Origin of the sequence: Aquicoccus sp. SU-CL01552, from assembly GCF_040365005.1 — a bacterium.
Taxonomy (GTDB): domain Bacteria; phylum Pseudomonadota; class Alphaproteobacteria; order Rhodobacterales; family Rhodobacteraceae; genus Antarcticimicrobium.
In genome coordinates this window covers 55,522-110,938 of record NZ_BAABWV010000008.1, presented here as the reverse complement: position 1 = coordinate 110,938, position 55,417 = coordinate 55,522, and the positions used below count along the sequence as shown (strand labels likewise).

Genomic DNA, 55,417 nt, shown 5'->3' with positions numbered 1-55,417 from the left:
CCGGGCCTTCGCCGAACAGCCCTTTGCCGCGCGCCCGCTGACCCGCTCCTACACCTATCTCACCGACGGGCTGGTCACCGCCGCGCTGCACCTGGCCACCACGCACCTGCACCCCAGGCCCAACCCGACGCTGGCCGAACATATCGCGGTGATCGCGGTGGGCGGTTACGGGCGGGGCGAGATGGCCCCCTTTTCCGACGTCGACCTGCTGTTCCTGACCCCCTACAAGATCACCGCCTGGGCCGAGAGCGTGATCGAATCGATGCTCTACACGCTCTGGGACATCAAGCTGAAGGTCGGCCACGCCAGCCGCACCATCCGCGACTGTCTCCGCCTCGGGCAGGAGGATTTCACCATTCGCACCGCGATGCTCGAACATCGCTTTCTCGCCGGTCACGCCGCGCTGGCCGAGGAATTCGCCGAACGGCTGAAATCCGACCTGTTCTCGAACAGCGCCCGCGATTTCATCGAGGCCAAGCTGTCCGAGCGTGAGGCGCGCCATCGCAAGCAGGGCGAACGCTATGTGGTCGAGCCCAACGTGAAAGAGGGCAAGGGCGGGTTGCGCGACCTGCAATCGCTGTTCTGGATCGCCAAGTACATCCACGGGGTGCAGGACGCCGCCGAACTGGTGCCGCTGGGCGTGTTCCGCCCTGATGAGTTCGACCGTTTCGTCCAGGCCGAGGATTTCCTCTGGGCGGTGCGCTCGCACATGCACCTGGCCACCGGGCGGGCCACCGAACAGCTCACCTTCGACCTGCAGGTCGAAGTGGCCGAGCGGATGGGCTACCGCGACCGGGCCGGACGGCGCGGGGTGGAAATCTTCATGCAGCGCTATTTCCGCGAGGCCACGGCAGTGGGCGACCTGACGCGGATCTTCCTGACCAAGCTCGAAGCGACCCACCTCAAGAGCGAACCCCTGCTCGAACGCATCTTTCGCCGCCGGCCCCGGGTGCGCGCGGGCTACCAGGTGATCAACAACCGCCTCGCCATCGCCGACCCCAAGGCCTTCCTGGCCGACAAGGTGAACCTGCTGCGCCTGTTCGAGGAGGGGCTGCGCACCGGCATGCTGATCCACCCCGACGCGATGCGGCTGGTGACTGCCAACCTCGACCTGATCGACGACGACATGCGCGCCGACAAGGAGGCGCAGCGCATCTTCCTCGACCTGCTGCTCAAGCACGGCAACCCGGAACGGGCGTTGCGGCGGATGAACGAGCTGGGGCTGCTGGCCGCCTTCATCCCCGAGTTCGAACCGATCGTGGCGATGATGCAGTTCAACATGTACCACAGCTATACCGTGGACGAACATATCATCCAGTGCATCGCGCAGCTCGCGAAACTGGAACGCAGCGAGCTGACCGAGGCCCTGCCGGTCGCCTCGAACATCCTCGACCACGGGATCAACCGCCGGGTGATCTACGTCGCACTGATGCTGCATGACATCGCCAAGGGGCGCCCCGAGGACCATTCGATCCTGGGCGCGAAAATGGCCCGGCAGATCGCGCCGCGCCTGGGGTTGAACAAGTCCGAGACCGAAACCGTCGCCTGGCTGGTGCGCTATCATCTGCTGATGTCGGACACGGCGCAGAAACGCGACATCGCCGACCCGCGCACGGTGCGCGATTTCGCCAAGGCGGTCAAAACCGTCAAGCGGCTGGACCTGCTGACCGTGCTGACCGTCTGCGACATCCGCGGCGTCGGCCCGACCACCTGGAACAACTGGAAGGCGGCGCTGCTCCGCGCGCTCTATCGCCAGACCCGCAAGGCGCTGGAAACCGGGATGGAGGACCTCACCCGCGAGAACCGCGGCGCCGAGGCCAAGAAGGCGCTGCGCGCCGCCCTGCCCGACTGGCCCAAACAGGTGCTCAAACTCGAAACCGGCCGCCATTACCCGCCCTATTGGCAGGGGCTGCACCTGACCGCGCATGTCGATTTCGCCGAGATGCTGCGCGAGCTGGAGGAGAGGGGCGACCCGGCCGAGATCATCATCCGCCTGTACCCCGACGAGGACCGCGACGCCACTCGCGCCTGTTTCGTGATGGGCGATCATCCCGGCATCTTCGCCCGTATCGCCGGCGCGCTGGCGCTGGTCGGCGCCAATGTGGTCGATGCGCGCAGCTATACCACCAAGGACGGCTACGTCACCGACGCCTTCTGGATTCAGGACACCGACGGTCACCCCTTCGAGGCCGCCCGCCTGCCGCGCCTGAGCCAGATGATCCGCAAGACGCTCAAGGGCGAGGTGGTCACGCGCGACGCGTTGAAATCCCGCGACAAGATCCGCAAGCGGGAAAAGGCCTTCAACGTGCCGACCCACATCACCTTCGACAACGACGGCTCCGAGATCTATACCATCATCGAGGTCGACACCCGCGACCGCCCCGGCCTGCTCTACGACCTGGCCCGCGCGATGGCCTCGGCCAACGTCTATATCGCCAACGCGGTGATCGCGACCTATGGCGAACAGGTGGTCGACAGCTTCTACGTCAAGGACATGTTCGGGCTGAAATACCACTCCAAGTCCAAGCAGAAATCGCTCGAGACGAAACTGCGGCAGGCGATCGACGAAGGGGCCGAGCGCGCCGAGACCTGAGGCGCGGCGGCCCTTTTCCGCGCCGGGCAAAGCGGGTAAGCCTGCCGGGAAACAGCAAGAAAGTACGCCCAGTGCCGACCCCAGCCCGCGTGACCACAGGATGAAACCGATCCGCCTGATGTCCGGGTTCTTTACCGTCGGCGTCTGGACCCTAGCCAGCCGCGTACTGGGGTTCGTGCGCGACGCGATGATCCTCGCCCTGCTCGGCACCGGCCCGCTGTACGAGGCCTATGTGGTCGCCTTCCGGCTGCCCAACCTGTTCCGGCGCTTCTTTGCCGAAGGCGCCTTCAACATGGCCTTCGTGCCGATGTTCTCGAAGAAATTCGAAACCGGCGAGAGCCCGCAGCGCTTTGCCGAGGACTCGCTCAGCGGGCTGGCCTCGGTGCTGATCGTGCTGACGCTGATCGCGCAGGCGGCGATGCCCTGGCTGATCTTTGCCATGGCCAGCGGCTTTTCCGGGCAGGAGCAGTTCGCGCTTTCGGTGGATTTCGGGCGCATCGCCTTTCCCTATATCCTGTTCATCTCGCTGGCGGCGCTGTTCTCGGGCATCCTCAACGCCACCGGGCGGTTCGCCGCCGCCGCCGCCGCGCCGGTGCTGCTGAACGTGACCCTGGTCTCGGCGATGGCCGTCGCGCACTGGGTCGGCGCGGATGTCGCCCGGGCGCTGGTCTGGGCGATTCCGCTGGCCGGCGTGGCGCAACTGGCGCTGGTCTGGCGCGCCTCGGCACAGGCCGGGTTCCCGCTGCGCCCGCGCCGCCCGCGCTGGACGCCGGAACTGGCCCGGCTGGTGCGGGTGGCAATTCCCGCCGCGCTGGCCGGCGGCGTGGTCCAGATCAACCTGCTGGTCGGCCAGCAGGTGGCCAGCTATTTCGACCGCGCGGTGGGCTGGCTTTATGCCGCCGACCGGCTCTATCAACTGCCGCTGGGCGTGGTCGGCATCGCCATCGGCGTGGTGCTGCTGCCCGACCTCTCGCGCCGGCTGGCGGCCCGGGACGACACCGGCGGGCGCCACGCGCTGAGCCGCGCCGCCGAGGTCTCGCTGGCGCTGACCATCCCCTCCGCCGTGGCGCTGATGGTGATCCCGCTACCGCTGGTCGCGGTACTGTTCCAACGCGGCGAGACCACCGGTGCCGACAGTGCCGCCATCGCGCAGGCGGTGGCGATCTATGGTCTCGGCCTGCCCGCCTTCGTGCTGCAGAAGATCCTGCAACCGCTGTTCTTCGCGCGCGAGGATACCAGGTCGCCGTTCCGCTATGCGCTGGTGGCGATGGCGATCAATGCGGTCGCCGCGATCGGGCTGGCCCCGGTGCTGGGCTGGCTCGCCCCTGCCGTAGCCACCACGGCGGCAGGCTGGGCGATGGTGCTGCTGCTGGCGCGCGGCGGTCGGCAGTTCGGCGACGTGGCCCGGTTCGACAGCCGGTTTCACGGCCGCATCTGGCGCATCTGCCTGGCCGCCGGGATCATGGGCGCCGCGCTCTGGGCCGCCGCCAACGGGCTGACGCAGGCGCTCGAGACCGGCGGGCTGCGCTACCTGGCGCTGGCCGGGCTGGTGGGGGTCGGCATCGTGGTCTATTTCGCCACCGCCCATGTCATCGGCGCGGTGCGCCTGTCCGAGTTCCGCAGCGCCCTGCGGCGCGGCGGCTGAATCCCCCGCGACAACTTAACCAAGACCATGCCGCGCGCATTGGCGTATTATCCCCCTTCGTTAAAGTGATTCCCTGAAAGGAAAACGCCATGTTGCGTAACGAAGGCGCCCTCGACCGCATCCTCCGCATCGTCTTTGGACTCGCGCTGCTGTCGCTGATCTTCATCGGCCCCAAGACCATGTGGGGCCTGGTCGGATTGATCCCACTGCTGACCGGCCTGGCGGGATATTGCCCGCTGTACCGGTTGCTGGGCTTCAGCACCTGCCCGATGAAGAAATAACAAAACCGCGCATCATGCGCATGCGATCACGCCCGCCGGCAGATCGGCGGGCGGCCCTGCGCGCCCCTACTCGTGCCGGATCTTGCCACGCAACCGCGCCAGGCCGCCCGGCGAGACGAAGAACGACAGCGCGAAACCGGTGGCAAAGCCGCCCAGGTCGGCGACCCAGTCGGCGCTGCCACCAAAGACCAGCCCGAACACCAGTTGGATGCCCATCAGCATCGCGATCAGCGAGAACGCCCGCGACTGGTTGGCACCGACCATGCCCAGCCGCCGCCACAGGATGAAGGTGAATGCCCCGATCAGCCCGTAGACGGCGGGAAACCCGCCCACCAGCGGCATCGGATCATCCAGCAACAGCGCGTAGATCAACGCACCACCCGCCGCCGACACCAGGAAGACCGCCAGCATCGCAAGGCCGCCGAACACCTCGGCCACCATCTTGCCCATCGCCAGGACAAAGACCCCGACGAACAGCGCATGGGTGAAAGAGGTGTGCACGAAACTGTAGGAGACGAAGCGGATCAGATGCTCGACCGGCCAGACGCCGCTGTCCCGCATCCAGTCGAAGATTTCGCCCGAAAACGCATAGGACTGGATCGCCGACAGCCGCCAGCCCACCGCCGCCGGCCCGCCGACGATCCCGCGCGCGCCGAGGAAAAAGGCAATCTCGATCCCCATGATCACCAGGAACAGCGCCGCCACCACCGGCGGCAGCGGGTTGACCGCCCCGTTATGCGGCTCTTGGTCCATGCTCGGATCTCCTCATGCCTGCCTGCCGGCTGGCGCCGGTTGACGCCACCCGGTGCCATGGGTAAGCGACACGGGTCCATTTATCCAGACGGGAGTTGTCGCAAGATGACCGAGACCACGTTCACACCGCGGGTGTTTTCCGGAATCCAGCCCTCCGGCAACCTGCACCTGGGCAATTATCTCGGCGCACTCAAGCGGTTCGCTGATGCGCAGAACAACGGCATCGAGTCGATCTATTGCATGGTCGACCTGCACGCGATCACCGTCTGGCAAAACCCCGAGGATCTGCGCCGCGCCACGCGCGAGCTTTGCGCCGGCTTCATCGCCTCGGGGATCGACCCCGAGAAATCCATTCTCATCAACCAGAGCCAGGTGCCCGAACACGCCCAGCTGGCCTGGATCTTCAACTGCGTCGCGCGCATGGGCTGGATGCAGCGCATGACCCAGTGGAAGGACAAGGCCGGCAAGAACCAGCAGAACGCCTCGCTCGGGCTGCTCGCCTACCCCTCGCTGATGGCCGCCGACATCCTGATCTACCACGCCACCCATGTGCCGGTGGGCGAGGACCAGAAACAGCACATGGAACTGACCCGCGACATCGCCGCCAAGTTCAACCACGACTACGGCGTCGATTTCTTCCCGCTCACCGAACCGGTGATCGAAGGCGCCGCGACAAGGGTGATGAGCCTGCGCGACGGCTCCAAGAAGATGTCGAAATCCGATCCCTCGGATGCCAGCCGGATCAACATGACCGACGATGCGGACACCATCGCCAAGAAGATCCGCAAGGCCAAGACCGACCCCGAGCCGCTGCCGGACAACACCGACGCGCTCGAGGAACGGCCCGAGGCACGCAACCTGGTCAACATCTACGCGGCACTGGCCGATACCACGGTGGAACAGGTGATCGCCGATCACGCCGGCCAGAACTTTGCCACCTTCAAGCCCCTGCTCGCCGATCTGGCGGTGGCCAAGCTCGCCCCCATTGCCGGCGAGATGAGCCGCCTGATGGGCGAACAGGACGAGATCGACCGCATTCTTAGCCGGGGCGCCGAACGCGCCCGCGCGATCACCGCGCCGATCCTGCGCAAGACCTATGACATCGTCGGGATGGTCGGCCCGGTCGAGGGCTGACCCGGCGTTTCAGCCCGCAAAACCACGGCCCGGACGTCTTGTACGATCCGGGCCGTTTTTCGCACGATCTGTGGCGGCGGCTCAGGCGACATCCGGGCGCAGCCGCTCGGACGCGATCTCCTCGGCGACGTCATTGGGGCTCACGTCCCTTTGCCGCGCGCGGGTCAGGGTTCGGTCCATCGTCGCGTCCAGCTCCTCCAGCTTCTCCGCCACCCAGGCCGGCCGGTCCGCAATCCGCAGGATCTCGGTCGCCACATTGATGATGCCGCCGCCGTTGGCAATGAAATCCGGCGCATAGAGAATGCCGCGCGCGTGCAGCCGCGCGCCGTCCTCGGCCGTGGCTAGCTGGTTGTTGGCGCCGCCCGCCACCGCCTGAACCCGCAGATCGGGAATTGAGGCCGCGTTCAGGATCGCGCCGATGGCGCAGGGCGCGAGGATCTCGGCCTCGACCGTCAGGATCTGGTCCGGCGCCACCGCCCGCGCGCCGAACCGCGCCTGCGCCTCCTGCACCGCCGCGTCGTGGATATCCGCCACGGTCAACGCCGCCCCGGCCCCGTGCAGCAACTCGCACAGGTGCAGCCCCACATGGCCCAGCCCCTGCACCGCCACCCGCATCCCGGCAAGTTCGGGCGCGCCGAACCGGTGCCGCGCGGTGGTGCGGATCGCGTTGAAGATGCCGCGCGCGGTCACCGGCGAGGGGTCGCCGCTGGCAAAGGCGCCATCGGCCAGCCCAGCGACAAACCGTGTCTCGGTGCCGATCCGCGCCATGTCCTGCGGCGTCATCCCCATGTCCTCGGCGGTCCAGTAGCGCCCGCCCAGCGCCTCGACCGCGCGCCCAAAGACCGAGAGCAGCGCCGGCGACTTGTCGCGCGCCGGATCACCGATGATCACCGCCTTGCCGCCGCCCAGCGGCAACCCCGCCGCCGCATTCTTGAAGGTCATGCCGCGCGACAGTCGCAGCGCATCCTCCAGCGCCGCCGCCTCGTCCGGATAGGCCCGCATCCGCAGCCCGCCGGCGGCCGGGCCGAGCCGGGTCGAGTGAATGGCGATGATGCCGATCAGGCCGCTGTCGGCGTCCTGCACGCGCAAGACCTGTTCGTGTTCCCCGCTCTCGATCTGGGTGAGCTCCATCTTCATCTCTCCGTCTGCCTGGGTGTGTCTTCCTGGGTTTCCCGATGAACTCTGCCATTCCAATGGGATCGATTTTCACCAATGATGCGCGTGGAGACCTGAGATTTTGGAGGTTTCCACCACTATTGGACACCCAGTTAGGGAAAATCTGCATGGACAGGATTGATCGCAAAATCATCCACGCGTTACAGCGCGACGGGCGCATGAAGATCGCCGAGCTGGCCGAGGCCGCCGGCCTCTCTCCCACGCCCTGCGCGCGGCGGTTGGAACGGCTGCAGGCCGAGGGGGTGATCACCGGCTTCGGCGCCCGGGTCGATGCCGAGAAACTGGGGCTGCCCGTCTCGGTCTTCGTCTCGGTCGAACTCAGCCGGCAGGACCGCGCCGCGATCGACGCCTTCGAACGCGCCATCGGGGCCTGCGACGAAGTGATGGAATGCTATTTGATGACCGGGTCGCGCGACGTGTTGCTGCGGGTGGTCTGCGCCGACCTGACCGCCTTCGACGCCTTTCTCGAAAACCGCTTGATGCAGATCCCCGGAATCCGCAACCTGCGCTCGAATTTCGCGTTGCGCACCATGGTGCGGCGGTCGGCCCTACCGATGCGCGGCTGACCGGGGCCGGATCGGGACTTGGCCGGAACCAACCGGGCGCGACATCCCGGGGGCTGGACCTTGCCCCGGCTTCTTTCTAACGTCCGCCCGAAGCAAGGAGAGCATCATGGCAACCGGCACCAACATCCGCACCTATTTCAACGGCACTTGGCACGACGGCGACACCCCGATCATGCGGGCCGCCGATCACGGCGCCTGGCTGGGTTCGGGGGTGTTCGACGGCGCGCGCTTCGTCGACGGGGTGATGCCCGACCTCGACGCCCATTGCGCCCGCGTCAACCGCTCGGCCGAGGCGCTGATGCTGACCCCCACGGTCGAGACCGCGCAGATGGTCGAGATCGTCAAGGAGGGGCTCGAGGCCTATGACAAGGGCGCGGCGGTCTACATCCGGCCGATGTACTGGGGCATCGACGGCGATGCCACCGCGATCATCCCGCAAAAGGACACGACCGGCTTTGCCGTCTGCCTGGAAGAGATCCCGATGGCCCCGCCCGAGGCCTGCGTGACACTGACCCGCACCCGGTTCCGCCGCCCGGTGCTCGAGGACGCGGTGGTCAACGCCAAGGCCGGCTGTCTTTATCCCAACAACGCGCGCATGCTGGCCGAGGCCCGCGCCAAGGGCTTCAACAACGCGCTGGTCGGCGACGCCATGGGCAATGTCGCCGAAACCGCCACCGCCAACGTCTTCATGGTCAAGGATGGCGAGGTGTTCACGCCGATCGCCAACGGCACCTTCCTGGCCGGGATCACCCGCGCGCGCCACATGAAGCACATGCGCGCCGACGGCATGACGGTGCATGAAACCGTGCTGAGCTTTGCCGATTTCGAGGCCGCCGACGAGATCTTCCTGTCCGGCAACATGAGCAAGGTGACCCCGGTCAGCGCCTTCGAGGAAAACCAGTACCAGATCGGCCCGGTCACCCGCCGCGTGCGCGAGATGTACTGGGACTGGGCCATGTCGGAAAGCTGACCGCCGCGAAGCCCGCGCTTGCCTGACCCCATCGGATCGGGCATCATCCGCGCGCAAGGAGACGCCCCCGATGCGCAAGTTTCTCGTCGTGCTCGACGACAGCCGCGAATGCCTGAACGCCATGCGGTTCGCCGCCATGCGCGCCGCCCATACCGGCGGCGGCGTGGCCATCCTCTCGGTGATCCCGCCGGAAGAGTTCAACCACTGGATCGGAGTCGGCGAGGTGATGCGCGAAGAGGCCCGCGAACGGATCCACGCCCATTTCGAGGTCTTCGCCAAGTGGATGCGCGACAAGCAGGGCGTCGACCCGGAGCTGATCATCCGCGAGGGCGAGCCGGTGGATGAGATCATCGAGCAGGTCCGAGAGGACTCCGAGATCGGCATCCTGGTGCTGGGCGCCGGCACCGGGCGCAAGGGTCCGGGGCCGCTTGTCACCCAGATGACGAAAAGCTCGGGCAGCCTGCCGATCCCGATCACCATCGTTCCGGGCGACCTGAGCAAGGAAAAGCTCGAGGCGATCACCTGAGCGATCTGGCCGCGCAGGGCACAGGTTAGAACCATTCCAAACCTTGACGCCTTGCGGCCGCAATCGCATATAGGGGACAACCAGCAAAGGTGCATACCAGATGTTTATCCAGACCGAATCGACCCCGAACCCGGCAACCCTGAAGTTCCTGCCCGGCCAGACCGTTCTGGAGGCCGGCACCGCCGATTTTGCCTCGGCCGAGGCGGCGAAAACCTCACCTCTGGCCAGCCGCATCTTTGCCGTCAACGGCGTCACGGGCGTGTTCTTCGGCAATGATTTCGTCACCGTCACCAAGACCGACGATGTCGAGTGGGACCACATCAAGCCGGCGATCCTGGGCGCGGTGATGGAGCATTTCCAGTCCGGCGCCCCGGTGATGGAGGGCGCGGGCGACCCCGCCTCGGGCCATGCCGAGTTCAGCGGCGAGGATTCCGAGATCGTCGGCCAGATCAAGGAACTTCTGGACAGCCGCGTGCGCCCCGCCGTGGCCCAGGACGGCGGCGACATCACCTTTCACGGCTTTGACCGCGGCGTCGTCTACCTGCACATGCAGGGCGCCTGCGCCGGCTGCCCCTCGTCCACGCTGACCCTGAAGATGGGTATCGAGAACCTGCTGCGCCACTACATTCCCGAAGTGGTCGAAGTGCGCCCGGTCTCGGTCTGACCGGGCGACCCGGGTCCATGGCACACGCCCCCCTGATCCTGTCGTTCGACACCTCGGCCGCGCATTGCGCGGCCGCCTTGCTGTCGGGCGAACGCCTCCTTGCCACGCGCGGCGAGGAGATGGGCCGCGGCCAGGCCGAACGGCTGTTCCCGATGCTCGAGGAGCTGCTGGCCGAGGCCGGCGTGACCTGGCGCGACCTGACCGCCATCGGCGTCGGCGTCGGCCCGGGCAATTTCACCGGCATCCGCATCGCGGTCTCTGCCGCGCGCGGCCTTGCGCTGGGTCTCGGCATTCCGGCGGTTGGGATCTCCAGCTTCGACGCCCTGCGCGAGGGGGCGGTGCCCCCTGTTCTCGCCACCGTGTCGGCCCCGCGCGGGGCGGTCTATCTCGATGCGCCGGACGCTTCGCCCCTGGGGCCGGTTCTGCCTGACGCGCTGGCCTCCGAGATCGCGGAAAGCGGGCTGGACGTGGTCGGCGCCGAGGCCGACACGCTGGCGCAGCTGACCGGTGGGCGTGCCCTATCCCCCGCCTATCCGCTGGCCGAGGCCATCGCGCGGGCCGCCGCGCGTCGGGCCGGGCCGGACCTACCCCGGCCCAAGCCGCTCTATGTCCGCCCCGCCGACGCCGCCCCCTCGCGCGAGGTGCCGCCGGTGCTGTTGGACGGATGACCGCCGCCCCGACGCCCGAGGCGATGGCCGAAACCCATGCCGCCGCCTTTGCCCCGTCGCGCCCCTGGCGACGCGAGGAATTCACCGATCTGCTAGCCACGCCCGGCTGTTTCGCCGTCGGCGATGCCGCCTGTTTCGCGCTGGTCCGTGTGATCGCCGGTGAGGCCGAACTGCTCACCATCGCCACCGACCCCGCGCACCGGCGGCAGGGGCTGGCCCGCGATCGCATGGCGGCATGGATGGACGCGGCCGTGACCCGTGGCGCGACCCGCGCCTTTCTCGAGGTGGCCGCCGACAACCCCGCGGCCCGGGCGCTCTACCACGCGACGGGATTCGCCGAGACCGGCAAACGCCCCGGTTATTATTCCCGGCCGGGCCTGCCCGCTTGCGATGCAGTGGTGATGTCGCGCGACCTGCCCTGAGGTCAGGACACCGAAACTTGAACCGTCTGGTCAAAAGCGGGTTGACCGACCGCGCGCGCTGCGGCCTAAATTGACGGGTCAGAATGATCGGCGCGCATCCATGCCCCCTGGGCCTGCCGCGCTCCGCAAGCAGAAAAATCAACGGGAGTATAACGATGACCCTCATGAAATCCCTGATGGGCGCCGCCGCCGCGATCGCCCTGAGCGCCGGGGCCGCATTGGCCGAACCGGCGCTGATCTTCGACCTGGGCGGCAAGTTCGACAAGAGCTTCAACGAGGCCGCCTTCAACGGGGCACAGCGTTGGGCCGACGAGACCGGCGGCAGCTTCCGCGAGATCGAACTGCAGTCCGAAGCCCAGCGCGAACAGGCACTGCGCCGCTTCGCCGAGGCCGGCGCCAACCCGATCATCACCATGGGCTTTGCCATGGCCGACCCGCTGAGCAGCGTCGCCCCCGACTATCCCGACACCAAGTTCGTGGTCGTCGACGTGACCTGGATCGAAGGCGACAACATCCGCCAGATCGGCTTTGCCGAGCATGAGGGCTCCTACCTTGTCGGCATGCTGGCCGCGATGGCCTCCAAGTCCGGCACCGTCGGCTTTGTCGGCGGCATGGACGTGCCGCTGATCCGCCACTTCGGCTGCGGCTATGCCCAGGGCGTCAAGGCGGTCAACCCGGACGCCAAGATCATCGCCAACATGACCGGCACCACCCCCGCCGCCTGGAACGACCCGGTCAAGGGCTCGGAACTGACCAAGGCGCAGATCAGCCAGGGCGCCGACGTGGTCTATGCCGCTGCCGGCGGCACCGGCGTGGGCGTGCTGCAGACCGCCGCCGACGAGGGGATCCTGTCGATCGGCGTCGACAGCAACCAGAACCACCTGCACCCGGGCAAGGTGCTGACCTCGATGCTGAAACGCGTCGACGTCGCCGTTTATGACGCGATGAAGGCCGGTGCCGACGTGGAAACCGGCGTCTTCGTTCTGGGCCTCGCCGAGGACGGTGTCGGCTATGCGCTGGATGACAACAACGCCGCGCTGATCACCCCGGAGATGAAAGCCACCGTGGACGCGGCCCGCGAAAAGATCATCGCCGGCGATCTCAAGGTCACCAGCTACTACGAAAACGACAGCTGCCCGGTCCTGGACTACTGATCCCGACCCGGAGCATCGACAAGCGGGCCGTGCGGATCGCACTGCACGGTCCGCGTTTTCAGTTGGGGGCCCAATGACCGGCACATCACCAGCCATCGAACTGCGCGGCATCTCCAAGGCGTTCGGCCCGGTGCAGGCCAACAAGGATATCTCGATCCGGGTGATGCCGGGCACGATCCACGGTATCATCGGTGAAAACGGCGCCGGAAAATCCACGCTGATGAGCATCCTTTACGGCTTTTACAAGGCCGACGCTGGCGAGGTCTTCGTTCACGGCCAAAAGACCGAGATCCCCGACAGCCAGGCCGCCATCGCCGCCGGCATCGGCATGGTGTTCCAGCATTTCAAGCTGGTCGAGAATTTCACCGTTCTGGAAAACGTCGTGCTGGGCGCCGAACAGGGGCGGCTTCTGCGCCCCTCGCTGGCGCGCGCGCGCAAGCTGCTCTCCGACCTTGCGACCGAGTACGAACTGAACGTCGACCCCGACGCCCGCATCGACCAGATCGGCGTCGGCATGCAGCAGCGGGTCGAGATCCTCAAGGCGCTTTACCGGCAGGCCGATATCCTGATCCTCGACGAGCCCACCGGCGTGCTGACCCCGGCCGAGGCCGACCACCTGTTCCGCATCCTCGACAACCTGCGCGCCGAGGGCAAGACCATCATCCTGATCACCCACAAGCTGCGCGAGATCATGGAGATCACCGACACCGTCAGCGTGATGCGGCGCGGCGAGATGACCGCAACGGTCAAGACCGGCGACACCAGCCCCGAGCAACTGGCCGAGCTGATGGTGGGCCGCAAGGTGCTGTTGCAGGTCGAAAAAGCGCCCGCGCGGCCCGGCAAGACGGTGCTTGAAGCCAGGAACCTGCGCGTGCAGGACAACAAGGGCGTCGAACGCGTCAAGGGCATCGACCTGAGCCTGCGCGCGGGCGAGATCCTCGGCATCGCGGGGGTGGCCGGCAACGGCCAGTCGGAACTGCTCGAGGTACTGGGCGGCATGCGGCCCGGCACCGGCAGCCTCACGCTCAACGGCACGCCGCTGCCGCTGGAGGGGGGCGGGGCCGACGGCCAGTCGCGCCGCGCCGCCGGGATCGCCCATGTCCCCGAGGACCGCCAGCGCGAGGGGCTGATCATGGAGTTCCACGCCTGGGAGAACACCGCCTTCGGCTATCACCACGACCCGGCGTTTCAACGTAACGCCCTGCTGATGGACAACGCCGCCCTGCAGCGCGACACGCAGGCCAAGATGGACAAGTTCGACGTCCGTCCACCCGATCCCTGGCTGACCGCCAAGAATTTCTCGGGTGGCAACCAGCAGAAGATCGTGGTGGCCCGCGAGATCGAGCGCAACCCCGACCTTTTGCTGGTGGGCCAGCCCACCCGCGGGGTGGACATCGGCGCGATCGAGTTCATTCACCGCCAGATCGTCGCCCTGCGCGACCAGGGGGCGGCGATCCTGCTGGTCAGTGTCGAGCTGGACGAGATCCTGTCGCTCTCGGACCGGATCGCGGTGATGTTCGACGGCCAGATGATGGGCGAACGCCTGCCCGCCGAAACCGACGAGACCGAGCTGGGCCTGCTGATGGCCGGCGTCTCGGGAGAGGCGGCGTGATGCGGACCCGGTTCGGCGCCCCAATCGAAGAGGTCCGTTGATGGACAAGATGCCAAAGTGGGCCGACGTGGTCCTGATCCCGCTGATCAGCCTGATCCTTGCCGCCGGGCTCTCGGCGCTGGTCATCCTTGCCATCGGCGAGGATCCGGTCGCGGCGGTCAAGCTGATGGTCGCCGGCGCGCTCGGCTCGACCTACGGCTGGGGCTATACGCTTTATTACGCCACCAACTTCATGTTCACCGGGCTGGCGGTCGCCGTCGCCTTTCACGCCCGGATGTTCAACATCGGTGGCGAAGGGCAGGCGATGCTGGGGGGCCTCGGCGTGGCCTTGATGTGCCTTTACATCCCCTGGCCGCACTGGTCGCTGGCGCTGATCGGGGCAACCGGGCTGGCGGCGCTGTTCGGCGCGGCCTGGGCGGCGATCCCCGCCTGGCTGCAGGCCAAACGCGGCAGCCATATCGTGATCACCACGATCATGTTCAACTTCATCGCCTCGGCGGTGCTGAACTACGTGCTGGTCAACCTGATGCGGCCAAAAGGCTCGATGGACCCGGCCACCGCGCGGTTCCCCGAGGCGGTGCACCTGCCCACCCTGCATGAGCTGCTGGCGCCCATCGGCATCAGCTTTTCCAAGGCGGCACCGGCCAATGTCAGCCTGCTGGTCGCCATCGCCGCCTGCGTGCTGGTCTGGCTGCTGATCTGGCGCACCCGGCTGGGCTACGAGATCCGCGCCTATGGCCATTCCGAGACCGGCGCGCTCTATGCCGGCATCTCACCGGTGCGGATCACCATGATCGCCATGCTGATCTCGGGCGGTCTGGCAGGTATGATGGCGATCAACAACGTGATGGGCGAGGCCGAACGGCTAGTTCTGAACGCGACCGAGGGCGCGGGTTTCATCGGCATCGCGGTGGCGCTGATGGGGCGCAGCCACCCGTTCGGCGTCTTTCTCGCCGCGATCCTGTTCGGCTTTCTCTACCAGGGCGGCGCCGAACTGGCGCTCTGGACGACGATCCCGCGCGAGCTGATCGTGGTGATCCAGGCGCTGGTGATCCTGTTCACCGGGGCGCTCGACAACATGGTGCGGATGCCGCTCGAAAAACTGTTCCTCAGCCTGCGGAAGGGGCGCGCGTGATGGATTTCCTGACGCTCATCCAGGTGTTCGACAGCACCATCCGGCTGTCTACGCCGCTGCTGCTGGCCTGCCTTGCCGGCCTGTTCTCGGAACGTGCCGGGATCTTCGACATCGGGCTCGAGGGCAAGATGCTGATGGCGGCCTTCTTCTCGGCGGCGATCGCCTCGGTCACCGGCTCGGTCTGGCTGGGGCTGCTGGCGGGCATCGCCTCGTCCATGGTGCTGGCCGGGTTGCACGGGCTGGCCTCGATCACCTTTCGCGGCAACCAGCTGATTTCCGGCGTGGCGATCAATTTTCTCGCCTCGGGCATGACCGTGCTGATCGCGCAGGACTGGTTCCGCCAGGGCGGGCGCACCCCCTCGCTGTTCGGACAAGGCCGGTTTCCCGGCCTGGAGTTTCCCGGCGCCATCGGCCCGGCCGACGCCGAGACCACCGGCCGCCCGGTCTCGGACCTGATCGCCGAGGCCAGTCCCCTGCACCAGGTCTATTCCGACCTGATCTCGGGGCACTCGATCCTGGTCTATGCCGCCTTTCTGGCGGTGCCGGCGACCTGGTGGGTGCTGTTCCGCACCCGCTTCGGCCTGCGCCTGCGCGCGGTCGGCGAGAACCCGGCGGCGGTCGATACCTCCGGTGTCTCGGTGGTCGGGCTGCGCTATGCCGCGGTGGCGATCTGCGGGCTGCTCTGCGGCATCGCCGGGGCCTACCTGGCCACCGCGCTCCAGGCCGGTTTCGTCAAAGAAATGACCGCCGGGCGCGGCTTCATCGCGCTGGCCGCGCTGATCTTTGCCAAGTGGCGGCCCTGGCACGCGATGTGGGCCTGCCTGTTGTTCGGGTTCCTGCAGGCGGTGGCGCTGCGCTATCAGAACATCGACATCGGCGGTGTGGTGATCCCGGTGCAGGTGATGGACGCCCTGCCCTATATCCTCACCGTCGTCATCCTGGCGGGCTTCGTGGGCAAGGCGATTCCGCCGCGCGCCGGGGGCGAACCCTATGTGAAGGAACGCTGACCGCGGCGCATTGCGGCAGCCTGGCAGATTGACCCGGCATCTTGCAGAGGACTAACAGGGACCATGCATATCTATCTGCCAATCGCCGAAGTCTCCGTGAATGCATACGTGCTTCTGGGTCTGGGCGGGCTGATCGGGATGCTGTCGGGCATGTTCGGGGTCGGTGGCGGGTTCCTGATCACGCCGCTCCTGTTCTTCATCGGCGTGCCCCCCGCGGTGGCCGTGGCCACCGGCGCCAACCAGATCGTGGCGACCTCCTTCTCGGCGGTCCTCGCCCATTTCCGGCGCCGCACGGTCGACCTGGCCATGGGGTCGGTGCTGCTGGTCGGCGGGCTGGCCGGATCGGGGTTGGGCGTCTTCGTGTTCAACTATCTCAAGAGCCTGGGCCAGGTCGATCTGCTGGTGCAGCTGTGCTACGTGGTCTTCCTCGGCGTCGTCGGCGCGCTGATGTTCATCGAGAGCCTGAATGCCCTGCGCAAGGCGCGCAACAAGGCCCGCAATCCCGACACCGCCCCCAAGCGCAAGCGCCCCGCGCGCACCTGGGTCCATGCGCTGCCGTTCAAGGTGCGCTTTCGCACCTCGGGTCAGTACATGTCGGTGATCCCGCCGCTGCTGGTCGGGTTGGCGGTGGGGGTGTTGTCGGCGGTGATGGGGGTCGGCGGCGGCTTCATCATGGTGCCGGCGATGATCTATATCCTCGGCATGCCGACCAAGGTGGTTGTCGGCACCTCGCTGTTCCAGATCCTCTTCGTCACCGCCTTCACCACCATGCTGCATGCCACCACCAACCAGACGGTGGATACCGTCCTGGCGGTCTATCTGATCCTGGGCGGCGTGCTGGGGGCACAGATCGGGGCCCAGATCGGGCTGCGGCTCAAGGCCGAGCAGTTGCGCGTGCTGCTGGCGGGGCTGGTGCTGGCGGTTTGCGGCAAGATCGCGCTGGATCTTCTGCTCCAGCCGGCCGAGCTGTTCGCGCTGTCTGAACCCGGCCGCCATTGAGGCCCCGGCGTCACTCTGACGTTCACCTCTCCGCGTTAGCGCGGTTTTCAGCTTTGATCGGCAAGAAAACCGGGGTTAGATAGTTCCATGCAAATTTACCTGCCAATCGCCGAGACTTCGGTCAGCGCCCTTGTTCTTCTCGGGCTCGGCGGTCTGGTGGGCATACTCTCGGGCATGTTCGGGGTCGGCGGCGGGTTCCTGATGACACCGCTGTTGTTCTTTATCGGCATCCCCCCCGCCGTGGCCGTGGCGACCGAGGCCAACCAGATCGTCGCCTCCTCGTTCTCCGGCGTGCTCGCGCATTTCCGACGGCGAACCGTCGACATAAAGATGGGCCTGGTGCTGCAACTCGGCGGGCTGATCGGCGCGGCCTTCGGGGTGCTGGTGTTCAACTATCTCAAGAGCCTCGGCCAGGTCGATCTGCTGGTGCGGCTGTGCTACGTGGTATTTCTCGGCGTCGTTGGCGGGCTAATGTTCATGGAAAGCCTGCAGGCCCTGCGCAAGGCCCGCAGGGCCACGGGCGGCTCGGCGCCGAAGCGACGCCAGCGCAGCTGGGTCCACGCGCTGCCGTTCAAGATGCGGTTTCGCACCTCGGGCCTTTATATCTCGGTGATCCCGCCGATCTGCGTCGGCATCCTCGTGGGCATCCTGGCCGCGATCATGGGGGTCGGCGGCGGCTTCATCATGGTGCCGGCGATGATCTATATCCTCGGCATGCCGACCAAGGTGGTGGTCGGCACCTCGCTGTTCCAGATCATCCTGGTCACCGCCTTCACCACCATGCTGCACGCCACCACCAACTTTACCGTCGATATCGTGCTGGCGGTGCTGCTGCTGGTGGGCGGCGTCGTGGGGGCACAGATTGGCACCCAGATCGGGCTGCGCCTCAAGGCCGAGCAACTGCGCATCCTGCTGGCGCTGATGGTCCTGGTGGTCTGCGGCAAGCTGGCCGCGGATCTTCTGCTGCAACCGTCCGAGCTTTATACCCTCGGGCCGGCCGGGGGGCACTGAGCGATGCGCTTCCTTGCCCTCCTGTTCGCCCTGCTGCTGACGCCGCTTTCGGCTCTTGCCACCGGCGAAGAGGTTGTGCTCGGCCTGTCCAGCGACCGGGTCTCGATCACCACCAGCTTCGACGGCTCGGAGATCCTGATCTTCGGCGCGGTCAAGCGGGAAACCCCGATCCCCGAGGACCCGCTGGAGATCATCATCACCATCGCCGGCCCCTCGAACCCGGTGGTGGTGCGGCGCAAGGCCAACCGGTTCGGCATCTGGGTCAACGCCGAGGCGATCGAGGTCGATGCCGCCCCCTCGTTCTATGCGGTGGCCACCACCGGCGCGTGGAACGACGTCCTGTCCGACACCGAGGACCTGCGCCACAAGATCAGCATCGGCCGGGCGATCCGGTCGGTCGGTGCCCCGATGGAAATCCGCGACGCCCCCGAATTCACCGAGGCGCTGATCCGCATCCGCCGCAACGCCGACCTCTACCAGATGCTCGAGGGCAAGATCGTGCTGGACGAACAGACCCTGTTCCGCACCGCCATCAAGATGCCTGCCGACCTGATCGAGGGCGCCTATGCCACGCGGATCTTTCTCACCCGGCAAGGCGAGGTCATCAGCCAATACGAAACCACCATCGACGTGCGCAAGGTCGGGCTGGAACGCTGGCTGTTCGTGCTGTCGCGGCAGCAACCGGTGCTGTACGGGCTGATGTCACTGGCCATCGCCATCATCGCCGGCTGGGGGGCCTCGGCGGCCTTCACCGCGCTCAGGAACCGTTGATCCCGGGTCTCAGCCGCGCCCAATATAGGGCATCTTGGTCGCCATCACGGTCATGAACTGCACGTTCGCCTCCAGCGGCAGGCTGGCCATGTGCAGCACCGATTTTGCCGCGTCCTCAACCGCCATCGTATCCATTGGCGGCGCGTCCGGGGCCTCGGCCTGCTGGCGCTCGGCCAGCTCGGCCACCATCGGCGTGCGTGCGTTGCCGATGTCGATCTGCCCGCAGGCGATGTCAAAGGGCCGCCCGTCCAGCGACAGGCTGCGGGTCAGCCCGGTGATCGCGTGCTTGGTCGCTGCGTAGGGCACCGAATGCGGCCGCGGCACATGGGCGGCGATCGAGCCGTTGTTGATGATGCGCCCGCCCTGCGGGTCTTGCGACCGCATCGCCGCGAAAGCCGACCGCGCGGACAGGAACATGCCGTTGAGGTTCACGTTGACCGCGCGGAACCAGTCGTCCAGTGCGATCTCGTCGATGGTTCCGGCGGGCGTGAAGATACCGGCGTTGTTGAACAGCACATCAAGCCGCCCGGCGGTTGCGATAAAGCTGTCAAAGGCCGCCTCGACCTCCGCCGGGTCGGTGACATCGGCCGGCAGCACCACCGCGCCCGCCTGCCCCGCCGCGACCTGTTCCAACGCCTCGGCGCGGCGTGCCAGCAGGCCCACCCGCCAGCCCTCGCGCAGGAACAATTCGGCGGTGGCGCGACCGATGCCGGAACTGGCGCCGGTGATCAGGATGCTCTTCATGTCTCCTCCACCTGCAATTCGAGCGGCGCCGGGGCGGCCGCGCGCAAATCGTCCACCCGCAGCGGATAGGTCGGTTTCGACAGCCGGTTGCGCACCACCCAGATCAGCCGCTCCTGCGCCCGGGTGATCGCCACATAGGCCAGCCGTTTCCATAGCGGCTGGCCCGCCTCGACCCGGCCCATGCGCGCGGCGGCATAGAGATCAGGGGCAAATACCTGCACCGTGTCCCACTGGCTGCCCTGCGCCTTGTGGATGGTAACCGCCGCCCCGTGCAGAAAGGTCGCCCCCATCCGCGCCGCGAAGGGAATGAACGGCTCTTCCTCATCCGGCTTCTCGATCTTGATGATCGAGGCGGCGCTGACCTGCGGGTCCTCGGCCCCGATCACGTGCAGGCGCGAAAACCCCGGTTTGCGCCCGGCGCCAAGATAGATCACCTGCGCGCCCTTGATCAGGCCGCGCGCCTCGAGATCCAGCCGTTTCTTGCGGTGTTTCAGCGGCAGTTCGATCCCGTCGCAGATCAGCGGCTCGCCCGCCAGAAGGTCATCCTCCGGCGCGCCATGTACCGACCGAAAGGCGGTGATCAGCCGGATGCGGGTGGCGTTGCGCCAGACCAGTACCGGGCTGCGCGCCATCAGGTCGACCTCGACCCGTTGGCCCCAGACCACCCGGTCGTCCTGCCGGGCCTTGTCCTCGACCATGCGCTCGAAATCCTCGAACCCCAGCTGCGGGTCGGCCAGTGCGTGCGCCAGGTCGAGGATCGGGTTGTCCGCCTCTTGCCGGTGAATGCGGTGCAACTCCAGCTTGCGGCCCTCGGGCATCGTGTCAAAGACCATGGCGCCCGATTGGTTCACCGGCGCCAGCTGCGCCGGGTCTCCGAACAGCAGCAGGTTGGGAAAGATCTCCTTCAGGTCATTGAACTGGCGATCGTCCAGCATCGAGGCCTCGTCGACGAACCCGATGTCCAGCGGATCCTCGCGCCGTTTCCAGCCGGTGATGAAATCCGATCCGCGCAATCCGGCAGCGGCCAGCGCGCCCGGGATCGACTTGTTGTTCTGGTAGAACGCATGCGCCCGGTCCAGCGCCGCGTCGCTCAGCCCCTCGATCTCGGGCCGTTCGCCGTTCCCGGCCAGCCATTCGGCGATGCGCTCGTACTCCGGGTCATAGACCGGGGTATAGAGAATGCGGTGAATGGTGGTTGCCGGAACACCGCGAAACCGCAGGACGCTGGCCGCCTTGTTGGTCGGCGCCAGGATCGCCAGCGTGCGCCGGTCGCGCCGCTTGCGCCCCTCGTAATCGCCTGAAACCACATCGACGCCGGCCTCTTCCAGCGCCTTGTAAAGTTCGGCCAGGAGCAATGTCTTGCCCGAGCCCGCCTTGCCGATCAACGCCATCACCCCGGCGCCCTTGTCCGTCGGCGGAGCCAGCGTGCCGTCGTCGAGATCGACCCCGGCCCCGCGCAGCATCTCGGCCACGCTGTCATAGGCGGTGGCCTGGTCGTCGGAAAAGGTGATGGTCATCTCGGTCATGGCGCGACCCTATCGCGCCACCCCCGCCTGCGCCAGACAGAAGCCGCCGCGCTGCGCCGCCTAATCCGCACCGGCGTCGCTTTGCTCAACCTTCTCGTCACATGTGTCACCGTCGTTCTCGGCCAGTTCGCTGCAGGCGATTTCGAAGGCCTGCCCCAGGTGCTGCTCCAGTCGGCGCAGGTCGTTGTCGGATGCATAGGCTCGCAAATCCTGCAAAACAGCCAGAATCCAATGCATTCGGGTCATAATGATACTCGTTAGAGGATTTTATCGGCCAGATCATAACAACCTGAAGCGTAATTTTTAAAGCCCCATCTTGACAAAACGGCATAAGAAAGGCCCCGCGATGCGTTAACGCCGCGGGGCCCAATTGTTTCAAAATGAAATTACTTCTGGCCGGCTTCGAGCACCTCTTCAAAAGTGCGCAACCCGGTCTGCGGCGATTGCACCAGCACCGACATGTTGCCCGGCTTGTGCTCGTTGCGCAGCATCTTCATGTGTGCCAGGGGCAGGTCGTCCCAGGTGAACACCTCGGACATGCAGGGATCAATCCGCCGCTCCAGCATCAGCCGGTTGGCCGAGGCCGCCTGCTTGAGATGCGCGAAATGCGACCCCTGCAGGCGCTTCTGGTGCATCCACATGTAGCGAACGTCAAAAGTACAGTTGAACCCCGAGGTGCCGGCGCAGATCACAACCATGCCGCCCTTCTTGCAGACCAGCGACGACACCGGGAAGGTCGCCTCTCCGGGATGCTCGAACACCATGTCGACGCTCACGCCCTTGCCGGTGATCTCCCAGATCGCCTTGCCGAACTTGCGCGCCTCTTTCAGCCAGGTGTTGTATTCCGGCGTATTGACCGTGGGCAGCCGCCCCCAGCAATTGAAATCCTTGCGGTTGATCACCCCCTTGGCACCAAGGTCGAGGACGAACTGGCGCTTGTCCTCGTCGCTGATCACGCCGATCGCGTTGGCGCCGGCGGTATTGATCAACTGGATCGCAAAGGAGCCCAGCCCGCCCGAAGCGCCCCAGACCAGAACGTTCTGGCCCGGCTTCAGATCATGCGGGTGATGGCCGAACAGCATCCGGTACGCGGTGGCCAGCGTCAGCGTGTAACAGGCGCTTTCCTCCCAGGTCAGGTGCTTGGGACGCGGCATCAACTGCTGCGACTGCACCCGGGTGAACTGCCCGAACGAGCCATCCGGGGTCTCATAGCCCCAGATCCGCTGGCTGGACGAGAACATCGGGTCGCCGCCGTTGCATTCCTCGTCGTCGCCGTCATCCTGGTTGCAGTGGACCACCACCTCGTCGCCGACCTTCCAGCGTTTGACCTTGTCACCAACCGCCCAGACGATACCGGCGGCGTCAGAGCCGGCGATATGATAGGGCTGCTTGTGGCCGTCGAACGGGCTGACCGGCTGGCCCAGCGCGGCCCAGACACCATTATAGTTGACGCCCGCCGCCATCACCATGACCAGCACCTCGTTGCTGTCCAGCGTCGGGGTGTCCACGACTTCAAGCTGCATCGCGCTGTCAGGATCGCCATGGCGTTCCTTGCGGATGGCCCAAGCATACATCTGCTTGGGCACATGCCCCAGGGGAGGCATTTCCCCCATCTCGTAGAGATCTTTTTCAGGCGCCTCGTACGGCGCGATACCGCCGTTGGTGTCCAAAGCCATGATGGCCTCCTTCTACATCCCTTGTGCCGCGATGCAGAATCGCGGCTCTCTGGATGGGATATGAATAGCCGCGCAACAATGCAATAGTGTTTTGTCCGATTTTGTAATTTTATGACCCTGCGAACGCAGAAACCTCTTCGCACTCGCAGAATGCCCTAACCTTCGGCCGGCATCAGATGGCGGATCGAGTTGGCGTAGAATTGCAACAGGTCGCCCCCCTGCGGATCGGGGGCATAGCGCCCCTGCTCCGATCGGATGGCGCCCTGTTCGCAAAGCGCGCGCAACCCGGCCTCGGTCGCGGCATGCGGGTCGGCCGCGAACCGGCCCACGGTCGAGGCCGGCAGCGTCGACAAGGCGGCGCGGGCCCGGGCATCGACTTCGGCCCGGGTCATGGTCCCGTAGGTAAGCATCAACCAGGCCACCAGCGGCACCGGCAGCACCGGAACCCCGTCGGCGATCCGCCGCATCAGCGTTTCGGCCAACCGGTCGGTCACATCGCCCTCGCCCTTGGCCTGCAACGCGGCCAGCGACAGCGGCGCGCCAAAGGTGACCACCGCCTCGCCAAAGCGACGGTACCGCCCGGTGGCCCACAACCCGAGCTGTCGCAACACATGGCGCGCGATCACCCCGATCCGGGCATTGAACCGCCGCCCGGTCCCCTTGTCCGCCGAGATCAGGATGCGATCCTCCAACACCCGGTCGTAGTTCAGCGCCACCGGCACGAACACCACGTCGCGCCCGTCGGGATCGAACCCGGCGGCGATGTATTTCAACAGCCCCAGTTTCGGCGGCATCAGCGCCCCGGTCAGGCTCAGCCCGCCCTCGGGGAACATCGCCTGGGTCACCCCGGCATCGGTGGCCAGTCGCACGTAACAGGCCAGCACCGCGCGATAGAGGTCGTTGCGCGACCGGCGCCGGATGAAATATGCCCCCATCGCCCGGATCAACCGGCTCAACGGCCAAACCTGCGCCCATTCCCCCACCGCGTAAGACAGCGCCGAGCGCTCCGCCGCCAGATAGGTGACCAGCACGTAATCCATGTTGCTGCGGTGGTTCATCACGAACACCACCGTCGCCTCCCGGTCGATGGCACGCAGCGCCGGTTCGTCCAGCTGCCGCAGCCGCACGTGATACAACGCATTGCTCAGGAACCGCGCTGCCCGGATCGCGACCCCGAAATAAAGCGAGGCGGAGAACGACGGCACGATCTCGCGCGCATAGCGGCGGGCCTGCTGGAACGCCACGTTCTCGGGGATACCCTCGGCCCGGGCATGATCGGCGATCGCCTGGCTGACCTGCGGGTTGTAGATGATCCGCTGGATCATGTCGTACCGGCGGGTCAGCTTGAACGGCTGGATCGGCTGATCCAACCGCTCGTTCAGCCGCGCCACCGCCCGCTCCAGCCGCCGCCGAAAGAACCAGCGCACCGAGGGAAACAGGAAATGCGAGGCGAAGGTCACCGCCGCGAACAGCAGGATCAGCGCAAACAGCCACAACGGAAGTTCGACGGTCTTGGTCATGTGCAAGCCTTGCCGCAACCCGGCCCGGCGGGAAAGAGGCCCCGTGCACAACACGCCGGCACATGCGCCCCCGCCGCAACGCAGGACCAGCCGTAAACTCGATGCCGCGACGCAGCGAATTGACATGCGTCGATAATTGCGATTTAGAACGGAAAAGCGAAATATTCTTGCGGCCCCGACCAAAGAGGTTCCCGATGACCCAGACCCAGAAAGACCGCCCCTGGCTGATCCGCACCTATGCCGGCCATTCCACCGCCCAGGCCTCCAACGCGCTGTATCGCGGCAACTTGGCCAAGGGTCAGACCGGGCTCTCGGTGGCCTTCGATCTGCCGACCCAGACCGGCTATGACAGCGACCACACCCTGGCGCGCGGCGAAGTCGGCAAGGTCGGCGTGCCGGTCTGCCATCTTGGCGACATGCGGATGCTGTTCGACCAGATCCCGCTGGAACAGATGAACACCTCGATGACGATCAACGCCACCGCACCGTGGTTGCTGGCGCTCTATATCGCGGTGGCCGAGGAACAGGGCGCGGATGTCGCCAAGCTGCAAGGCACGGTGCAAAACGACCTGATCAAGGAATACCTGTCGCGCGGCACCTATGTCTGCCCGCCGAAACCGTCGCTGAAAATGATCGCCGACGTGGCCGAATACTGCTACTCTAACGTGCCCAAATGGAACCCGATGAACGTGTGTTCCTATCACCTGCAAGAGGCCGGGGCCACGCCCGAGCAGGAATTGGCCTTTGCGCTGGCCACCGCCATTGCCGTTCTGGACGAGTTGCGCCCGCGCGTACCCGAGGGTGATTTCCCGGCCCTGGTCGGACGCATTTCCTTTTTCGTGAACGCGGGCATCCGATTCGTCACCGAAATGTGCAAGATGCGCGCCTTCGTCGATCTCTGGGACGAGATCTGCGAAACCCGCTACGGTGTGAGCGATCCGAAATTCCGCCGCTTTCGCTATGGGGTTCAAGTCAACTCGCTGGGGCTGACTGAACAGCAGCCCGAAAACAACGTCTATCGCATTCTCATCGAAATGTTGGCGGTCACCCTTTCGAAAAAGGCACGCGCGCGGGCCGTGCAGCTCCCCGCCTGGAACGAGGCGCTGGGCCTGCCTCGCCCCTGGGACCAGCAATGGTCGATGCGCATGCAGCAGATCCTCGCCTTTGAAACCGATCTTCTGGAATATGACGACCTGTTCGACAACAATCCGGCCGTGGATGCCAAGGTCGAGGAATTGAAACAGGGCGCACGCGCGGAATTGGCCAATCTCGACAGCATGGGCGGCGCGATCCAGGCGATCGACTACATGAAATCGCGTCTGGTGGATTCAAATGCCGAACGGCTGAACCGGATCGAGGCCGGCGAAACCGTGGTCGTCGGTGTCAACAAGTTTACCACCACCGAACCCTCGCCCCTGATGAGCGCCGACGGCGGCATCATGACCGTCGATCCCGCCGTCGAGCAGGAACAGATCGACCGCCTGAACGCCTGGCGCGCCGAGCGCGACGAACCCGCCGTGCAGGCCGCGCTCACCGCCCTGCGTCAGGCCGCGCGCGAGGGACGCAACATCATGGAACCCTCGATCGCGGCCGCCCGGGCCGGTGCCACCACCGGCGAATGGGCCGAACAGATGCGCGCCGTGCACGGAACCTATCGCGGACCCACCGGGGTCTCCGGTTCAGTCTCGAACAAGACCGAGGGGCTCGACGAGTTGCGCGCCGCCGTCGACGCGGTCAGCGATCGCCTGGGCCGCCGGTTGAAATTCCTGGTCGGAAAGCCCGGGCTCGACGGCCATTCCAATGGCGCCGAACAGATCGCCTTCCGCGCCCGAGATTGCGGAATGGACATCTCTTACGAGGGGATTCGCCTGACACCCCAGGAAATCGTCGATAAGGCGATCGAGGAAAACGCCCATGTCGTCGGCCTTTCCATCCTCTCCGGCAGCCACATTCCCCTTGTCGAAGACGTGATGATTCGCATGAAAGACGCCGGATTGACCCATATCCCGGTGATCGTCGGCGGCATCATTCCCGAGGATGACGCCGAAAAATTGCGCGAAATGGGCGTGGCAAAAATCTATACGCCAAAGGATTTCGAGCTGAATACGATAATGGGGGATATCGTATTGCTGGTCGATCCGGAAAAAATCGCGGCAGAATAGAAACTCCACCTTGATTTGACGCTGATCCGCATCAGGTTTATCGCTATTGTCGAAAGAATGCGCCGACCCTATATGTCGGCGCATCTGATCATATTTGGAGAAAACAATGGCAATAGACCTTTCCGCCCTGTCGCGCACCGAATTGCTCGACCTCAAGAAAAACCTCGACAAGGCCATCAAGAACGCCGAACAGCGCGAACGGCGCGAGGCCCTGATCGCCGCGGAAAAGGCCGCCGCGGAATTCGGGTTTTCCCTGTCGGAACTGTCCGCCGATGCCAAGTCCCGCACGGCGGGAAAGCAGACCAAGACCGCACCGAAATACCGCAACCCGGACAACCACGATCAGACCTGGTCCGGCCGCGGACGCAAACCGCAATGGGTGCATGACGCGCTGAGCCGCGGCGTCGATATCACCGAAATGGAAATCTGACGAAACAACGGTCTTGCAATGACAATTCATATTGGCGCTGCGCCCGGTGACATTGCCGAAACGGTTCTGTTGCCGGGAGACCCGTTTCGCGCGAAATGGGCGGCGGAAACTTTCCTTTCAGATGTGCGAAACGTGAATTCCACCCGCGGCATGTTGGGATTTACCGGCACCTGGAATGGAAACCTGGTAACCATCCAGGGCAGCGGCATGGGAATGCCGTCATTGTCGATTTACGCCAATGAATTGATTCGCGATTTCGGCGCGCAAACCCTGATCCGCATCGGCTCCTGCGGTGGAATGCAAGATCATGTCGGGCTGCGCGACGTGATCCTGGCCATGACCGCGACGACCATCACCTCCCCCTCCTCCACCATCTTCCGCGAGGTGAACTTCGCCCCCTGCGCCGACTGGACCCTGTTGCGTGCCGCCGCAGCGGCTGCCGAGGCCCAGGGCACCCGGACCCACATCGGCGGGATCTATTCCTCCGACACCTTCTACGACGAACGCCCCGACCTGAACGAACAGATGGTGCGCCACGGCATCCTCGGGGTCGAAATGGAGGCCGCCGAACTCTATACGCTTGCCGCCCGCCACAACCGCCGGGCACTGGCGGTGCTGACCGTCTCCGATCACCTGCTGACCGGCGAGGCGCTGCCCTCCGAGGATCGCGAGCGCAGCTTTGGCGCCATGGTCGAGATTGCCCTCAACGCGGCCTTCCCCGACGCGCAGTGACCCCAAGGTCACGCCTGGGCTCAACGCCCGTGACTGCGGTCATACCCGTTCACCGGCGGCGGCGCCCATCCCTCGAGGGCGCCCGCCTCGGGGGCGAACACCTCGATCCGCAGCGGGTGACAGGCCGCCGCATCGCTGGAATGCTCTGCCGAACAATCGCCGCCGGGACAGGCGCTGAGCGCGCCCAGCAGGTCGATCTCGGCGAAGAATTCCAGGTGATCTCCGGGCCGCACCGGGCTCGCCTTCATGAAATACTGCCCGGTCTCGCGGGTGAACCCGGTACACATGAAGACATTCAGCACGTCATGCACGTGCTGCTCCGCCTCGGTCAGCGACAGCCCCACGTGATCCGCCAGCGCCCGTGTCAGGTTCGAGTGGCAGCAATGGTGATACTGCCCCCCCGCCAAAAGGTTGTGCGTATAGGGGTCGCAGCGCGTGCCGATCACGTCATGGACCGAGCCGCCGAATGAATCGATCCCGTACCAGGACAGCGTGTCTTCGGTAATCGTCGCAATTGGCCGCATCGCGGGAAAACTGCTCCACAGCCGCTCTCCCGTCGTCACATGGGTGCCATGCAACGCCCGCGTCTTGCCGGAATAGAACCGCTCGCCAAGGTCCTGCGCGTTCCACAGGTTCAAATCCCCCACCTGCGGCCCCTCGATGCAGGAGATGCGGAAAAACTGCCCCGCCGCGACCTCGAAACAGGCCGCCTCGCGCGGTGGCGCGATCACCTCGCCCACCTTCACCGCCCCGGCCCGCGCCCGGGCATACAGCGCCAGATCGGGCCGCGGCAGCGCGTCGTTGGGATAACAGATCACCGGTTCGACGGCGCGGCGCGCCTCGGCATCCTCGGGGGCCTGGGTCATGGCAATGCTCTCGGTCGTTTCGCCCCACAAAACCGCGCGCGCGGTAAAAGCGCAAGGGCAGAGCCGAATTCCCCCACCCCCGTCCTTCTTCTCTGCAAAAATACTCCGGGGGAGGCGCCGCAGGCGACGGGGGCAGCGCCCACTGCCCGGCCGAAACGCCGGGCCGCCCCGTCGATGATCGCCCCGCTCAGATCACCACGACATCCAGCGGCGGAAACCCGTTGAAGCCGACCGAGGCATAGGTCGAGGTATAGGCGCCGCAGTTGCGGATCAGGATGCGATCGCCTGCCTTCAGCCCCAGCGGCAATTCCACGGGGCGCTTTTCATAAAGCACATCGGCACTGTCACAGGACGGCCCGGCCAGGATACAGGCGCCCATCGGCTCGTGATCGCGCTCGGTCACGAACTGATAGCGGATCGCCTCGTCCATGGTCTCGGCCAGCCCCGAGAACTTGCCGATATCGAGGTAAACCCAGCGATGCAGGTCGCTGTCGGACTTTCGGCTGACCAGCAGCACCTCGGCGGCGATCATGCCGGCCTCGGCCACCAGCCCGCGCCCCGGCTCGGCCATGATCTCTGCCTCCTCCCCGAACCGCTCGGTCACCAGTTCCATCACCCGCGCGGCATAGGCGGTCGGCCCCTCGATCTCTTCGCCGTAATAGGCCGGGAACCCGCCGCCGATGTTCAGCAACTCCAGCTCATGCCCGGCCGCGCGCGCGGCGCGCCAGACGGCGGCCACCTGGTCCAGCGTCGCGGTCCACATAGCCGCCCGCTTGGTCTGGCTTCCTACGTGGAACGACAGGCCGACCGGCGCCAGCCCCAGCGCGACCGCCTGGTCCATCAGCGAAGTCGCCTTGTCGCGGGCGCAGCCGAACTTGCGCGACAGCGGCCAATCGGCCTCGGAGGCATCGACGATCAGGCGGATATAGACGCGCGACCCGGGCGCGTGCACAGCGATCTTTTCCAGCTCTTCCTCGGCATCGGCGGCGAACAGGGTGACACCGGCGTGAAAGGCGAACTCGATATCGCGCGGCTTTTTCACCGTGTTGCCGAACGAGATATGCTCCGGATGCGCGCCCAGCGACAGGCACAACTCGATCTCGGCGCGCGACGCGGCGTCAAAGCCCGAGCCGAGGTTGACCAGCCGCTCGACGATCTCTCGCGCCGGGTTGGCCTTGACGGCATAGTGGATGCGCGCGCGGCCCAGCCCGGCCTTCAGCGCGTGGAACTGATCGGCGACGCGATCCACGTCCAGCACCAGCGTCGGGTGATCGAACCGGGTCGAGCGGATGAAGTTTTCGATGCGGTCGTGCGGGCGCACGTCTTTTGCCACCGAAAACTCGGTTACGTATGCGTTCATGGTCATCTCCATAAGACCCGGCCATTCCGGTTTCCCGGCGCAGACCGCTCACTTCAAAAGGAGACGTTACCGTCGCTACGTAACCATAGGGGACTTTGGAACCCCTTTCGCCAGAGGCGCGTGCGTTGGCGTCTTGACCGCGCATATCGGGCCAAAGCCCGAGTCGATCAAGAGGAAATATCGCGCGCGCGATGTTTTTCTGCGCGCGCCGTCAATCGTTGTTTTTCAGGCATATCCGCGGGGCGCCCTTTGCCCCGTCCGGCAGTTCGCCGCCACAGGCGGCACAGCGCCAGACACCGCCCGCCCGGTCCAGCCGCCAGCGGCAGTCACGGCTGAGCGAGCTGAAGTGGTGGCGCCAGACGAAATACCCGGCGACACCCACGAACAGGACCAGATACAACACGGGCAAGCCCCCCTCCCATACGGTGCGGGCCTTGCCTAACGCATTGTTCGCGGCACGGCCAGAAGGCCGTCAGGCGGCGGCGTGATACTGGAAAAGCTCGCTCACCGCATCGGACTCCGCATGGGCCGGAAGCGGCTCCGGGGTGTAATAAGCCCAAGCCTCTTCCAGCACCTGCAGGGCGGCGCGGGCTTTGTCTTCGGCGGTGTATTCCGATTGTTCAACGGTATTGCTCATGGGTCGCTCCGGCGTTTTCAGAGGCCCTCCCTGAGGCGTAACCTAGGGCCGATGCTGCACTGCCGCATCGGACAATAACGCAATCTTGCCATGCGCTTTTTGCATCACCCGATCATCAACGCACCCGCCAGCCCCAGCCCGAACCCCAGCACCGCGCCGAGCGCCGGCGCACTGCTGTCGCGGGTGCGCACGGCGGGGGCCACGTCCTGGAACACCAGGTACAGGATCCCCCCGGCGGCGAAAATCATGATGCCGCCCAGTATGGCAGGCTGCCCGGCCAGGACACTCATGCCAAGCACCGCACAGAGCGGCCCGAGTCCGGCCAAAGCGACAAAGATCGCCATCAGCGGCCCCGCCGCCACCCCGTTGCGCCAGATCTCGCCAAAGGCGGAAAACCCTTCGGGCACGTTCTGCAGAAAGATCATCAGCGCCAGCAGCTTGGCGGTGGCCGCCTCGGTCACCAGTATCGCGCCCAGCGCCAGCGCCTCGGGCAGGAAATCCAGCAACATCGCCACCAACAGCGCGCCGCCGCTGCCGCCGCTGCGCTCCAGCCGGCGGTCGACCAGGTAAAAGGTGACACCGCCCAGGAACAGCAGCCCCAGCGCCAACCAGGGCGGCAGCATCTCCGCGCCTTCCGGCACCAGCACCAGCGCCACCGCAGACAAAAGCGCGCCGCCGCCAAAGGCGATCAGCGCGTGCATCACCGGTTCGGTGAACTCTTTTTCGTGACTGTAGGCGATCCGCGCCAGCACCCCGCCGAGCGGCAGGGAAATCCCCGCCGCCCCGGCCAGCAGGATCACGCCGGTCAGAGGGTCCATGACCCCGATCTCAGACCGCGCGTTTCACCATCAGGTTCTTGATCTCGGCGATGGCCTTCGCCGGGTTCAGCCCCTTGGGGCAGGTCTTGGTGCAGTTCATGATCGTGTGGCAGCGATACAGCTTGAACGGATCCTCAAGCTGATCCAGACGCTCGCCGGTGGCCTCGTCGCGGCTGTCGATGATCCAGCGATAGGCATGCAGCAGCGCGGCCGGTCCCAGGTACCGATCGCCGTTCCACCAGTAGCTCGGGCAGGAGGTCGAGCAGGAGGCACACATCACGCATTCATACAGCCCGTCGAGTTTCTTGCGGTCCTCGATCGACTGCTTCCACTCTTTCGCCGGGCGGTTGGTCTTGGTCTCCAGCCAGGGCATGATGCTGGCGTGCTGGGCATAGAAATGCGTCAGGTCGGGGATCAGGTCCTTGACCACCGGCATGTGCGGCAGCGGATAGATCTTCACGTCACCCTTGATCTCGTCGAGACCATAGATGCAGGCCAGCGTGTTGATCCCGTCGATGTTCATCGCGCAAGAGCCACAGATCCCCTCGCGGCAGGACCGGCGAAAGGTCAGGGTCGGGTCGATCTCGTTCTTGATCTTGATCAGCGCGTCCAGAACCATCGGCCCGCATTTGTCCATGTCGACGAAATAGGTGTCGACACGCGGGTTCTGCCCGTCGTCCGGGTTCCAGCGATAGATCTTGAACGTCCGCAGGTTGGTCGCGCCCTCGGGCTTCGGCCAGGTCTTGCCGGTGGTGATCCGGGAATTCTTCGGGAGTGCAAGTTGAACCATGGGTCTGTCTCTCCTCAGAAGGTCCGCGCCTTGGGCGCGATTTTCTTGAGCTCGATGCCGCCTTCCGCCTCGGTGGTCAGCGGGTCGAGGATCACCGGGCGATAGCTCAGATCAACCTGGTTGCCCTCGACGCGGCTGATCGTGTGCACGCGCCAGTTCTCGTCGTCGCGCGCGGGGTGATCCTCCGAGGCATGGGCGCCGCGGCTTTCCTTGCGGGCCTCGGCGCCGTGGATGGTGGCCAGCGCGTTGGGCATCAGGTTGGTCAGTTCCAGCGTTTCCATCAGGTCGCTGTTCCACACCAGGCTGCGGTCGGTGACGGACAGGTCGCCCATCTTGGCGGCGATCGCGGTCATCTTCTCGACGCCTTCCTTCAGCGTCTTGTCGGTGCGGAACACCGCCGCGTCCGCCTGCATGGTGCGCTGCATCTCCAGCCGCAACTCGGCGGTGGGCAGGCCGCCCTTGGCGTGGCGCAGCCCGTCGAACCGGTCAAACGCCTTGTCGACCGAGGCGGTGTTCAGCTCGGGGTTCGGCGCCTCGGGGTCGACCACCTTGCCGGCGCGGATCGCGGCTGCGCGACCAAAGACCACCAGGTCGATCAGCGAGTTGGAGCCAAGCCGGTTGGCGCCGTGCACGCTGGCACAGCCCGCCTCGCCCACGGCCATCAGGCCGGGCACGACCGCGTTGGGATCCTCGGCGGTGGGGTTCAGAACCTCGCCCCAGTAGTTGGTCGGAATGCCGCCCATGTTGTAGTGCACCGTGGGCAGAACCGGGATCGGCTCCTTGGTCACGTCGACGCCGGCGAAAATCTTGGCGCTTTCCGAGATCCCCGGCAGCCGTTCCGCCAGCGCCTCGGGCGGCAGGTGGCTCAGGTTCAGGTGGATGTGATCGCCCAGCTCGCCGACCCCGCGACCCTCGCGGATCTCCATGGTCATCGAGCGGCTGACATAGTCGCGCGGCGCCAGGTCCTTGTACTGGGGCGCATAGCGCTCCATGAACCGTTCGCCCTCGGAGTTGGTCAGATAGCCGCCTTCGCCGCGGGCGCCCTCGGTGATCAGGCAGCCGGCGCCATAGATGCCGGTCGGGTGGAACTGCACGAACTCCATGTCCTGCATCGGCAGGCCCGCGCGTGTCACCATGCCGCCACCGTCGCCGGTGCAGGTATGCGCCGAGGTGCAGGAGAAGAAGGCGCGTCCGTAACCGCCGGTGGCCAGCACCACGGTCTTGGCGTTGAACACGTGCATGGTACCGTCATCCAGCTTCCAGCACACGACACCCTGGCAGACGCCGTCGTCCGACATGATCAGGTCGATGGCGAAATACTCGATGTAGAATTCCGCGTTGTTCTTGAGGCTCTGACCATACAGCGTGTGCAGGATCGCGTGGCCGGTGCGGTCGGCGGCGGCGCAGGTGCGCTGCACCGGCGGACCATCGCCGAACTCGGTGGTGTGGCCGCCGAACGGGCGCTGATAGATCTTGCCCTCTTCGGTCCGGCTGAACGGCACGCCGTAGTGCTCCAGCTCGTACACCGCCTTGGGGGCGGACCGCGTCAGGTATTCCATCGCGTCGGTATCGCCCAGCCAGTCCGACCCCTTGACGGTGTCGTACATGTGCCACTGCCAGTTGTCCGGCCCCATGTTGGACAGCGAGGCGGCGATGCCCCCCTGTGCCGCCACCGTGTGCGACCGGGTCGGGAACACCTTGGTCACGCAGGCGGTGCGCAGCCCCTGCTCGGCCATGCCCAGCGTCGCGCGCAGACCGGCGCCACCGGCACCGACAACCACCACGTCGTATTCGTGGGTTTCAAATTCGTAAGCAGCCATTCTTCTTGTCTCCCGTTCGGAGTTAGAGCGCGATGCGGGCGATGGCGAACAGGCCGACAGCCGCCGCCGAGTAGCTCAGCAGGATCATCGCGATGATCAATGCCCGTTGCGCCCAGCCGTGGACATAGTCCTCGATCAGCACCTGCACACCGTCCTTGAAGTGACGGAAGCTGACCAGGATGGTCAGCGCCGCGACGATCGCCGGGAACGGCCGCGAGAAATACTCGAGCACCACGTCATGCGGCTGGCCCAGCATCGGGCCAAAGGTAAAGACGAACAGCGGGATCAGCCCCAGCAGGGCGACGGAGCTGACCTTCATCACCCAGAAATGATGTACGCCGGACTTGGCGGCGCCCAGGCCGTCGACGCGCTTGCGGTCGGTAATGTAACGCATGGGAACCTCCTTCAGATCACGACGACGGTGAACAGGGTCAGCAGGACAGAGCCCGCGATGATGGCCCAGCCCAGCTTGGTCGCGGCGTCAAGTTCCAGCATCTTGGCATTGTCCCAGATCAGGTGCCGGATCCCGGCCAGCGTGTGATACCACAACGCCCAGAGCGACAGGAACATCACCAGATCTCCGAACCAGCTCGTGATCACCGCGTCGGCCAGGGCGAAATACTCTGGCGAGGTTGCTGCGGCGAGAAACCACCAGACGATCAGAACCGCCGCCACCAGCAACGCGTTGCCGGTGATCCGGGTCAGGATCGAGGTGATTGAGGTAAGCTGAGGGCGATAGATCGAGAGGTGCGGCGAAAGCGGGCGTTCGCCCCGATTGACATCGGCCATGTTGGCTCCTTTCCGGTTGGCTGCGTTTTACTACGCCTTTTCTTGTGCCAGTGTCACGTGCGCGGCGTATCAAATTCCATGGTTTTTTGATGCGGCAGTGCAGAATTTCTTAAATGTGATCACATGAAACCGGCGCGTGATCACGAAAATCGGGGTTTCACGCCGCCACCTCGCACCGGAACATGTGCGGCGTCGCCTTGAGTCTGGCTCTCCTGCGCACCCACCCACCCTGCGGCTGTTTCCTGCGCGTCCTCGGCGTCCGCCCTTGCATCCGCCCCGCCACGCGCCGAAATATCAAGGGCAGGGGAGGAGATCCGCGGATCAAAAGGAACGTCGCGATGACTCAGCCTGAAAGCAAGACACCGATCCATGAAAGCAGCGTCCCGTTCTTCTGGCCCCTGGCGGCCGGGGTCGAAATGGGCGAACTGGGGCTGGACCTGTTCCAGCGCAACATGAAATTCGTCGATCTCGCCGGAAAAGTCGCGCACCCGCCCGACCCGAAATGGGCAACCCCCAACACCATTCGCCTGGATCTGGACACCATGCGGCTGCGGGATTTCTCGGCGGACGACGCCAAGGGCATCCCGGTCCTGATCGACGCCCCCTTCGCGGGCCACAGCTCGACCATCGCGGACTTCTCCGAGGGGCAGAGCCTGGCCAGAACCCTGCTGGACAACGGGATCGGTCGGTTGCTGGTGACCGACTGGAAATCCGCCACCCCCGAGATGCGCAATTTCGACATCGACAAGTACCTGGCCGAGATCAACGTCGTGGTCGACGATCTGGGCGGGCGGGTCAATCTGGTCGGCCTGTGTCAGGGCGGTTGGATGTCGGCGATGTATGCCTGCCGGTTTCCCGACAAGGTGGAAAGCCTGGTGCTCGCCGGATCGCCGATCGACACCGATGCCGGGGACGGACCAATCCGCGACATGGCGCACCACCTTCCGCTCAGCTTTTACAAGACGCTGATCAAACGGGGTCACGGACGGATGCCGGGCCGCTACATGCTGGCGGGCTGGAAGAACATGCACCCCGACAAGCACTACCTGGGGAAATACCTCGACCTCTACGCCCAGATGGACGACCTCGATTACATCAAGCGGACCAAGACCTTTGAAAGCTGGTACGAAAACCCGCTCGATCTGCCCGGGGTCTATTACATCCAGGCGATCGACCTGCTGTTCAAACAGAACCTGTTCGCCAAGGGCGAGTTCATCGCGCTGGGGCAGAAACTGTCGCTGAAACAGATCACCTGCCCGACCTACCTGCTGGCGGGCGAGAATGACGACATCACCACCCGGGAACAGGTGTTTGCCGCCCGCGACCTGATCGGCACCCCGGAAGAGAAGATCACCGAGAAACTTGTCCCCGGCGGCCATATCGGTCTGTTCATGGGATCCCACACGCTGGCCGAGGAATGGCCGGTGATTGCCAACTGGCTCAAGGAAAACGGCGGGGCCTGACCCCGCCGCACATCCTTACATCGGCATCAACGCCCAGTAGTCGAGATCGAGCAGCACATCGGGCAGGTACTTGCCATCGGCGCCGCGCAACTCGAACGGCGCGCCGCCCTTGGTCGCCACCAGCCGCAGCCGCACCGCGCCGACACCCGGCGCACTGGTCTCGGCCTTGTCCAGCACCTCGGACCACGCCTTGACCGTGTCGCCGGCGAAACAGGGGTTGGCATGCGCCCCGCCGTTCAGCCCGACGATCATCTGCGCATTGGCCAGCCCGTTGAACGACAGCGCCCGCGCCATGCTGATCACGTGCCCGCCGTAGATCAGCCGCCCGTCAGGGCGAAAGGTCAGGTCGAAATGCACCTTGGCGGTGTTCTGCCAAAGGCGCGTGGCCATCATGTGCTCCGCCTCTTCGATGGTGACACCGTCGACGTGGTCGATCTGTTCGCCGATCTCGTAATCGCCCCAGCGATGCGGCTCGCCCGCCAGATCGAAATCGTAATCGCTGAAATCCAGCCCTTCGGGGATCACCAGATCCGCAGCGGCCAGCCCCTTTTTCAGCTCGGGCACCACCGCCTCGGGCGCCGGCGCGTCAAGATCGGATTTGCGCACCATCACCCAGCGCACGTATTCCATCACCACCTCGTCGCGCTGGTTCAGGCCACGGGTACGCACATAGACCACGCCGGTCTTGCCGCTGGAGTTCTGCTTGACCCCGATCACCTCGGACTCCGAGCGTAGGGTATCGCCCGCAAAGACCGGCTTCAGCCACCGCCCCTCGGCATAGCCAAGGTTCGCCACCGCGTTCAGCGAAACATCCGGCACCGTCTTGCCGAACACCACGTGAAAGGCGGCCAGATCGTCGATCGGAGAGGACGCCAGCCCGCAGGCCTGCGCGAATGTGTCCGAGGAATAAAGCGCGTGCCGCGCCGGGTAGAGCGCATGGTACAGCGCCCGCTCGCCCCCCGAGACGGTGCGCGGAACCGCGTGCTTCAACACGTCCCCGACCGCGTAATCCTCGAAAAACCGGCCCGGGTTGGTTTTTTGCTGGCTCTGGGCCATTCACTGTTCTCCTAGTTTCATGTCGGGGGAATAGGCGGCCTCCACCTGTTTGGTGACCGCCTGGCCACAGCGCATCACACCGCGCGCCGCGTCAAAGGCATAGGTGGGCGGCCCCTGCAGCACCCACCCCTTGGCCAGCGCCGCGCTGACCTTGTGGCAAAACGCCGAGGTGTCGTCCTCGGTCAGGAAACGGTAAATCGTGCTCATCTTCGTCCTCACCCAAATGCCGGATAGCCAAGCCACAGGTGGATGTAGCCGATCACCACCAACAGCACCGCGCTGATCGCCAGGAACATCGCGTCCTTGCCCAGGCTGCCCTTCGCCGGCGGGGTCCAGTCCGGCTCGGCCCGGTTGATCACGCCCATCTCGACGATGGTCCAGATTCCCAGACCGCCGAACAGGATGAACGAGGGCACATCGCCGTTCACCAGGAGATGCGCCACCGACCACAAAAGGACCCCGGTCAGCATCGGATGCCGCATCCGGTAGAGCAGCGCCCCCTTCGACGGCCCCGGAGAGGTCAGGTAAAGCGCCACCAACATCAGCAGGTTGTTGATCCCCACCGTGGCCGGGTGACGCCCCCAGAAGAACGCGCCGTCGGCCATCCGATAGCCAAGGATCATCAGGATCACGGCCCCCAGGATCACCAGCGCCACCGCGCCCTTGCCCTTGTCGCCCATCGCGGCGCGGCGCGCCGGCGCCACCCGCTTGAACAGATGCGCCGCCCACCACAGCGCCACGCCCAGAATCAGAAGAACAAAACCCATCGCTGGCTACCCCGCTTGCAGCGCTTCAATTGCCTCGGCTTTTGCCAGAATTTCCCGCGCGGTGACAACATGAAGGTTCTCGACGATCTTGCCGTCGACCACCGCCACCCCCTGCCCCGAGGCTTCGACCTCTTCAAAGGCGGCGATCTGGCGCCGGGCCAGGTCGATTTCTTCGTCCGAGGGGGCAAAGGCGGCGTTGGTCACCTCGACCTGCGCCGGGTGGATCAGGGTCTTGCCGTCGAACCCCATGTCGCGGCCCTGAGCGCATTCAGCGGCCAGCCCCTCGTCATCCTTGAAGGCGTTGTAGACGCCGTCGACGATCACCAATCCCTCGGCCTTGGCCGCCAACACGCACAGGCCAAGCCCGGTCATCAGCGGCAGCCGGTCGGGCCGGAACCGCGTCTGCAACTCCTTTGCCAGGTCGTTGGTGCCCATCACCATGCCCGCCAGCCGCGGATGCGCCGCGATCGAGGCGGCGTTCAACATGCCCTTGGGCGTCTCCATCATCGCCCAGATCGGCAGGTCGCCGGTAATCTCGGCCAGCGCGTCGAGGTCAGCCGCGCTGCCCACCTTGGGCAGCAGGACCGCGTCCACATCCATGTCACGGACCGCGCGGGCGTCGTCGGCGCCCCAGTCGGTGTCCAGCCCGTTGATCCGCACGATCTTGACCCGCGCGCCATAGCCACCCTCGGCCAGCGCCGCCTTCAGCGTGTCGCGCGCGTTTTCCTTTTCATCCGCCGAAACCGCGTCCTCGAGATCGAAGATGATCGCATCCACGGGCAGGCTGCGGGCCTTGTCCAGCGCGCGCGGCTTGGAGCCGGGGATATAAAGGACGGAACGATAGGGGCGCGAACGGGGATCCATGAAACTCTCCTCGGGTCATAATGTTGCGCCGGAAAGGGGCATTCTTTTCCGGAAAATTCAAGGGGAAATCGCCGCGCCGCAGCGAAACTCATCTGTTATGCCCGCGAAAAATGTCATCCCCGCGCAGGCGGGGATCCCGACTCCTGGACGGTTGCGCCGCGAGGTCCCCGCTTTCGCGGGGATGCCAGGGCGCGCGGGCCGGGCAACGCGTCAAAGACGCCCCCTCACCCCAACCCGTCCCAGATCAGCTTGCCCCCCGTCACCAGCAGCAACACATAGGTCAGCCCGAAGAACAGCCGTTCGGGCACCAGATCATGCGCCCGCACCCCCAGCCAGGTGCCCAGCAATGCGAACGGCGCCAGCGCCAGGTTTGCCACCGCCGTCTGCCAGGTGAACATGCCCAGGAATGCATAGGGCACGAACTTCACGCAGTTGAGCACCCCGAAGATCAGCACCGTGCTGGCCTGGTAGCGCGTCTTGTCCAGCCGCTGCGACAACAGATAGACCGCCGCCGCCGGGCCTCCGGCGTGGCTGACGAAACTGGTGAACCCGGTCACCACCCCCGCCAGCAGCCCGGCCCAGCCCGGCAGTCTTTCGCGCGATGCGCGTATCCAGCCGCGCCCTCGCGCAAACTGCCAGCCGACGAAGGCGATCGAGATTCCGCCGATCAACAGCCGCATCAGATCCGCGTCCGCCACCCGGTACAGCGCAACGCCCAGCACAACGCCCGGCACCCCGCCCAGGATCAACAGCCGCGCATCGGGCCAGTGCCAGCGCCGCCAGTAGGGTTTCAGCGAGGCCGCGTCGATCAGCATCAACAGCGGCAGCATCACCCCAAGCGCCTGCCCCGGCTCGAGGAACAGCGCCAGAATCGTGGAGGCGGCAAAGGCCGCACCCGAGCCGAAGCCGCCCTTGGACACCCCCGCAAAGACCACCGCAGGCGCCGCCACGGCGAAAAAGCCGGCGTTCAACTCCAACATCGCAAATTCTCCTAACGCGCCGTGTTTTCGACGTTTTTCCGGTCCTGCCCCGGTCGACCCACTTGCCGCACTGCGGCATCGCCCCGTGCGTAAGCCTTGCGCGCGCATCCGTAAAGCACTAGGCAACCGCCAATTCCAACCGGATCGGAGACTATTTCCATGGCCAGACCCAAGATTGCCCTGATCGGCGCAGGTCAGATCGGCGGCACGCTCGCCCACCTCGCCGCGCTGAAAGAGCTTGGCGACGTCGTGCTGTTCGACATCGCCGAAGGCACCCCCGAAGGCAAGGCGCTCGACATTGCCGAGTCCGGCCCCTCCGAGGGCTTTGACGCCGCGCTGCGCGGCACCCAGTCCTATGCGGACATCGCCGGCGCCGACGTCTGCATCGTGACCGCCGGTGTCCCGCGCAAGCCGGGGATGAGCCGCGACGACCTGCTGGGCATCAACCTCAAGGTGATGAAATCGGTCGGCGAAGGCATCCGCGACCACGCCCCCGACGCCTTCGTGATCTGCATCACCAACCCGCTCGATGCGATGGTCTGGGCACTGCGCGAATTCTCGGGCCTGCCGCATGAAAAGGTCTGCGGCATGGCCGGCGTGCTCGACTCGGCCCGCTTCCGCCACTTCCTCAGCCTGGAATTCGGCGTCTCGATGAAGGACGTCACCGCCTTCGTTCTGGGCGGCCACGGCGACACCATGGTGCCGCTGGCGCGCTACTCCACCGTCGCCGGCATCCCGCTGCCCGACCTGGTCGAGATGGGCTGGACCACGCAGGACAAGCTCGACAGCATCATCCAGCGCACCCGTGACGGCGGCGCCGAGATCGTCGGCCTGCTGAAAACCGGCTCGGCCTTCTACGCCCCGGCCACCAGCGCCATCGAGATGGCCGAAGCCTATCTCAAGGACCAGAAGCGCGTGCTGCCCTGCGCCGCCTACGTCGACGGTGCCCTTGGCCTCAAGGACATGTACGTGGGTGTGCCCACCGTGATCGGCGCCGGCGGCATCGAGCGCGTGATCGACATCAAGATGACCAAGGACGAACAGGCGATGTTCGACAACTCGGTCAAGGCCGTGAAGGGCCTGGTCGAGGCCTGCAAGGGCATCGACAGCTCGCTGGCCTGAGCCGGCCCGCAAACCGCACGACAGACAGGGGCGCCGCTCAGCGGCGCCCCTTTTCCATCCGCCCTCGCGGACCGCGATACACCGGCGCGTTGCCGCGATGCGCCGCCCCGGTTGACTCCCCTTGATTCTATTCCCGCCGCATCGTGACACGGCCCTGACACGGACTTTGTGATCACGGATTTTTTGCGTGTGATCACATAATGCGCTATTTTCCGCGAAAACCTTTCCCCGGGCCGAAAACACCCTTAACTGCGACGTGCAGACATGCCTATACAGGCGTAAATCGCAGCCAGACGGGACAGTTTATCCATGAACATCCACGAATACCAAGCCAAGGCGCTTCTGCGCAGCTATGGCGCGCCGGTGTCCGACGGCCGCCCGGTGCTGAAGGCCGACGAAGCCAAGACCGCAGCCGGCGAACTCGACGGCCCGCTCTGGGTCGTCAAGGCCCAGATCCACGCCGGCGGCCGCGGCAAGGGTAAATTCAAGGAACCCGAAGCCGGCGAAAAGGGCGGCGTCCGCCTTGCCAAGTCGGTCGAAGAGGCCGCCGAAATGGCCAAGCAGATGCTGGGCAAGACCCTGGTCACCCACCAGACTGGCCCGGCCGGCAAGCAGGTCAACCGCATCTACATCGAGGACGGCTCGGACATCACCTCCGAGCTTTACCTCGCGCTGCTGGTCGACCGCGTGACCTCGCGCATCTCCTTCGTCTGCTCGACCGAGGGCGGCATGGACATCGAAGAGGTCGCCGCCTCCACCCCGGAAAAGATCCTGTCCTTCTCCGTCGATCCGGCCACCGGCTACCAGCCGTTCCACGGCCGTCGCATCGCCTTTGCCCTCGGCCTCGAAGGGGCACAGGTCAAGCAATGCGTCGCGCTGATGGGCAACCTCTACCGTGCCTTCGTCGAGAAGGACATGGAGATGCTCGAGATCAACCCGCTGATCGTCATGACCGACGGCAACCTCAAGGTGCTCGACGCCAAGCTGGGCTTTGACGGCAACGCGATCTATCGCCACCCCGACATCGCCGAGCTGCGCGACACCACCGAGGAAGACCCCAAGGAACTGGAAGCCTCCAAGTACGACCTGAACTACATCGCGCTGGACGGCGAGATCGGCTGCATGGTCAACGGGGCGGGCCTCGCGATGGCCACCATGGACATCATCAAGCTCTACGGTGCCGAACCGGCCAACTTCCTCGACGTCGGCGGCGGCGCCACCAAGGAAAAGGTGACCGAGGCGTTCAAGATCATCACCTCCGATCCCAACGTCAAAGGCATCCTCGTCAACATCTTCGGCGGCATCATGCGCTGCGACGTGATCGCCGAGGGCGTGATCGCCGCGGTGAAAGAGGTCGGCCTGCAGGTTCCGCTGGTGGTCCGCCTCGAGGGCACCAACGTCGAGAAGGGCAAGGAGATCATCGCCAGCTCCGGTCTGAACGTGATCGCCGCCGACAACCTCAGCGATGGCGCCGAGAAGATCGTCAAGGCAGTCAAAGGGTAAGCCTCGGGTGGGCCATCAGCCCACCGATGCAGCCCGCGGCGGGCAGACCTTGCCCGCCCTACGTAGGATTTCAAAGGAGTAGCCAACAATGGCAGTCCTCGTCGACGAAAACACCAAAGTCATCTGTCAGGGCCTGACCGGCTCGCAGGGCACCTTCCACACAGAACAGGCCATCGCCTATGGCACCAAGATGGTCGGCGGCGTCACCCCCGGCAAAGGGGGCCAGACCCACCTCGACCTGCCGGTCTTCAACTCGGTGCACGAGGCCAAGGCCGTGACCGAGGCCAACGCCTCCGTCATTTACGTGCCGCCCCCCTTCGCCGCCGACTCGATCCTCGAGGCGATCGACGCCGAGATGGAACTGATCGTCTGCATCACCGAGGGCATCCCGGTGCTCGACATGATGAAGGTCAAGCGCGCGCTGATGGACAGCGACTCGACCCTGATCGGGCCGAACTGCCCCGGCGTCATCACCCCCGGCGCCTGCAAGATCGGCATCATGCCCGGCCACATCCACAAGCGTGGCTCGGTCGGCGTGGTCTCGCGCTCCGGCACCCTGACCTACGAGGCGGTCAAGCAGACTTCCGACATCGGCCTGGGCCAGTCCTCGGCCGTCGGCATCGGCGGCGACCCGATCAAGGGCACCGAGCATATCGACGTGCTCGACATGTTCCTCGACGATGACGAGACCCAGTCGATCATCATGATCGGCGAAATCGGTGGCTCCGCCGAAGAAGAAGCGGCCGAGTTCCTCAAGGAACAGAAGAAAAAGGGCCGCTGGAAACCGACCGCAGGCTTCATCGCCGGTCGCACTGCTCCTCCGGGCCGCCGCATGGGCCACGCCGGAGCCATCGTCGCCGGTGGCAAGGGCGGCGCCGAGGACAAGATCGAAGCGATGAAATCCGCCGGGATCGTGGTGGCCGACAGCCCCGCGGGCCTTGGCGAAGCCGTGCTGAAGGCGATCGGGTAACAAAAGAAAATGGCCGGGCCCGCCGACTCCTACGCCCTTGATGGCGAGTCAGGCAACGTCTCTCCGCTGATGACGTTGCCCGGCGACTGGCGGCGCCCGTCCGACCGATCAACCTATACCATCTACTGGCGCGCGGAAGACGGCTATGGCCAGATCCTGCCGCGCCCGGAGGCCGCCGACATCCCCGCCTTCTACGATGTCGACGGTTATTACACCCACGACGCCGACGCGGACGAGGCCGACCCGGCCCCCGCGCCGGGGTTTGGCCGCAGGCTCCTGCACCACCTGGCCTGGCGGCTCGATCGCGGGACCGAGGCCACCGATCCTTGGTGGCGGGCGGTTCTCGGCCCGGCCCCGAAATCCGTGCTCGAGATCGGCTGCGGCTCCGGCAACACGCTGGCCCGGCTCAAGGCATCGGGCTACCGGGTCCGGGGCGTCGAACCCGACCCCGAGGCGATCAGGGCCGCGACCGCCAAGGGGGTCAAGGTCTTTGCCGGCACCGCCGAGGATATCCCCGACGACGTCTCCGGCACCCGCTATGATGCGGTCCTGATGATGCACGTGCTCGAACATTGCCTCGACCCAGTGCGCGCGGTCCGCAACGCCCTTGCACAGGTCAAGGCCGGCGGCACCCTCACCGTCGAGGTGCCCAACAACGGCTGTATGGGCCTGCGCGCCTTTGGCCGCAGCTGGCTCTGGCTCGACGTGCCGCGCCACCTCAACTTCTTCACCCGCCAAAGCCTCGAGGGCCTGCTGACCTCCTGCGGCAGCCGGCTTCGAACCACCGAGTTCTGGGGATTCAGCCGCCAGTTTTCATCTGGCTGGCTCGCCACGCAGGACCGGATCGCCGGGGCCTTCTCCCAGCCTCCGCGCAACAGCCTGCCATTTCTGGCCGGTCTGCTGTCGAGGATGGCAATCGCGCCGGCACACCTTAAGTACGACTCGGTCCGCTGCATCGTCGGGAAACCGGCGCAAACGACCGACACCGCCCCCTCAACGCCTCAACATGACACCACACCGGAAAGTAGGCAGAGATGACCGAACACTCCCCCAACGACCAGTTCCACGCCTCATCCTTCATGCAGGGGGCGAACGCGGAATACCTCGAACAGATGTACGCCCGCTACGCCAACGACCCCGCCGCCGTTGATGCCGCCTGGGCCGATTTCTTCGGCCAGCTCGGTGACGCCGAGCTCGACGTCAAGGCCGAGGCAAGCGGCCCCTCCTGGGCGCGTGCCGACTGGCCGCCGATGCCCAATGACGACATCACCGGCGCGCTGACCGGCGAATGGCCCGAGGCCGAGGCCAAGGCCGCCGGCGCGAAGATCGCCAAGAAGGCGCAGGAAAAGGGCATCGAGGTCAGCGACGAGACCGTCAAGCGCGCCGTGCTCGATTCGATCCGGGCGCTGATGCTGATCCGCGCCTATCGCATCCGGGGTCACCTGGTCGCCGATCTCGACCCGCTGGGCATGCGCGATGCCACCCCCCACCCCGAGCTTGCCCCCAAGACCTACGGCTTCTCCGATGCCGACATGGACCGGCCGATCTTTCTCGACAACGTGCTGGGGCTCCAGTTCGCCTCGATGCGCGAGATCACCGACATCGTCAAGCGCACCTATTGCGGCACCTTCGCGCTGCAATACATGCACATCTCGAACCCCGAAGAGGCCGGCTGGCTCAAGGAGCGGATCGAGGGCTTCGGCAAGGAGGTGAAATTCACCCGCGAGGGGCGCAAGGCGATCCTCAACAAGATGGTCGAGGCCGAGGGCTTCGAGAAGTTCCTGCACGTCAAGTACATGGGCACCAAGCGCTTTGGCCTTGATGGCGGCGAGGCGCTGATCCCCGCGATGGAACAGATCATCAAGCGCGGCGGCGCGCTGGGCCTCAGAGAGGTCGTGATCGGCATGCCGCACCGGGGCCGGCTCAACGTGCTCGCCAACGTGATGGCCAAACCCTACCGCGCCATCTTCAACGAGTTCCAGGGCGGCAGCTTCAAGCCTGAGGACGTGGACGGATCGGGCGACGTGAAATACCACCTCGGCGCCTCCTCCGACCGCGAGTTCGACGGCAACACCGTGCACCTTTCGCTCACCGCCAACCCCTCGCACCTCGAGGCGGTCAACCCGGTGGTCCTGGGCAAGGCTCGCGCCAAGCAGGACCAGCTGAACGATCCCGACCGCACCCAGGTTCTGCCGGTGCTGCTGCACGGCGATGCCGCCTTTGCCGGACAGGGCGTCGTGGCCGAGGGCTTCGGCCTCTCCGGCCTGCGCGGGCACAAGACCGGCGGCACCATGCACATCGTGGTGAACAACCAGATCGGCTTCACCACTGCGCCGCATTTCTCGCGCTCCTCGCCTTATCCGACCGACATCGCCCTGATGGTCGAGGCACCGATCTTCCACGTCAACGGCGACGACCCCGAGGCCGTGGTCCACGCCGCCAAGGTGGCGACCGAGTTCCGCCAGAAGTTCCACAAGGACGTGGTCATCGACATGTTCTGCTATCGCCGCTTCGGTCACAACGAGGGCGACGAACCGATGTTCACCAACCCGGTGATGTACAAGCGGATCAAGACCCACAAGACCACGCTCAGCCTCTATACCGAGCGGCTGGTCAAGGACGGGCTGATCCCCGAGGGCGAGATCGAGGACATGAAGGCCGCCTTCCAGGCCCACCTGAACGAAGAGTTCGAGGCCGGCAAGGACTACAAGCCCAACAAGGCCGACTGGCTCGACGGGCGCTGGTCGCACCTCAACCGCGAGGGCGAGGAATACGTGCGCGGCGAAACCGCCATCGCGCCCGAAACCCTTGCCGAGGTCGGCCGCGCGCTGACCACCGTGCCCGAGGGCTTTGCCACCCACCGCACCGTCACCCGGCTGCTCGACGCCAAGAAGGAAATGTTCGAAAAGGGCGAGGGCTTCGACTGGGCCACGGGCGAGGCGCTGGCCTTCGGCTCGCTGCTGACGGAAGGGTATCCGGTTCGCCTCGCCGGCCAGGACAGCACCCGCGGCACCTTCTCGCAGCGCCACTCCGCGCTGGTCAGCCAGGACACCGAGGAACGCTACTACCCGCTCAACAACATCCGCGCGGGCCAGGCCCAGTATGACGTGATCGACTCGATGCTGTCGGAATACGCGGTGCTCGGCTTCGAATACGGCTACTCGCTGGCCGAACCCAACGCGCTGACCCTGTGGGAGGCCCAGTTCGGCGATTTCGCCAACGGCGCCCAGATCATGTTCGACCAGTTCATCTCCTCGGGCGAAAGCAAGTGGCTGCGCATGTCGGGCCTGGTCTGCCTGCTGCCGCACGGCTTCGAGGGACAAGGCCCCGAACACAGCTCGGCACGGCTCGAACGCTTCCTGCAGATGTGCGGCCAGGACAACTGGATCGTCGCCAACTGCACCACCCCGGCCAACTACTTCCACATCCTGCGCCGGCAGCTGCACCGCTCGTTCCGCAAGCCGCTGATCCTGATGACGCCGAAATCGCTGCTGCGCCACAAGCTGGCGGTCAGCCGCACCGAGGATTTCACCACCGGCTCCTCCTTCCACCGCGTCCTGTGGGACGATGCGGAACGCGGCAACTCGGACACCAAGCTGGCGGCCGACGACAAGATCCGTCGCGTGGTGATGTGCTCGGGCAAGGTCTATTACGACCTGCTCGAGGAACGCGACGCCCGCGGCATCGACGATGTCTACCTGCTGCGGATCGAACAGTTCTACCCGTTCCCGGCCCATGCGCTGATCAAGGAACTGGAACGCTTCAAGGGCGCCGAGATGGTCTGGTGCCAGGAAGAGCCCAAGAACCAGGGCGCCTGGCATTTCATCGAGCCCAACATCGAATGGGCGCTGACCCGCATCGGCGCCGCAAATCAACGGCCGCGCTATGTCGGCCGCGCCACCTCTGCCTCGCCCGCCACGGGCCTGGCCAGCCAACACAAAGCCCAGCAACAGGCGCTCGTGAACGACGCGCTGACGATCGAAGGATAACCCAACATGACAACCGAAGTGCGAGTCCCCACGCTAGGCGAATCCGTCACCGAGGCTACGGTCGCCACCTGGTTCAAGAAGCCGGGCGATGCCGTCGCCGTGGACGAGATGCTGTGCGAGCTTGAGACCGACAAGGTCACCGTCGAGGTGCCCAGCCCCGCCGCCGGCACCCTGGGCGAGGTCGTCGCCGCCGAGGGCGAAACCGTCGGCGTCAACGCGCTGCTGGCCACCATCGCCGAGGCCGGCGCAGCCGCCGCCGCCCAGCCCGCTGCCAAGGCAGAGGCGGCCCCCGCCGCCGAACCGGCGCAATCGGGCGGCGACAGCGTCGACGTCATGGTCCCCACCCTGGGCGAAAGCGTGACCGAGGCCACCGTCTCGACCTGGTTCAAGAAGGTCGGCGACAGCGTCGCCCAGGACGAGATGCTCTGTGAACTCGAGACCGACAAGGTCTCGGTCGAGGTGCCCGCCCCCGCCGCCGGCGTGCTCGCCGAGATCCTCGCCCCCGAGGGCGCCACGGTCGAGGCCAGCGCCAAGCTCGGCGTGATCTCCGGCTCCGCCGCCGGTGTCGCCGCGGCCCCCGCTGCCGCCCCGGCCGCCGCCGCTGCTCCGGCCGCGACCACCGGCAAGGACGTCGCCAACGCCCCCTCCGCCGAAAAGGCGATGGCCGAGGCCGGGCTCAGCGCCGACCAGGTCACCGGCACCGGCCGCGACGGCCGCATCATGAAGGACGACGTGCAAAAGGCGCTGGCCGCCGGCGCCGCCAAACCGGCCCCTGCCCCGGCGGCGGCCCCGGCACAGGCGCCCCGCGCCGCCAGCCCGGCCGAGGATGCCGTGCGCGAGGAACGGGTCAAGATGACCCGCCTGCGCCAGACCATCGCCCGCCGCCTCAAGGACGCCCAGAACGCCGCCGCGATCCTGACCACCTACAACGAGGTGGACATGACCGAGGTGATGGCGCTGCGGAACCAGTACAAGGAACAGTTCGAGAAGAAGCACGGCGTGCGCCTCGGCTTCATGTCCTTCTTCACCAAGGCCTGCTGCCACGCGCTGAAAGAGGTGCCCGAGGTCAACGCCGAGATCGACGGCACCGACATCGTCTACAAGAACTTCGTCCACATGGGCGTCGCCGCCGGCACGCCGCAGGGTCTGGTTGTCCCGGTGATCCGCGACGCCGATGCGATGTCCTTTGCCGAAATCGAAAAGGCGATCGCCGAAAAGGGCAAGCGCGCCCGTGACGGCAAGCTGTCGATGGCGGAAATGCAGGGCGGCACCTTCACCATCTCCAACGGTGGTGTCTACGGCTCGCTGATGTCCTCGCCGATCCTCAACCCGCCGCAGTCGGGCATCCTCGGAATGCACAAGATCCAGGACCGCCCGATGGTCATCAACGGCGAGATCAAGATCCGCCCGATGATGTACCTGGCGCTGTCCTACGATCACCGCATCGTCGACGGCAAGGGCGCCGTGACCTTCCTCGTGCGGGTCAAGGAAGCGCTGGAAGACCCGCGCCGGTTGCTGATGGATCTTTGATACCCGGGCCGGGCTGAAGCCCGGCCTACAACTGTCCCGTAAGCCGGGCGTTGGGCGGGCTTCAGCCCGCCACCTCGGAAAAAGAGAAAACGAGGTAACCGAATGGACTTGATGACCGGATTGACTGCCGCAAACCAAGCATTGGGCCTCGTAAAACAACTCCGCGACCTTGATCGCGCCACGAATGAAGGCGAGTTCAAACTAAAGATCGCTGAATTAACGGAAGCTCTGGCAGACGCCAAACTGGCTCTTACGGAAGCGAAACTCACGCTCGCCGAGAAAGACGAAAAAATTAGAAGGCTTGAAGACAAACTTTTGGAAGCGACGACAGGTGATCGTTGTCCGGTTTGTCGCAAAGGCAAAATGCAGTTGATCAAGAAATCCGCCCCCAGAAGCCGCCTTTTAGCGACCAAAGGAGTCCAAGAGTGGTTGATGGCTTGTGATAACCCTGAGTGCGGTCACAACGAAAAACGCTTTCATGACCCAAACGGCATTCTCAACAAATGACCCCCGAACTCACCGCCCTCACCCTCGCCGCCCTGCTCCAGGTGGTCCAGTTCCTCCTCTACTCGGTGGCGGCACAGAGGCAGGTGGGCAGCGGATACGCCCTCTCCCCCCGCGACGCGCCACGGCAACTCACCGGCACGGCGGGGCGGTTGCAACGGGCGCTCAGCAACCATTTCGAGGGGCTGATCCTGTTCTCCATCGCAGTCGGCGTCACCACCCTCTCGAACCAGTCCACCCCGTTCACCGCCGCCTGCGGCTGGACCTATCTCGCCGCCCGCATCCTCTACGTCCCGGCCTATGCCTTCGGCTGGTCCCCCGGCCGATCGTTGATCTGGTCGGTCGGATTCCTGGCCACCGGCTTGATGCTTCTGGCGGCGATGGTATGAGCGGGAACACGATTTGTACAAAACCGGGCGAAAACTCCCCAAACCGGCCGAAGTGCCGCTGGAACGCCCCCCTGAAAACGTACGGAACGCGCCCAATTCCGTACAAAACGGAACAGGAGACCAAAGATGGCAAATTATGACGTGATCATCATCGGCGGCGGCCCCGGCGGCTATGTCTGCGCGATCCGCTGCGCCCAGCTCGGCCTGAAGACCGCCTGCGTCGAAGGGCGCGGCGCGCTCGGCGGCACCTGCCTGAACGTCGGCTGCATGCCCTCCAAGGCGCTGCTGCACGCCTCGCATCAACTGCACGAGGCCGAGACCAACTTTGCCAAGATGGGACTCAAGGGGAAATCGCCCTCGGTCGACTGGAAACAGATGCTCGCCTACAAGGACGAGGTCGTCGAGACCAATACCAAGGGCGTCGAATTCCTGTTCAAAAAGAACAAGGTAGACTGGATTCAGGGCTGGGGCACCATCCCCGAGGCCGGCAAGGTCAAGGTCGGGGACGAGGTCCACGAGGCCAAGAACATCATCGTCGCCACCGGGTCGGAATCCGCCTCTCTGCCCGGCGTCGAGGTCGATGAAAAGGTCGTCGTCACCTCCACCGGCGCGCTGACCCTGAACAAGGTGCCGAAGAAACTGGTGGTGATCGGCGCCGGCGTCATCGGGCTGGAACTCGGCAGCGTCTATTCCCGCCTCGGGTCCGAGGTGACGGTGATCGAATTCCTCGATGTCGTCACCCCCGGCATGGATGGCGAGGTTCAGAAAACCTTCCAGAGAACCCTGAAAAAACAGGGACTTAAATTCATCATGGGCGCCGCCGTGCAAAAGACCGAGGCAACCAAGACCAAGGCGAAAGTCACCTACAAGCTGCGCAAGGATGACAGCGAACACGTGATCGACGCCGACGCCGTTCTGGTCGCCACCGGCCGCAAACCCTATACCGACGGGCTCGGCCTCGACGCGCTCGGCGTCGAGATGTCACCGCGCGGACAGGTCAAAGTCGGCAAGGACTGGCAGACCAACGTCAAGGGCATCTACGCCATCGGCGACGTGATCGACGGCCCGATGCTGGCGCACAAGGCCGAGGACGAGGGCATGGCCGTGGCCGAGCAGGTCGCGGGCCGGCACGGGCATGTGAACTATGGCGTGATCCCCGGCGTGATCTACACCGCCCCCGAGGTCGCCAACGTGGGCGAGACCGAAGAAAGCCTGAAAGATCAGGGACGTAACTACAAGGTCGGCAAGTTCAGCTTCATGGGCAACGGCCGCGCCAAGGCCAATTTCGCTGCCGATGGTTTCGTCAAGATCCTCGCCGACAAGGACACCGACCGCATCCTCGGCGCCCATATCATCGGCCCGTCGGCGGGCGACCTGATCCACGAGATCTGCGTCGCGATGGAATTCGGCGCCTCGGCCGAGGACCTCGCCCTGACCTGCCACGCGCACCCGACCTATTCCGAGGCCGTGCGCGAAGCGGCGCTCGCCTGTGGCGACGGCGCGATCCACAGCTGACCCCTCGCCGGGCGGCGCCCCCGCGCCGCCCGCTTGACCGGCTCCGCGCACTGGCGCACCACCGGCGCGGAGGGACCGCCATGACCGGATTCGACCTGACCGCCTATCTCGACCGTCTCGGGCTGGACCCGGTGCCGGTCACCGCGCAGGGGCTGCGCGATCTGCAGAGGGCGCAGTTGCGCGCGCTCCCCTTCGAGGCCATCGACCCCTATCTCGGCCGCCTGCCCGATCTCGACATGGCGGCGATCCGCGACAAGGTCCTGCACCGGGGCCGCGGCGGTTATTGTTTTGAACTCAATGCCTTGCTTCATGCCGCACTGATTGCGCTGGGATTCGACAGCCGCCGGCGCCTTGCCCGTGTGCGCAAGGGCGCACCCGAAGGCGGGCCACGCAGCCACCTGATGATGGAGGTCACGTTGCCCGAGGGGGTTTTCCTGGTCGATGCCGGTTACGGTGGGCCGGGGGCGCTGACCCCGCTGCGCCTCGACACCGGGGCCGAGCAGCCGGCCCCGAACGGCACCTACCGGCTCTGGCACGACGACAAGACCGGCGAGCGCGTGCTCGACAAGCAGACCGAGGCGGAATGGTTTCCGCTTTACGGGTTCGACGACGCCCATGTGGGCAAGGCGGATATCGAGGCGGCCAATTTCATCTGTGCCCATTGGGAGGCGATGCCATTCCCAAACCACCTGATGCTGGCCGGTTTCGACGGCGAGACCCGGATCGGCGTCTTTGACCGCGCCGTGACCCGCGAAGACGCAAACGGGATCGAGAAAACCACCCTAGACGACCCGGAGGCCCTGTCACGGCTGACGCATGAGCTGGGCCTGCGGTTGGACACCCCCACCCTGCACCGGATCTGGTCACGGCTGACGCGAGAGGGGCCTAGCGACAAGGACCGGTCGCCCCCCGGTTAAGCCCTTACCACGTTGAGCCCTTACCACAGGGTCTTGGCCGCCCGCGCGCCCCATGCCGCGTCATAGGGGGCGCCGCCCTCGGCCCCTTCGGTCATCTCGGCCAAGATCTGTCCCATGGTGGGAAGGTCCGCGCTCTCGTCGCCGCTGGCCCATGTCCCGGCCCGCATCAGCGCCCGCGCGCATTGGGCATAGACCTCGTCAATGGCGATCACGATCACCGTGGCGGGCTGGCGCCCCCATTTCTCGAACCGGGCGCGCAGATCGGCATCGGTGGTGATCCGCGCGGTGCCGTTGACCCGCACCACGTTATTGGACCCCGGCACGAGGAACATCAGCGAGACCCGGTCATCGCGCAGGATATTGCGAAGGCTGTCGAGCCGGTTGTTGCCGCGCCAGTCCGGCAGCGCCAGCGTGCCGGGGTCCAGTACCTGCACCACTGGGCCGTCGTCGCCACGCGGGCTGGCATCGGTGCCCTCCGGGCCGACGGTGGAAAGAATGCAGAGCTTCGAGGACATGATCCAGCGCCGGTACAGCAGCGTGAGCCGCCGCGCCACCTTGCTCAAGGCCGCCGGGGACGGTGCGCCGTAAAGCGCCTCCAGTGCCTCGATGCTGTCGACATAGTCCACCGCGTCAGCCCCCCTGCGCCTCGCGCATCAGCGCGTCGGAGCGGCCTTCGATTTCGCTTTCCAGCCGCGCCATGAACGCCTTGCGCTCCTCGCCTGGCGGGATCGGATCGAGGAATTCGACCACGGCGGTGCCCGGTTTGCGCAGGATGCCGGTGCGCGGCCAGAACAGCCCGGCGTTGGTGGCCACCGGAACACAGGGATAGCCGGTGCCCTCGTAAAGCACGGCCGAGCCCACCTTGTAGGGGGTCTGCGCCCCCGGCGCGACACGGGTGCCCTGCGGATAGATGACCAGTTGCCCTGGCTCGTCGAACTCTTTCGCCACGTCCTTGACCATCTTGGCGATGGCACCGCCGCGCTTGCCGCGATCAACCGGGATACAGCCCAACCGCTTGGCATAGAGGCCGATGAAAGGGGTCCAGAGCAGTTCCTTTTTCATGATGAACTTCGGGTGCGGCAAGGCTTCGAAGATGATCAGGATGTCAAAGAACGACTGGTGCTTGGCCGCGACCATCACCTCGCCCCGCGGCACCGGGCCGCGCACCTCGGTCTTCAACCCGACCATCCAGCGCGCCGACCACATGGCATAGCGAGCGTAAAGCTTGCAGGCCACCAAGGCGCCGCGCTTGGACAGGATCGCCCAGGGGGTAAAGGACAGGCCCAGCACCGCCATGGCGATATAGACCTGGATCACGTAGATCAGCGACCGCAGATATTGCATCAACTCAACTCCGACAGACGGCTGCGGGCGGCGGACCAGGTGGCCGCAAAGGCCACCGCGGCGCCCAGGACCGGGATCAGCAGCGGCAAGAGCCAGCCAAGCCCGCGAAAGCCCAGCCCGGTGAGAAAGCCGCCCTCGTCCGAGGCCGCCGGCAGCAGCAGCACGCCGCCCAGCCCCAGCGCCACGCCGACGCTGGCGCCGATCAGCGCGCGCAGGGTGAACCGGCGCACGAAGGCCCCGGCGATGTAGCTGTCGCGCGCTCCGACCAGCCGCAGGACCTCGATCACCTGGGCGTTTGCGGCCAGCGCCGCGTTGGCGGCCAGCGAGATCATCGCCGCCATCGCGCCGCCGATCAGCAGGATCGAGATCCAGCCAAGGCGCCGCAGGCTGTTGGCGGCCTCGACCAGCGGCTTGCGCCAGCGGGTGTGATCGTCGAGCACCGCCCCCGGCACCTCGGCCGCAAGCCGCAGCCGCAGCCCGGCGGCATCATAGCCCTGTTCATCCTCCATCACCTCGATCAGTTGCGGCACCGGCAGGGCGGCAAGGTCGAGGCCGGGGCCGAACCACGGTGCAAGCAGCGCCGCCTGTTCCTCGGCGCTCAGCGCGCGGGCGCGGGCCACGCCCGGGGTCTGGCGCAGGATCGTCAGCGCCACCGAGGTCTGGGCCGAGACCTGGTCCTCGGGCGCGGTGATGCGCAGCGTGGCGCTGCGGGCCAGTTCGCTCGCCCAGCGGTCGGCCAGCCGCCCCGAGGCCAGCGACAGCGCCAGCGCGAACACGGCGAGAAAGGCCATCGCCCCCGAGGCGAAAAGGGTCAGCCGCGCGGTGAACCCGCTGGGCGGCACTACCCGGTCGGCCTGGGCATCGCCGAGCATCACGCTGCGCAGGGTTCCACCGCTCACAGGTCCGCCCCCGCCAGTTGCAAACGCCGGTTTGCGATCCGCAGCACGCGGGCCTGCACCTGGCTTTTCGCGGCCCGGATCAACCCGAGGTCATGGCTGGCGATCAGCACGGTCTTGCCCATCTTGTTCAACTCCACCAGCAGGGTCAGCAGGCGCATCGACATTTCCCAGTCCACGTTGCCGGTCGGTTCGTCGGCCAGAACCACGTCGGGCGACAGGATCACCGCGCGGGCCAGCGCGGCGCGCTGACGCTCGCCCCCCGAGAGTTGCGGCGGGCGCGCATCGGCACGCTCGGTCAGCCCGACCCAGGACATCAACTCCCTGAGGTTGGCCGATTCCTGCGCCATGTCGCGCCCCGAGACGATCAGCGGCAGCGCGATGTTGTCGGCCAGCGGCAGGTGATCGAGAAAGCGGCAATCCTGGTGCACCACGCCGATCCGGCGGCGCAGCATCGCCATCTGGTCCCGGTCGCGGCCGCGCATGTCGCCTTCAAAGGCACGCACCACGCCCGAGGTCGGGGTCAGCGCGCCATAGCACAGCTTGAGCAGCGTGGTCTTGCCCGCCCCCGAGGGGCCGGTGAGGAAATGGAACGACCCCGGCGCGAGTTTGACGGAGACGTTGCTCAGCAATTCGCCGCCGCCATAGCTA

General features: G+C 65.8%; 56 protein-coding genes (2 of these 56 running past the window's edge). 31 read left to right on the top strand and 25 right to left on the bottom strand.

Translation table 11 applies throughout. From position 1 onward, the window contains the following. The 3 genes from ABWV23_RS11050 to ABWV23_RS11040 form a co-directional block, all read left to right on the top strand. Positions 1-2,593, top strand: the 3' portion of a protein-coding gene (locus ABWV23_RS11050; protein ID WP_353347641.1) for a [protein-PII] uridylyltransferase. 239 nt of this gene lie to the left of the window's left edge; 2,593 of the gene's 2,832 nt are visible here — the last part of the coding sequence; its start codon lies beyond the left edge, outside the window; the stop codon is at positions 2,591-2,593. A gap of 100 nt (positions 2,594-2,693) precedes the next feature. Beyond that, entirely contained in the window at positions 2,694-4,238 is a 1,545-nt protein-coding gene (gene murJ / locus ABWV23_RS11045) for a murein biosynthesis integral membrane protein MurJ (protein WP_353347639.1), read from the top strand. A gap of 89 nt (positions 4,239-4,327) precedes the next feature. Next, positions 4,328-4,519 (top strand): YgaP family membrane protein, encoded by a 192-nt coding sequence (locus ABWV23_RS11040; RefSeq protein WP_353347637.1) that lies wholly within the window; start codon positions 4,328-4,330, stop codon positions 4,517-4,519. Between the two features lie 66 nt (positions 4,520-4,585). Here ABWV23_RS11040 and ABWV23_RS11035 read toward each other — a convergent pair whose 3' ends face one another. Further along, on the bottom strand, positions 4,586-5,272 hold the full coding sequence (locus ABWV23_RS11035; RefSeq protein ID WP_353347635.1) for a rhomboid family intramembrane serine protease: 687 nt from the start codon (positions 5,270-5,272) through the stop codon (positions 4,586-4,588). Between the two features lie 105 nt (positions 5,273-5,377). Here ABWV23_RS11035 and trpS point away from each other — a divergent pair, with 105 nt between their 5' ends. Beyond that, a complete protein-coding gene (gene trpS / locus ABWV23_RS11030; protein ID WP_353347633.1) occupies positions 5,378-6,406 on the top strand; it encodes a tryptophan--tRNA ligase in 1,029 nt (342 codons plus the stop codon). Between the two features lie 81 nt (positions 6,407-6,487). On the opposite strand, the gene ABWV23_RS11025 is transcribed toward trpS, so the two are convergent. Beyond that, positions 6,488-7,537: a Glu/Leu/Phe/Val family dehydrogenase gene (locus tag ABWV23_RS11025; RefSeq protein WP_353347631.1), complete on the bottom strand. Its 1,050-nt coding sequence runs from the start codon at positions 7,535-7,537 to the stop codon at positions 6,488-6,490. A gap of 152 nt (positions 7,538-7,689) precedes the next feature. On the opposite strand from ABWV23_RS11025, the gene ABWV23_RS11020 reads away from it, so the two are divergent. The 13 genes from ABWV23_RS11020 (at position 7,690) to ABWV23_RS10960 (ending at position 19,087) form a co-directional block, all read left to right on the top strand. Continuing rightward, positions 7,690-8,148: an Lrp/AsnC family transcriptional regulator gene (locus ABWV23_RS11020; protein ID WP_353347629.1), complete on the top strand. Its 459-nt coding sequence runs from the start codon at positions 7,690-7,692 to the stop codon at positions 8,146-8,148. A gap of 106 nt (positions 8,149-8,254) precedes the next feature. Further along, positions 8,255-9,118 (top strand): branched-chain amino acid aminotransferase, encoded by an 864-nt coding sequence (locus ABWV23_RS11015; protein ID WP_353347627.1) that lies wholly within the window; start codon positions 8,255-8,257, stop codon positions 9,116-9,118. A 70-nt stretch (positions 9,119-9,188) separates the two neighbouring features. Next, positions 9,189-9,644, top strand: a complete 456-nt coding sequence (locus ABWV23_RS11010; RefSeq protein ID WP_353347625.1) for a universal stress protein — start codon at positions 9,189-9,191, stop codon at positions 9,642-9,644. A gap of 100 nt (positions 9,645-9,744) precedes the next feature. Beyond that, positions 9,745-10,308, top strand: a complete 564-nt coding sequence (locus ABWV23_RS11005; RefSeq protein ID WP_353347623.1) for a NifU family protein — start codon at positions 9,745-9,747, stop codon at positions 10,306-10,308. A gap of 17 nt (positions 10,309-10,325) precedes the next feature. Beyond that, complete coding sequence (gene tsaB / locus ABWV23_RS11000) at positions 10,326-10,976, top strand: tRNA (adenosine(37)-N6)-threonylcarbamoyltransferase complex dimerization subunit type 1 TsaB (protein WP_353347621.1); 651 nt, start codon at positions 10,326-10,328, stop codon at positions 10,974-10,976. After that, entirely contained in the window at positions 10,973-11,398 is a 426-nt protein-coding gene (locus ABWV23_RS10995; protein ID WP_353347619.1) for a GNAT family N-acetyltransferase, read from the top strand. The genes tsaB and ABWV23_RS10995 overlap by 4 nt, the downstream gene beginning before the upstream one ends. Positions 11,399-11,553: 155 nt before the next feature. Then, a complete protein-coding gene (locus tag ABWV23_RS10990; protein WP_353347617.1) occupies positions 11,554-12,552 on the top strand; it encodes a BMP family lipoprotein in 999 nt (332 codons plus the stop codon). Positions 12,553-12,625: 73 nt separating this feature from the next. Continuing rightward, the gene (locus ABWV23_RS10985; protein ID WP_353347615.1) at positions 12,626-14,164 is read left to right on the top strand and encodes an ABC transporter ATP-binding protein; all 1,539 of its coding nucleotides are present in this window, start codon (positions 12,626-12,628) and stop codon (positions 14,162-14,164) included. Between the two features lie 40 nt (positions 14,165-14,204). Further along, entirely contained in the window at positions 14,205-15,299 is a 1,095-nt protein-coding gene (locus tag ABWV23_RS10980; RefSeq protein ID WP_353347613.1) for an ABC transporter permease, read from the top strand. Next, entirely contained in the window at positions 15,299-16,306 is a 1,008-nt protein-coding gene (locus ABWV23_RS10975; RefSeq protein WP_353347611.1) for an ABC transporter permease, read from the top strand. The genes ABWV23_RS10980 and ABWV23_RS10975 overlap by 1 nt, the downstream gene beginning before the upstream one ends. Positions 16,307-16,369: 63 nt before the next feature. Further along, positions 16,370-17,305, top strand: a complete 936-nt coding sequence (locus ABWV23_RS10970; protein ID WP_353347609.1) for a sulfite exporter TauE/SafE family protein — start codon at positions 16,370-16,372, stop codon at positions 17,303-17,305. 87 nt (positions 17,306-17,392) lie between these two features. Next, entirely contained in the window at positions 17,393-18,316 is a 924-nt protein-coding gene (locus ABWV23_RS10965; protein ID WP_353347607.1) for a sulfite exporter TauE/SafE family protein, read from the top strand. A 3-nt stretch (positions 18,317-18,319) separates the two neighbouring features. Then, complete coding sequence (locus tag ABWV23_RS10960; RefSeq protein WP_353347605.1) at positions 18,320-19,087, top strand: TIGR02186 family protein; 768 nt, start codon at positions 18,320-18,322, stop codon at positions 19,085-19,087. A gap of 9 nt (positions 19,088-19,096) precedes the next feature. Here the strand turns inward: ABWV23_RS10960 and ABWV23_RS10955 are convergent, their stop codons facing one another. The 5 genes from ABWV23_RS10955 to ABWV23_RS10935 all read right to left on the bottom strand — a co-directional run bounded on the left by ABWV23_RS10955 (position 19,097) and on the right by ABWV23_RS10935 (position 24,553). After that, positions 19,097-19,831: an SDR family oxidoreductase gene (locus tag ABWV23_RS10955; protein ID WP_353347603.1), complete on the bottom strand. Its 735-nt coding sequence runs from the start codon at positions 19,829-19,831 to the stop codon at positions 19,097-19,099. Next, entirely contained in the window at positions 19,828-21,357 is a 1,530-nt protein-coding gene (locus ABWV23_RS10950) for an ATP-dependent DNA helicase (protein ID WP_353347601.1), read from the bottom strand. Before ABWV23_RS10950 ends, ABWV23_RS10955 begins: the two co-directional genes overlap by 4 nt. 60 nt (positions 21,358-21,417) lie before the next feature. Beyond that, complete coding sequence (locus tag ABWV23_RS10945) at positions 21,418-21,594, bottom strand: hypothetical protein (protein ID WP_353347599.1); 177 nt, start codon at positions 21,592-21,594, stop codon at positions 21,418-21,420. A gap of 149 nt (positions 21,595-21,743) precedes the next feature. After that, positions 21,744-23,033, bottom strand: a complete 1,290-nt coding sequence (gene ccrA / locus ABWV23_RS10940) for a crotonyl-CoA carboxylase/reductase (RefSeq protein WP_353347597.1) — start codon at positions 23,031-23,033, stop codon at positions 21,744-21,746. A gap of 155 nt (positions 23,034-23,188) precedes the next feature. Then, complete coding sequence (locus ABWV23_RS10935; RefSeq protein ID WP_353347595.1) at positions 23,189-24,553, bottom strand: 1-acyl-sn-glycerol-3-phosphate acyltransferase; 1,365 nt, start codon at positions 24,551-24,553, stop codon at positions 23,189-23,191. Positions 24,554-24,747: 194 nt separating this feature from the next. Here ABWV23_RS10935 and ABWV23_RS10930 point away from each other — a divergent pair, with 194 nt between their 5' ends. The 3 genes from ABWV23_RS10930 to deoD all read left to right on the top strand — a co-directional run bounded on the left by ABWV23_RS10930 (position 24,748) and on the right by deoD (position 27,877). Continuing rightward, positions 24,748-26,715, top strand: coding sequence for a methylmalonyl-CoA mutase family protein (locus ABWV23_RS10930; protein ID WP_353347593.1), 1,968 nt, complete (start codon positions 24,748-24,750; stop codon positions 26,713-26,715). 106 nt (positions 26,716-26,821) lie between these two features. Further along, positions 26,822-27,145 carry an H-NS histone family protein gene (locus ABWV23_RS10925; RefSeq protein ID WP_353347591.1) on the top strand — a complete coding sequence of 108 codons (324 nt, stop codon included), beginning with the start codon at positions 26,822-26,824 and terminating at the stop codon, positions 27,143-27,145. An 18-nt stretch (positions 27,146-27,163) separates the two neighbouring features. Further along, on the top strand, positions 27,164-27,877 hold the full coding sequence (gene deoD / locus ABWV23_RS10920; protein ID WP_353347589.1) for a purine-nucleoside phosphorylase: 714 nt from the start codon (positions 27,164-27,166) through the stop codon (positions 27,875-27,877). Between the two features lie 20 nt (positions 27,878-27,897). Here the strand turns inward: deoD and ABWV23_RS10915 are convergent, their stop codons facing one another. From ABWV23_RS10915 to sdhC, 9 genes are all read right to left on the bottom strand, one after another. Continuing rightward, the gene (locus ABWV23_RS10915) at positions 27,898-28,743 is read right to left on the bottom strand and encodes an urea carboxylase-associated family protein (RefSeq protein ID WP_353347587.1); all 846 of its coding nucleotides are present in this window, start codon (positions 28,741-28,743) and stop codon (positions 27,898-27,900) included. A gap of 187 nt (positions 28,744-28,930) precedes the next feature. Beyond that, the gene (locus ABWV23_RS10910; protein ID WP_353347585.1) at positions 28,931-30,103 is read right to left on the bottom strand and encodes a type III PLP-dependent enzyme; all 1,173 of its coding nucleotides are present in this window, start codon (positions 30,101-30,103) and stop codon (positions 28,931-28,933) included. A 211-nt stretch (positions 30,104-30,314) separates the two neighbouring features. Beyond that, positions 30,315-30,506 carry a hypothetical protein gene (locus ABWV23_RS10905; protein ID WP_353347583.1) on the bottom strand — a complete coding sequence of 64 codons (192 nt, stop codon included), beginning with the start codon at positions 30,504-30,506 and terminating at the stop codon, positions 30,315-30,317. A gap of 69 nt (positions 30,507-30,575) precedes the next feature. Then, entirely contained in the window at positions 30,576-30,740 is a 165-nt protein-coding gene (locus ABWV23_RS10900) for a hypothetical protein (protein WP_353347581.1), read from the bottom strand. A gap of 104 nt (positions 30,741-30,844) precedes the next feature. Next, positions 30,845-31,558, bottom strand: a complete 714-nt coding sequence (locus ABWV23_RS10895; protein WP_353347579.1) for a ZIP family metal transporter — start codon at positions 31,556-31,558, stop codon at positions 30,845-30,847. 10 nt (positions 31,559-31,568) lie between these two features. After that, positions 31,569-32,348 (bottom strand): succinate dehydrogenase iron-sulfur subunit, encoded by a 780-nt coding sequence (locus ABWV23_RS10890; protein ID WP_353347577.1) that lies wholly within the window; start codon positions 32,346-32,348, stop codon positions 31,569-31,571. A 14-nt stretch (positions 32,349-32,362) separates the two neighbouring features. Then, complete coding sequence (sdhA, locus tag ABWV23_RS10885) at positions 32,363-34,168, bottom strand: succinate dehydrogenase flavoprotein subunit (RefSeq protein WP_353347575.1); 1,806 nt, start codon at positions 34,166-34,168, stop codon at positions 32,363-32,365. 22 nt (positions 34,169-34,190) lie between these two features. Beyond that, a complete protein-coding gene (gene sdhD / locus ABWV23_RS10880) occupies positions 34,191-34,562 on the bottom strand; it encodes a succinate dehydrogenase, hydrophobic membrane anchor protein (protein WP_353347573.1) in 372 nt (123 codons plus the stop codon). 11 nt (positions 34,563-34,573) lie between these two features. Beyond that, on the bottom strand, positions 34,574-34,957 hold the full coding sequence (gene sdhC, locus ABWV23_RS10875) for a succinate dehydrogenase, cytochrome b556 subunit (RefSeq protein WP_353347571.1): 384 nt from the start codon (positions 34,955-34,957) through the stop codon (positions 34,574-34,576). Between the two features lie 338 nt (positions 34,958-35,295). Between sdhC and ABWV23_RS10870 the strand changes: the two genes are divergently transcribed. Further along, on the top strand, positions 35,296-36,420 hold the full coding sequence (locus ABWV23_RS10870) for an alpha/beta fold hydrolase (protein ID WP_353347569.1): 1,125 nt from the start codon (positions 35,296-35,298) through the stop codon (positions 36,418-36,420). 15 nt (positions 36,421-36,435) lie between these two features. Here the strand turns inward: ABWV23_RS10870 and ABWV23_RS10865 are convergent, their stop codons facing one another. The 5 genes from ABWV23_RS10865 to ABWV23_RS10845 all read right to left on the bottom strand — a co-directional run bounded on the left by ABWV23_RS10865 (position 36,436) and on the right by ABWV23_RS10845 (position 40,087). After that, positions 36,436-37,476: a MaoC family dehydratase gene (locus ABWV23_RS10865; protein ID WP_353347567.1), complete on the bottom strand. Its 1,041-nt coding sequence runs from the start codon at positions 37,474-37,476 to the stop codon at positions 36,436-36,438. Then, positions 37,477-37,683, bottom strand: coding sequence for a DUF1737 domain-containing protein (locus ABWV23_RS10860; protein ID WP_353347565.1), 207 nt, complete (start codon positions 37,681-37,683; stop codon positions 37,477-37,479). It lies immediately after the preceding gene. Between the two features lie 8 nt (positions 37,684-37,691). Then, complete coding sequence (locus ABWV23_RS10855) at positions 37,692-38,243, bottom strand: NnrU family protein (RefSeq protein WP_353347563.1); 552 nt, start codon at positions 38,241-38,243, stop codon at positions 37,692-37,694. A 6-nt stretch (positions 38,244-38,249) separates the two neighbouring features. Next, on the bottom strand, positions 38,250-39,107 hold the full coding sequence (locus tag ABWV23_RS10850; protein WP_353347561.1) for an HpcH/HpaI aldolase/citrate lyase family protein: 858 nt from the start codon (positions 39,105-39,107) through the stop codon (positions 38,250-38,252). Positions 39,108-39,331: 224 nt separating this feature from the next. Beyond that, complete coding sequence (locus ABWV23_RS10845; protein ID WP_353347559.1) at positions 39,332-40,087, bottom strand: sulfite exporter TauE/SafE family protein; 756 nt, start codon at positions 40,085-40,087, stop codon at positions 39,332-39,334. Positions 40,088-40,246: 159 nt separating this feature from the next. On the opposite strand from ABWV23_RS10845, the gene mdh reads away from it, so the two are divergent. The 10 genes from mdh (at position 40,247) to ABWV23_RS10795 (ending at position 52,526) form a co-directional block, all read left to right on the top strand. Continuing rightward, positions 40,247-41,209 (top strand): malate dehydrogenase, encoded by a 963-nt coding sequence (gene mdh, locus ABWV23_RS10840; protein WP_353347557.1) that lies wholly within the window; start codon positions 40,247-40,249, stop codon positions 41,207-41,209. Positions 41,210-41,518: 309 nt separating this feature from the next. Then, complete coding sequence (gene sucC, locus ABWV23_RS10835) at positions 41,519-42,712, top strand: ADP-forming succinate--CoA ligase subunit beta (protein WP_353347555.1); 1,194 nt, start codon at positions 41,519-41,521, stop codon at positions 42,710-42,712. 88 nt (positions 42,713-42,800) lie between these two features. Beyond that, entirely contained in the window at positions 42,801-43,682 is an 882-nt protein-coding gene (gene sucD, locus ABWV23_RS10830) for a succinate--CoA ligase subunit alpha (protein ID WP_353347553.1), read from the top strand. Positions 43,683-43,691: 9 nt separating this feature from the next. Continuing rightward, a complete protein-coding gene (locus ABWV23_RS10825) occupies positions 43,692-44,720 on the top strand; it encodes a class I SAM-dependent methyltransferase (RefSeq protein ID WP_353347551.1) in 1,029 nt (342 codons plus the stop codon). Beyond that, on the top strand, positions 44,717-47,671 hold the full coding sequence (locus ABWV23_RS10820) for a 2-oxoglutarate dehydrogenase E1 component (protein ID WP_353347549.1): 2,955 nt from the start codon (positions 44,717-44,719) through the stop codon (positions 47,669-47,671). Before ABWV23_RS10825 ends, ABWV23_RS10820 begins: the two co-directional genes overlap by 4 nt. 6 nt (positions 47,672-47,677) lie before the next feature. After that, entirely contained in the window at positions 47,678-49,201 is a 1,524-nt protein-coding gene (gene odhB, locus ABWV23_RS10815; protein ID WP_353347547.1) for a 2-oxoglutarate dehydrogenase complex dihydrolipoyllysine-residue succinyltransferase, read from the top strand. A 102-nt stretch (positions 49,202-49,303) separates the two neighbouring features. Beyond that, positions 49,304-49,708 (top strand): hypothetical protein, encoded by a 405-nt coding sequence (locus ABWV23_RS10810; RefSeq protein ID WP_353347545.1) that lies wholly within the window; start codon positions 49,304-49,306, stop codon positions 49,706-49,708. After that, entirely contained in the window at positions 49,705-50,094 is a 390-nt protein-coding gene (locus tag ABWV23_RS10805; protein WP_353347543.1) for an MAPEG family protein, read from the top strand. Before ABWV23_RS10810 ends, ABWV23_RS10805 begins: the two co-directional genes overlap by 4 nt. Before the next feature lie 126 nt (positions 50,095-50,220). Next, positions 50,221-51,609, top strand: a complete 1,389-nt coding sequence (lpdA, locus tag ABWV23_RS10800; protein ID WP_353347541.1) for a dihydrolipoyl dehydrogenase — start codon at positions 50,221-50,223, stop codon at positions 51,607-51,609. Positions 51,610-51,689: 80 nt separating this feature from the next. Next, positions 51,690-52,526: an arylamine N-acetyltransferase family protein gene (locus tag ABWV23_RS10795; protein ID WP_353347539.1), complete on the top strand. Its 837-nt coding sequence runs from the start codon at positions 51,690-51,692 to the stop codon at positions 52,524-52,526. 20 nt (positions 52,527-52,546) lie between these two features. Here ABWV23_RS10795 and ABWV23_RS10790 read toward each other — a convergent pair whose 3' ends face one another. The 4 genes in view from ABWV23_RS10790 to ABWV23_RS10775 are tightly spaced (at most 4 nt apart) and all read right to left on the bottom strand, a layout consistent with a single transcriptional unit that may run on beyond the window. Continuing rightward, the gene (locus ABWV23_RS10790) at positions 52,547-53,152 is read right to left on the bottom strand and encodes a pyridoxamine 5'-phosphate oxidase family protein (RefSeq protein ID WP_353347537.1); all 606 of its coding nucleotides are present in this window, start codon (positions 53,150-53,152) and stop codon (positions 52,547-52,549) included. 4 nt (positions 53,153-53,156) lie between these two features. Further along, a complete protein-coding gene (locus tag ABWV23_RS10785; RefSeq protein WP_353347535.1) occupies positions 53,157-53,870 on the bottom strand; it encodes a lysophospholipid acyltransferase family protein in 714 nt (237 codons plus the stop codon). After that, a complete protein-coding gene (locus ABWV23_RS10780; RefSeq protein WP_353347533.1) occupies positions 53,870-54,769 on the bottom strand; it encodes a cell division protein FtsX in 900 nt (299 codons plus the stop codon). Before ABWV23_RS10780 ends, ABWV23_RS10785 begins: the two co-directional genes overlap by 1 nt. Then, positions 54,766-55,417, bottom strand: the 3' portion of a protein-coding gene (locus ABWV23_RS10775) for a cell division ATP-binding protein FtsE (RefSeq protein WP_353347531.1). It continues 26 nt past the right edge of the window; only the last 652 of its 678 coding nucleotides appear in the window; its start codon lies beyond the right edge, outside the window; its stop codon occupies positions 54,766-54,768. The genes ABWV23_RS10780 and ABWV23_RS10775 overlap by 4 nt, the downstream gene beginning before the upstream one ends.

What these genes read in the sequence shown, in the direction of transcription:
- murJ (WP_353347639.1), top strand. Translation starts at nt 2,694, where the DNA reads ATGAAACCGATCCGCCTGATGTCCGGGTTCTTTACCGTCGGCGTCTGG.
- ABWV23_RS11040 (WP_353347637.1), top strand. Translation starts at nt 4,328, where the DNA reads ATGTTGCGTAACGAAGGCGCCCTCGACCGCATCCTCCGCATCGTCTTT.
- ABWV23_RS11035 (WP_353347635.1), bottom strand. Translation starts at nt 5,272, where the DNA reads ATGGACCAAGAGCCGCATAACGGGGCGGTCAACCCGCTGCCGCCGGTG.
- trpS (WP_353347633.1), top strand. Translation starts at nt 5,378, where the DNA reads ATGACCGAGACCACGTTCACACCGCGGGTGTTTTCCGGAATCCAGCCC.
- ABWV23_RS11025 (WP_353347631.1), bottom strand. Translation starts at nt 7,537, where the DNA reads ATGGAGCTCACCCAGATCGAGAGCGGGGAACACGAACAGGTCTTGCGC.
- ABWV23_RS11020 (WP_353347629.1), top strand. Translation starts at nt 7,690, where the DNA reads ATGGACAGGATTGATCGCAAAATCATCCACGCGTTACAGCGCGACGGG.
- ABWV23_RS11015 (WP_353347627.1), top strand. Translation starts at nt 8,255, where the DNA reads ATGGCAACCGGCACCAACATCCGCACCTATTTCAACGGCACTTGGCAC.
- ABWV23_RS11010 (WP_353347625.1), top strand. Translation starts at nt 9,189, where the DNA reads ATGCGCAAGTTTCTCGTCGTGCTCGACGACAGCCGCGAATGCCTGAAC.
- ABWV23_RS11005 (WP_353347623.1), top strand. Translation starts at nt 9,745, where the DNA reads ATGTTTATCCAGACCGAATCGACCCCGAACCCGGCAACCCTGAAGTTC.
- tsaB (WP_353347621.1), top strand. Translation starts at nt 10,326, where the DNA reads ATGGCACACGCCCCCCTGATCCTGTCGTTCGACACCTCGGCCGCGCAT.
- ABWV23_RS10995 (WP_353347619.1), top strand. Translation starts at nt 10,973, where the DNA reads ATGACCGCCGCCCCGACGCCCGAGGCGATGGCCGAAACCCATGCCGCC.
- ABWV23_RS10990 (WP_353347617.1), top strand. Translation starts at nt 11,554, where the DNA reads ATGACCCTCATGAAATCCCTGATGGGCGCCGCCGCCGCGATCGCCCTG.
- ABWV23_RS10985 (WP_353347615.1), top strand. Translation starts at nt 12,626, where the DNA reads ATGACCGGCACATCACCAGCCATCGAACTGCGCGGCATCTCCAAGGCG.
- ABWV23_RS10980 (WP_353347613.1), top strand. Translation starts at nt 14,205, where the DNA reads ATGGACAAGATGCCAAAGTGGGCCGACGTGGTCCTGATCCCGCTGATC.
- ABWV23_RS10975 (WP_353347611.1), top strand. Translation starts at nt 15,299, where the DNA reads ATGGATTTCCTGACGCTCATCCAGGTGTTCGACAGCACCATCCGGCTG.
- ABWV23_RS10970 (WP_353347609.1), top strand. Translation starts at nt 16,370, where the DNA reads ATGCATATCTATCTGCCAATCGCCGAAGTCTCCGTGAATGCATACGTG.
- ABWV23_RS10965 (WP_353347607.1), top strand. Translation starts at nt 17,393, where the DNA reads ATGCAAATTTACCTGCCAATCGCCGAGACTTCGGTCAGCGCCCTTGTT.
- ABWV23_RS10960 (WP_353347605.1), top strand. Translation starts at nt 18,320, where the DNA reads ATGCGCTTCCTTGCCCTCCTGTTCGCCCTGCTGCTGACGCCGCTTTCG.
- ABWV23_RS10955 (WP_353347603.1), bottom strand. Translation starts at nt 19,831, where the DNA reads ATGAAGAGCATCCTGATCACCGGCGCCAGTTCCGGCATCGGTCGCGCC.
- ABWV23_RS10950 (WP_353347601.1), bottom strand. Translation starts at nt 21,357, where the DNA reads ATGACCGAGATGACCATCACCTTTTCCGACGACCAGGCCACCGCCTAT.
- ABWV23_RS10945 (WP_353347599.1), bottom strand. Translation starts at nt 21,594, where the DNA reads ATGCATTGGATTCTGGCTGTTTTGCAGGATTTGCGAGCCTATGCATCC.
- ccrA (WP_353347597.1), bottom strand. Translation starts at nt 23,033, where the DNA reads ATGGCTTTGGACACCAACGGCGGTATCGCGCCGTACGAGGCGCCTGAA.
- ABWV23_RS10935 (WP_353347595.1), bottom strand. Translation starts at nt 24,553, where the DNA reads ATGACCAAGACCGTCGAACTTCCGTTGTGGCTGTTTGCGCTGATCCTG.
- ABWV23_RS10930 (WP_353347593.1), top strand. Translation starts at nt 24,748, where the DNA reads ATGACCCAGACCCAGAAAGACCGCCCCTGGCTGATCCGCACCTATGCC.
- ABWV23_RS10925 (WP_353347591.1), top strand. Translation starts at nt 26,822, where the DNA reads ATGGCAATAGACCTTTCCGCCCTGTCGCGCACCGAATTGCTCGACCTC.
- deoD (WP_353347589.1), top strand. Translation starts at nt 27,164, where the DNA reads ATGACAATTCATATTGGCGCTGCGCCCGGTGACATTGCCGAAACGGTT.
- ABWV23_RS10915 (WP_353347587.1), bottom strand. Translation starts at nt 28,743, where the DNA reads ATGACCCAGGCCCCCGAGGATGCCGAGGCGCGCCGCGCCGTCGAACCG.
- ABWV23_RS10910 (WP_353347585.1), bottom strand. Translation starts at nt 30,103, where the DNA reads ATGAACGCATACGTAACCGAGTTTTCGGTGGCAAAAGACGTGCGCCCG.
- ABWV23_RS10900 (WP_353347581.1), bottom strand. Translation starts at nt 30,740, where the DNA reads ATGAGCAATACCGTTGAACAATCGGAATACACCGCCGAAGACAAAGCC.
- ABWV23_RS10895 (WP_353347579.1), bottom strand. Translation starts at nt 31,558, where the DNA reads ATGGACCCTCTGACCGGCGTGATCCTGCTGGCCGGGGCGGCGGGGATT.
- ABWV23_RS10890 (WP_353347577.1), bottom strand. Translation starts at nt 32,348, where the DNA reads ATGGTTCAACTTGCACTCCCGAAGAATTCCCGGATCACCACCGGCAAG.
- sdhA (WP_353347575.1), bottom strand. Translation starts at nt 34,168, where the DNA reads ATGGCTGCTTACGAATTTGAAACCCACGAATACGACGTGGTGGTTGTC.
- sdhD (WP_353347573.1), bottom strand. Translation starts at nt 34,562, where the DNA reads ATGCGTTACATTACCGACCGCAAGCGCGTCGACGGCCTGGGCGCCGCC.
- sdhC (WP_353347571.1), bottom strand. Translation starts at nt 34,957, where the DNA reads ATGGCCGATGTCAATCGGGGCGAACGCCCGCTTTCGCCGCACCTCTCG.
- ABWV23_RS10870 (WP_353347569.1), top strand. Translation starts at nt 35,296, where the DNA reads ATGACTCAGCCTGAAAGCAAGACACCGATCCATGAAAGCAGCGTCCCG.
- ABWV23_RS10865 (WP_353347567.1), bottom strand. Translation starts at nt 37,476, where the DNA reads ATGGCCCAGAGCCAGCAAAAAACCAACCCGGGCCGGTTTTTCGAGGAT.
- ABWV23_RS10860 (WP_353347565.1), bottom strand. Translation starts at nt 37,683, where the DNA reads ATGAGCACGATTTACCGTTTCCTGACCGAGGACGACACCTCGGCGTTT.
- ABWV23_RS10855 (WP_353347563.1), bottom strand. Translation starts at nt 38,243, where the DNA reads ATGGGTTTTGTTCTTCTGATTCTGGGCGTGGCGCTGTGGTGGGCGGCG.
- ABWV23_RS10850 (WP_353347561.1), bottom strand. Translation starts at nt 39,107, where the DNA reads ATGGATCCCCGTTCGCGCCCCTATCGTTCCGTCCTTTATATCCCCGGC.
- ABWV23_RS10845 (WP_353347559.1), bottom strand. Translation starts at nt 40,087, where the DNA reads ATGTTGGAGTTGAACGCCGGCTTTTTCGCCGTGGCGGCGCCTGCGGTG.
- mdh (WP_353347557.1), top strand. Translation starts at nt 40,247, where the DNA reads ATGGCCAGACCCAAGATTGCCCTGATCGGCGCAGGTCAGATCGGCGGC.
- sucC (WP_353347555.1), top strand. Translation starts at nt 41,519, where the DNA reads ATGAACATCCACGAATACCAAGCCAAGGCGCTTCTGCGCAGCTATGGC.
- sucD (WP_353347553.1), top strand. Translation starts at nt 42,801, where the DNA reads ATGGCAGTCCTCGTCGACGAAAACACCAAAGTCATCTGTCAGGGCCTG.
- ABWV23_RS10825 (WP_353347551.1), top strand. Translation starts at nt 43,692, where the DNA reads ATGGCCGGGCCCGCCGACTCCTACGCCCTTGATGGCGAGTCAGGCAAC.
- ABWV23_RS10820 (WP_353347549.1), top strand. Translation starts at nt 44,717, where the DNA reads ATGACCGAACACTCCCCCAACGACCAGTTCCACGCCTCATCCTTCATG.
- odhB (WP_353347547.1), top strand. Translation starts at nt 47,678, where the DNA reads ATGACAACCGAAGTGCGAGTCCCCACGCTAGGCGAATCCGTCACCGAG.
- ABWV23_RS10810 (WP_353347545.1), top strand. Translation starts at nt 49,304, where the DNA reads ATGGACTTGATGACCGGATTGACTGCCGCAAACCAAGCATTGGGCCTC.
- ABWV23_RS10805 (WP_353347543.1), top strand. Translation starts at nt 49,705, where the DNA reads ATGACCCCCGAACTCACCGCCCTCACCCTCGCCGCCCTGCTCCAGGTG.
- lpdA (WP_353347541.1), top strand. Translation starts at nt 50,221, where the DNA reads ATGGCAAATTATGACGTGATCATCATCGGCGGCGGCCCCGGCGGCTAT.
- ABWV23_RS10795 (WP_353347539.1), top strand. Translation starts at nt 51,690, where the DNA reads ATGACCGGATTCGACCTGACCGCCTATCTCGACCGTCTCGGGCTGGAC.
- ABWV23_RS10785 (WP_353347535.1), bottom strand. Translation starts at nt 53,870, where the DNA reads ATGCAATATCTGCGGTCGCTGATCTACGTGATCCAGGTCTATATCGCC.